The sequence below is a fragment of the Aeromonas sp. FDAARGOS 1417 genome (genome assembly GCF_019046985.1).
GTDB classification, from domain to species: Bacteria; Pseudomonadota; Gammaproteobacteria; order Enterobacterales; family Aeromonadaceae; genus Aeromonas; species Aeromonas veronii.
On the sequence record NZ_CP077221.1, the window covers coordinates 3,073,957 to 3,122,500 of the forward strand.

Here is a 48,544-nt window from a genome sequence, read left to right on the forward strand (position 1 = left end):
TGGGCTCCGTGGTGACCCAGACCATGCTGCGCGACAGCTATCAGGGCAGCGATCTGGCACGGGTCTTCTCGGTGATGGGTATAGCGCTTTCCTTGAGCCCGGTGCTGGGGCTGCTAAGTGGCGGCCAGCTGGCGAGAGGGTTCGGTTATCTCGGGGTGTTCAGCGGTCTGCTGGTACTGGCAGTAGGTTTGCTGCTGGTGACCTGCTGGCAGTTGCCGGAAACCCGCCCGGCCACCAGCCAGCGAGTCGCACTCTGGCCGCTGGCATGTCGGATGATGAAGGATGGCGGGCTTTGGCGCAGTGCCATGCTGGTCGCCCTGTTCAACACCATGCTGTTTGGTTACTACAGTCTGGCGCCGTTCCTGTTTGCCGGATTGGGATTGAGCACTGGCGAGTTTGGTTACTCTGGGATCTTGCTGGCACTGGCGACTCTGCTCGGCAGCCTGCTCAACAAGCATCTGCTGGGGAGGGGGTGGCTGCCGTCCTCTCTGGTCAGGTTGGCTTGCGCTCTGGCGCTGGTCGCCGGGCTGCTGGTTTGGGCGACTCAGGCCAGCCTCTGGTTCCTGTTGCCCATGATGGGTGTGGTGGTGGCCTTCGGGGTGGCGATCCCCAACGTGCTGAGTCAGGCGCTGCTGGCCTATCGCGAAGTAGCGGGCAGTGCTGGCGCCCTGTTCGGACTTGGCTACTACCTGCTGCTCAGTCTGGGGTTGGCGGTGGCGGCTGGATTGCAGGATCTCGGCCTGTTGCTGAGTGGCTGCGGTTTGCTGGCGCTGATTTGCTGCGGGCGCCGTTCCACGTGAAACGTCAGTTGCCGATAAAGCGGTAGCCGATACCTGATTCAGTCTCGATAAGCGTCGGTTGCTGGGGGTTATCCCCCAGCTTTTTGCGTAGACTGGCGATGACGATGCGCAGGTAGTGGGTATCCTCCTTGTGGCTCGGCCCCCAGATGTCGTTGAGCAGCTGGGTCTGCATCACCAGCTTGCCGGGGTGGCACACCAGCGCCTGCAGCAGGGCGAACTCCTTGCGGGAGAGAGGGATCTCCTCGTCTTTCATGGTCACCTTGTGGCTGCTGACATCCAGCGTCAGGCCGCATTGGGGGAAGTGGCGCCGCTCGCCACTGCTTACGCCAGCCCGCTGGCGCAAGAGCACACGGATGCGGGCCATCATCTCGCCGATGCCGAACGGCTTGCTCATGTAGTCGTTGGCGCCGGCATCCAGCAGCCGTACCTTCTCCTGCTCCGAATCGCGGGCCGACAGCACCAGCACCGGATTGGGGTGATGTTCGCGAATGGCCTGCAGTACCTGAATACCATCGCCATCCGGCAGGCCGAGATCGAGGATCACCAGATCGGGGTTGAGGTGACGGTACTGCTCCAGCCCCTCATTGACCCCCACCGCCTCACTCACCTGATGCCCCTCGGCAATCAGGCTGATCCGCAGAAAGCGACGGATCGCCGCTTCATCATCTATGACCAGAATATGCGCCATCGAACCTCCAGAGGCGAATGGTGGGAGGGGCTGAGTGACCCGAGCTGGCGGTCAGCCATCAGACCTCCGGTGAATTGAGGGCTAGCGGCAGGGAGATGCGCATGCAGGTGCCGTTGCCATTCGGGCCGGAGAAGGCCCAAATCTTGCCGCCGTGGGCCTCTATCATAGCGCGGGAAATGGCGAGGCCAAGCCCGGTGCCACGGCTGCCGCAATCACCCACCGGCTGGGTGTAAAAGAGGTTGAAGATCTTCTCCCGATCCGACTCGGCGATACCGACCCCGATATCGATGATGTCGATGATAAGGTCGGGTTCGGCCACCATCACCTTGAACTCGATGGGGGTGCCAGCCGGCGAGTAGCGAGAGGCGTTGTCGAGGATGTTGACCAGCACCTGTTCGATCAGGGCGCCATGGACATAGAGCTGGGGCACATGCTGATCGAAATGGACCAGCAGCTTGTGCTGGCGCCAGGAGGAGTCGAGCCGCTTGCGGGCGCTCTCCACCAGATCGGCCAGATCGACCCAGTCCCGTTTCAGCTGGAAGTCGGGGGAGCCGATGCGGGTCATATCCAGCAGATTCTGCACATAGCTGTGCAGGCGGCGCGCCTCCTCCTGCACCGAGTGGAGCAGTTCGTCGCGGTCTTCGGCGGGGATCCGGTCACCATATTCCAGCAGGGTGCTGCCAGCCCCCATGATGGTGGCCAGCGGCGTTTTCAAATCGTGGGAGACCGAGGAGAGCAGGGCCGCGCGCATCCGGTCTGTCTCTGCCTGCAACTGGCTGTCGGCCAGCCGCTCGTTGAGGTCGATCCGCGCCAGCGCGGCGCGAATGTCGGTGAGCAGCGCCTGCAGCTGATGCTCGGCGGAGGAGGAGAGCGGATTGGCCAGCGTTATGCCGATCACCAGATCATCGCTGAGGTGGTGATACTGGGCCTCGGCGGCATTGAGGGTGGCGGTGTGGGCCCCGGCGCTCTGCTTCTGGGCCAGACACCAGTCGATAGCCGCCTTGTCGGTCTGGCCGGGCCTGTGCTTCTCGTTGCCGAGCCTGTCGTTGAACTCCTTGTCGATCACCACGGTTGGCTGGCCTAGCGCCAGTGAAATGGCCTGGGCACCTTGTCTCAGCACCTCCTCCGGGCTGCTGGCGGTGGCTAACCCCTGACTGAGGGAGAGCAGGGCATTGCCCAGCTGCTGGGTCTCGCGCAGACCGATCAGCTGTTGCCGCTGGCGGGAGGCGAGGCGCCCCGCCGTCATGCCGATGATAAGCAGCACAAACAGGGTGAGCAGGTCGCTGTGGTTGGCGACGCTCAGGGAGAAGTAGGGGGCGGTGAACAGCAGATTGTGGGCGATAAAGCCCAGCACAGCCGCCAGTGTGGCGGGCACCAGACTGGTGGTGAGGGCAGTCGCCAGCACCCCCAGCACGAAGATGAGCGGCAACGCTGCGGGGGGCAGCCAGTAAGAGAGCCCCCAGGCGGCGGCCGAGGTGATCCCCATGATCACCACTGCCAGCAGGCTGTGGTGAATATCCTTCGGGGTCGGGACGCGCATTCCCACTTCGGGCTTCTGCTTCTCGGTATCGACCAGCGTGATTTCGAGCCCCTGCGCCTGTTTGAGCAGGTGTTGCACCAGCGAGCGGCGCCACGGCGCCTTGTGAGGTTTGCCGAGCAGCAGCTGGGAGACCTGCTGCTGTTCGGCGGTCTCCAGCAGGGTGTTGGCGACCGCCGGACTGGAGAGGGTCAGCACCTTGGCACCGAGGTGGGAGGCGAGCGCCAGCGCCTGCTCCACATCGGCCGAGCGGCGGCCATTGCTGTCGACATGCACCACCAGCCACGGGAGCTGACGGCGCTGGGCAAAGCGGTGGCCGTAGCGCACCAGCGCCGAGCCGTGCAGGTCACCGAGGCAGACCATCAGCTTGCCCCGCAGCGGCAAGGTGCTCTTGCCTGCTGCCTGCCACTGCAGTTGCAGATCGCCCTCCACATGGCTGGCGGCGGTCTGCATCGCCAGCTCCCGCAATGCGGTGAGGTTATTTAGGGAGAAGAAGGATTGCAGTGCCGCCTTGGCCTGATGGGGTACATAGACCTTGCCCTCCTTGAGGCGGCCGAGCAGCTCCTTGGGGGGCAGGTCGATCAGCACCAGACTGTCGGCTTCCAGCAGCACCTGATCGGGCAGGGTCTCTTTCACCCTGACCCCGGTCAGCTGCCACACCAGATCGTTGAGACTCTCCAGATGCTGCACGTTGAGGGTGGTGTAGACGTCGATCCCGGCGTTGAGCAGCTCCTCCACATCCTGCCAGCGCTTCTCGTGGCGGCTGCCGGGGGCGTTGCTGTGGGCCAGCTCGTCCACCACGGCGATGGCCGGTTTGCGGGCGAGCAGGCCGTCGAGATCCATCTCCTCCAGTCGCTGCTGGCGGTGCATGTGGATCTTGCGCGGCATGATGGCGAGCTTGTCGAGCAGGGCCAGAGTCTCCTGACGGCCGTGGGTCTCCACCACGCCGATCAGGATGTCGACCCCCTCCTTGGCCTGTTCCCGTACCGCCTGCAGCATGGCGTAGGTCTTGCCCACGCCGGGGGCGGCCCCGAGAAAGACTTTCAGCTTGCCCTTGTGCTCCTGTTCCAGGCTCGCCAGCAGGGCGTCGGCCCTTACCTCATCACGCATCCCCATGCTCCTGCATCAGACTCGTCAGCAGGGCATCAGCGCTTGCTACATCAGCCATTGTTATCCCTATCGAGCCAACCGCCCGTTGCGAAAATCGAGGTCATCACCAAACCGGAATGGGCACCATCAGGCGCCCTTTTGATGATCCAGTTGCAGATTCAGCTGGAGAATGTTGACCACCTGCGGGCCAAGGATACCAGCTTGTGTGGCCGACTTGACCTGCTCCGTCAGTTGGGCGGGATCCAGTCCACGTTCTTTGGCGACGCGGTCCACCTGAGCCAGCACCGCATCCAGCGGCAGGTGGGGATCGAGGCCGGAGGCGGAGCGGGTCAGCATGGCGGGGGAGCGGGTTCCAGGCTGTGCCTTGGCCACCTGTTCGGCAAACTCTGCCCGCAGCGGTGAGCTCATCCCCAGATTGCTGGCGCTGCCGCCAATGGTGTTGAAATCGCTGGCGGAGGGACGGGGATGGAAGTAGTCAGCCCGCTCGAATTTCTGCCCTAGCAGGGCGCTACCGATCAGTTGCTGTTTGCTGTCGGTCAGCTGGCTGCCGTTGGCCTGCCAGGGGAAGAGCAGCTGGGCCAGTCCGGTGACCGCCAGCGGGTAGGCGACCCCCAGCAGCAGGGTGAGGGTCAACAGGGTTCTGATTGCTATCATGATTCTCTTGCTCCAAAAGGATGGTTGGGGATGCGGGTCTGACCCGCATCCCGGTTATGTCGTTACACCAGACCCAGGCCGGTAATGACCAGATCGATCAGCTTGATGCCGATAAACGGCACCAGCAGGCCGCCGACCCCGTAGATCAGCAGGTTGCGGCGCAGCAGGCTGGCGGCCGACCCTTTCAGGTTGACACCGCGTAGTGCCAGCGGCACCAGCGCCACAATGATCAGAGCGTTGAAGATGATGGCCGACAGGATGGCGCTCTGCGGGCTGCCCAGCTGCATCAGGTTCAGTGCCCCCAGTTGCGGGTAGGCGGCGATGAACAGGGCTGGCAGGATGGCGAAGTACTTGGCCACGTCGTTGGCGATGGAGAAGGTGGTTAGGGCGCCACGGGTCACCAGCAACTGTTTGCCGACCAGCACCACGTCCAGCAGCTTGGTGGGGTTGGAGTCGAGATCCACCAGGTTGCCCGCCTCCTTGGCGGCCTGGGTACCCTCGTTCATGGCCAGCCCCACGTCAGCCTGTGCCAGCGCGGGCGCGTCGTTGGCGCCGTCACCGCACATGGCGACCAGACGACCATCGGCCTGCTCCTGACGGATATAGGCGAGCTTCTTCTCCGGCGTCGCTTCGGCGATGAAGTCATCCACCCCGGCTTCGGCGGCGATGGCAGCGGCGGTTTTCGGGTTGTCACCGGTGATCATCACGGTACGGATCCCCATATGGCGCAGGATCTGGAAGCGAGCCTTGATACCGGGCTTGATGATGTCCTTGAGGTAGACCACCCCCAGCAGTTTCTCCTGAGTGCATACCAGCAGCGGGGTGCCACCCTGACGGGCGATGCTGTCGACTGACTTGAGCACCAGCTCAGGCACCGCCTTGCGGTCGAGGCTCAGGTAGTTCAACACGGCATCCACCGCACCCTTGCGATATTGATGACCGTTGCGATCCAGTCCGCTCAGCCGGGTCTCGGCGCTGAAGGGGATCACCTTGTCGCTCTCCAGCTGGCTCGGCTTGGCCATGCTCTTGCTGGCCAGAGTCAGGATGGATTTGCCCTCCGGGGTATTGTCACCCAGCGAGGCCAGCATGGCGGCTTGTGCCAGCAGGGCGGGGTCGACGCCCGGTGCCGGGATCAGTTCGTCGGCCATCCGGTTGCCGAAGGTGATGGTGCCTGTCTTGTCCAGCAGCAGGGTGCGCACGTCACCAGCCGCTTCCACGGCACGGCCAGACTTGGCGATGACGTTCAGCTTCACCAGTCGATCCATACCGGCAATGCCGATGGCGGAGAGCAGGCCACCGATGGTGGTCGGGATCAGGGTGATAAAGAGAGCGATCAGGTAGAGACGCGGGACCTGGGTGCCGTTGTAGTCGAGGAACCAGGGCAGGGTGGCGACCACCAGCAGGAAGATCAGGGTCAGACCCACCAGCAGGGCGTCGAGTGCCATCTCGTTGGGTGTTTTCTGGCGCTTGGCCCCTTCCACCAGTGCGATCATCCGATCCAGCGTGCTCTCGCCCGGATTGTTGCTGACGCGCACCCAGATCTCGTCGGAGACGACCGTAGTGTTGCCGGTTACGCCGCTGCGGTCGGTACCCGACTCGCGGATGACGGGGGCGGATTCGCCGGTGATGGCCGCCTCGTTGACCGAGGCGATACCGGCGATCACTTCGCCGTCGGCCGGGATCATCTCGCCGCTGCGTACCAGCACCAGGTCCCCCTTCATCAGGCTGGTGGCGGGTACCCACTCGCCCTGACCATCTTTGGCATTCGCCACCCGGCGGGCCTTGAGCTGGCTCATGCCCGCTTTCAGGCTATCGGCGCGGGCCTTGCCGCGCCCCTCGGCCAGGGTTTCCGCGAAGTTGGCAAACCAGAGGGTCAGCCAGAGCCAGGCGGTCAGCTGCCAGGCCAGCGAGGGGGCAACCCCCGAGAAGGGCTGCCCCAGCAGGGACTCCACGGTCGCCATGACTGCGGCCAGCCAGAGGGTAAACAGGATGGGGCTGCCAAACAGCGCCTTGGGATTGAAGCGATAGAGGGCCTCAATCATTGCCTGGATGATCTGTGATTTCTGTTTTTTGCCCTTCACCAACATGGTGTCGGTGCTCATTGTAGTGGACTTGCTCATTGGAAAGCTCCCAGCATCAGATAGTTGGCCATTGGCATCCGGATGGTGATCGACAGGGTCAGGTTCATCAGAGTGCCCCTCCGATCAGACTCAGATGTTCGGCCACCGGGCCCAGTGCCAGCACCGGCAGGAAGGATAGGCCACCTATCAGCAGGACGGTGATGATCAGCAGGGTAACGAACAGCGGGCCGCTGATGGGGAAGTCCCCTTCGCTCGTCTCCTGACGGGGCGCACGGGCCAGCTGACCGGCGATGGCCAGTACCGGAATGATGTAGCCGAAGCGACCGAGCAGCATGGCCAGACCGATGGCGATGCACTGCCAGTTGTCACCGGCGGCAAAACCGGCGAAGGCGGAGCCGTTGTTGCCGGCAGCCGAGGCATAGGCATAGATGAGGCGTGACAGACCGTGCGGGCCATCATGGCCGATGATGCTGCTGGCATCCGGCATCAGCAGGGTGACACCACCGATCACCAAAACCCCCACCGGCATGACCAGCATGCTGGCGACGACCCACTTCATTTCGGTGATGCCGAGGCGTTTGCCCAGATAGGTCGGGGTGCGCCCTACCATCAGGCCGCACAGGAACACGGTCAGAAGCACGAACAGCATCATGCCGTAGATACCGGAGCCGACCCCGCCGAAGATGACCTCACCCAGCAGCATGTTGATCATGCCCACCATGCCGCCGAGCGGAGTAAAGCTGTCGTGCATGGCGTTGACGGCACCGTTGGAGGCGGCAGTAGTCGCCACTTCCCAGATGCTGGAGAGCACAGGGCCGAAGCGGCTCTCCTTGCCTTCCCAGTTGCCAGTCATGTTGCTGGCGTCAGTGGTGAGCTGGGCGAGGGCGTGATCCGGTTTGAGCTCCTGGGAGAGGGAGACGAAGAGCCCCAGCACCAGCATGAGGGTCATGGCGCCGAGAATGGCGCGGCTGTGGGCCATGTCCTTCACATAGCGGCCCAGAGTAAAGACCATGGCGGCGGCGATGGTGAGCAGGGCGACCATCTCCAGCCAGTTGGAGAGGGCTGTCGGGTTCTCGAACGGGTGGGCGGAGTTGATGCCGAAGAAGCCACCGCCGTTGGAGCCGAGCTGCTTGATGGCAATTTGCGAAGCAGCCGGGCCGAGAGGCAGCAGCTGCTCCTGACCTTCCACACCGTGGAACGGCAGGTAGGCTGACAGGCTTTGCGGCACCCCTTGCCATACCAGCACCAGTGCCATGATCAGTGCGATGGGCAGCAGCACATAGAGGCAGAAACGCACCAGATCCTGCCAGAAGTTGCCAAGGTTGATGGTCTGCTGGCGGGCGATACCGCGGAACAGGGCAATGGCGACGGCGGCACCCGTCCCTGCGGAGACGAAGTTCTGGGTGGTCAGGCCCACCATCTGGCTGAAGTAGGAGAGGCTGGCCTCACCGGAATAGGCTTGCCAGTTGGTGTTGGTCATAAAGCTGACCGCGGTGTTGAATGCCAGTTGCCAGCTCAGACCCGGCAGTTGTTGCGGGTTGAGGGGCAGCAACCCCTGCGCCATCAGGATCAGGAACAGCAGACCGAAACCGGCGCCGTTGAAGGCCAGCAGGCTGAGGGCGTAGGACTTCCAGTCCTGCTCCCGCCCATCGGTGCCACAGCAAGCCAGCGTGGCGCGCTCGACCGGTGCCAGCCAGTGGATTTTGCCTTCAAATACCCGGTAGATGTAGTTGCCCAGCAGCGGTGCCGGCAGCAGAACCAGCAGCACGAAGGCCACCGGATAGATTATTTCTTGCCACATGTTCTAGTTCCTCACTCGTGGTCACGGTGCGTCAGGGCACGCATTGGATTGCTCACGAGGCTCGGCAGTTTGCTGGCCACCGGGTAGATAATTTCTTGCTGCATATAGGTAGTCCCTCACTAGTGACTGCGCGTGAGTGCGCGCATCAGATAGGCCATCAAGGCGAGGACGAGCAGCAGATATAGCCAATTCATATCGACTCCATTGAGATAATTAGCTGCGAGAGCCGATGTAAGATCATATCGACTCTGTTGGTGTCATTGACGCTGGAAAGGGTATGTAAAACAGGCGTAAAGGCGCCATAAAGCGCCATGTGGCAGGCGTAAAATCGGCGTAAAGAACGACGGATTTGCGAGATAAATGGCGAGGAGGGATCAAAAAACCCGGCCTGAGCCGGGTTTGGGGGAAGGGGTTAGATGGCTGTAGAAGCCGGCTGCTCGTGACAGGCCAACTTCAAACGTACCTATCGCATTGTCACGAACTCTTCAGCACTGGTCGGATGGATAGCCACGCAGTTGTCGAAGTCCGCCTTGGTGGCACCCATCTTCATGGCGACGCCGAAACCTTGCAGGATCTCGTCCATCGCAAAGCCGATACCATGCAGACCGACCACCTTCTCTTCCGGGCCGACACAGACCAGCTTCATCCGGGTGGGCTGGCGATGCTGGGTCAGTGCCGAGTACATGGCGGTGAACTGGCTGCGGTAGACCTTCACCTGGTCCTCGCCGTATTCGGCGATGGCTTCAGGTTCGGTCATGCCTATGGTGCCGATGGGCGGGTGGCTGAACACCACGGTCGGCACCAGATCGTAGTTGAGGTGTTCGTTCGGCTTGTTGTTGAACAGCCGCTCGGAGAGGCGGCGGCCCGCCGCGACGGCTACCGGCGTGAGCTGGATGCGACCCGTGTTGTCACCCACCGCATAGATGTTGGCGACAGAGGTGTTCTGGAACTTGTCGGTCGGGATAAAGCCCTTCTCGTCCAGCGTGATGCCTGCGGCGGCCAGATTGAGGTTGTCGGTAGCCGGTACCCGGCCGATGGCCCAGATCAGGCAGTCAACGGTGAGGTGGCGACCATCTTCCAGTTGCAGGGTCAGGCTGTTGTCAGCATTCTTGAGCACGGCTTTGGGAATGGCGTGGGTGTGCAGCTTGGGCCCTTCCTGCGCCATGATTTCGACCAATGTTTCGTGGATCATGGGGTCGAAGTTGCGCAGCGGCGCGTGCTTGCGCACCACCAGATGGGTCTCTGAGCCGAGCGCCTGCATCACCCCTGCGATCTCGACCGCGATATAGCCAGCACCCACCACGGCAACCCGCTTGGGTTGGCTTTGCAGGTCAAAGAAACCGTCGGAGTCGATACCCAGCTCGGCACCCGGGATCGCCGGAATTTCCGGGCGGCCACCGGTGGCGATCAGGATGTGATCGGCCGTGTAGTGCTCGCCATTGACCTCGATGGTGTTGCTGCTGACGAAGCGGGCGAAGCCCTTGATGACGGTGATCTGGTTCTTGCCCAGCACGTTCTGATAGGACTGGTGAATGCGGCCGATGTAGGCCTGGCGGGACTCGACCAGCTTGGCCCAGTTGAAGTGGTTGAGGGTGGTGTCAAAGCCGTAGTCGGCGCCATATTTCAGGGCATCGGCGATCTGGCCGGCATACCACATGGCCTTCTTCGGTACGCAGCCTACGTTGACGCAGGTTCCACCCAACTCTTTGGCTTCAATCAGGGCAACTTTCTTACCGTACATGGCAGCCCGGTTGGCAGACGCAATACCGCCGCTGCCGCCGCCGATGGCGATATAGTCAAAATGCTGTGCCATTGCGAGGTTCTCCGCTCATTAAGAATGCAATCACAGCATGATGGGGATAAAGCGGCTGGCTCACAAGAGCCAGCGCTCAGTTATGTTGGGTCGGCAGGCGAATATGGAACTGGGCGCCCTGGCCCGGTTCGCTGGCACAGCTGATACGGCCTTTCAGCAGTTGCACCACCAGGTTGTAGATGATGTGTGTGCCCAGACCGCTGCCGCCCTGACCCCGCTTGGAGGTGACGAAGGGATCGAAGATGCGCGGCAAGATTTCTGGCGGGATGCCGCGGCCGTTGTCCGAGTAGTCGATAAACAGCTCCTCTCCCTGCTGTTCCACCTTGATGGTGATCTTCTTCGGTTTGTCCCAGTTGTCGAACCCGTGGTTGATAGAGTTGAGGATCAGGTTCGAGTAGATCTGGGTAAAGCTGCCCGGGAAGGAGAAGATCGACAGCTTGGGATCGCACTGAATATCCACTTCGCACTGGCTCTTCTTCAGTTTGTGGCCAAGCGAGACCACCACCTGATGGAGGTTGTCGGCGAGGCTGAAGTTGTAGCGTGCTTCCGATGACTGGTCGACAGCCACCTGCTTGAAGCTGGCGATCAGCTCGGAGGCGCGCCGCAGGTTGCTCTGCAGCAGCTGCATCGACTCGTCGAGGTTGACGGTGAACTCGTTGAGATAGGAGCGCGACAGCTGCTTGGAGTCGATATGGGACTTGAAGTCGGCGACCCGCTCCTGCAGGTAGGAGGAGGCGGTTACGCTGATGCCGATCGGAGTGTTGATCTCGTGTGCCACCCCGGCCACCAGCGAGCCGAGGGAGGCCATCTTCTCCGACTCCACAAGGGTCTGCTGGGCCTGTTTCAGGTCGTCGTACGCCTTGCCGAGCTGGTTGTTGGCTTCGCTCAGGCTGCGGGTACGTTCTACCACCTTGCCTTCCAGCTGTTCGTTGAGCTGGATAATCTCCCGCTCGACCTTTTTCAGCTGGGTGATGTCGTAGCCGAAGCCGATCTGGTACTTGAGGTTGGGACCATCGTAGAAGGGTACGAAGGTCCATTGCAGTACCAGCTCATGGGCCTGCTGGTCATGCATGATGACCTCTTTGTCGGCCAGTGAACCTTCCGCCGCCAGAATATCGTTCAGCTCTTCCCGTTGCGCCGGGCTGACAAAGAGATCCAGCCAGTTGTGCTGCAACAGCTCCTGCTGGTGGTAGCCGGTCAGCAGGATGGCTGCCGGGTTGATGCTGGCGATGGTCAAATCCGGTTCCATGCAGCAGATGACCATGTTGGCGGAGTTGATCAGGGTGGCGGAGAAGTCCCGTTCCTTTTGCAGTTGTTCGACCGCCTGATGGCGGGCAACCAGCTCGTCACGCAGTCGGGTACGCATCTGGTTGAGGGTGGAGACCAGGGTATCCAGCTCATCGGGTTTCTTGCGTGGCTGCGGGCGGCCTTCCAGCTCCAGCGCCATGTCGAGCCGATCGAGGTTGAACTTCTGGGCGTAGTTGGCGATGCGGTTGATGTGCCTGACCACCAGATAGTAAATGATGACCAGGATGCAAAATGAGACCACCAGGGTCTTGATGGTCTGGCTGACCATGATCAGCACCGATTTTTCGATGAGGCGCTGGTAGATCTGCTCGAGAGAGGCGGCAACGAACAGCTTGCCAACGATTTCACCCTGATAGGTGAGGTTGAATTCGCGGGAGATATCATAGCTTTCCCGCTCGACCCCCTGGGTCAGCAGCGGGACTTCGGAGTTGCCGAGCATCTCCTTGACCATCACGAACTGCATGTTTGGCAGGTTCATGATCCCTTCAATTTGCACTTTGACCTGCTCTTCATCCAGGTTCCACAAGCTGGCAGCGATGGGTTGCAGAAACGAGGCCTCGATCTGGCCGATGCTGTCTTCGATGACGGCGACATCCTTGCGGTAATCCCACGCGAGTTGCAGCGCCGTAATGATCATCGCCAATACGGTACTGCAAACCAGAATGTAGGAGAGCAGGCGATATGAGAGTCCGTTGCGGCCTACGGCCCTGGCGGTCTTGGAGAAGAGTCCTGACATGGCGTCCTTGCGGTCTGGATGTGGTGTTTTTTAGTTTAACTGCTTCATGCACTTATGTCGTCTTTCCTGCGAAGCATAAAAAAGGCCCCGATACGGGGCCTTTGCATGTCATTGATGATTAATGTCCGCCGTTTGCTTTGGGCGGAATGGTTTCATCGAATACCGGCAAGGGTTTGTGCTCGGAGGCCAGATAGGTGTAGATCACCGGCAGCACGAACAGGGTAAACAGGGTACCGATGGCAAGACCGGCCACGATGACGATACCGATACTGAAACGCTGTGCCGCACCGGCGCCAGCGGCGTAGAGCAGCGGGATCAGACCGGCAATCATTGCGGCAGTGGTCATCAGGATCGGACGCAGACGCACCTTGGCGGCCTGCATCACGGCTTCCATCCGGTTCATTCCGCGCAGCAGTTGCTCCTCCTTGGCTACCTCGCAGATCAGAATACCGTGCTTGGTAATCAGACCCACCAGGGTGATGAGGCCCACCTGGGAGTAGATGTTCATGGTCGCCAGTCCCCATGCCAGGGCAATCAAGGCCCCGCTGATGGCGAGCGGTACAGAGACCATGATGACCAGCGGGTCACGCACCGACTCGAACTGGATCGCCAGCACCAGGAAGATGATGGCCAGTGCCAGCGCGAAGGTGGCATAGAGTGCATTGCCTTCGGTGACGAACTGACGGGCTTCACCCATGAAGTCGTAACGATAGCCTTGCGGCAGCTTCTCGTCGGCGGTGGTCTGGAACCAGTTGATCGCATCACCCATGGCCACGCCCGGAGCCGGAACGGCGCCTATGGTGGCGGAGTTCAGCTGGTTGAAGTGGGGCAGGGCACGGGGCTCGCCAACCACTTCAATGCTGATCAGACTGCCGAGCGGTATCGACTTGCCGTCGGCGGCCCGCACGTAATAGCCCTTGATGGACTCCGGATTGAGACGGTACTTGCGCTCGACCTGCGGGATCACCTCGTAGGAGCGGCCATCCAGGTCGATACGGTTGACGTAACCGTCCGCCATCATGGTGCCCATGGTGATACCGATATCCTGCATGGTGATACCGTAGGCACCCGCCTTGTCCTTGTCGATGCGGATCTTCATGGTGGCGGAGTCGTAGTTCAGATCGAGATCCGAATAGACGAACTGACCGTTACTCTGCGCCGCTGCCAGAATTTCACCGGCCACCAGGAACAGGCTTTCGAAGCTGTTCGGGGTGGTGATGACGAACTGGATAGGCAGACCACTCGATGCACCCGGCAGTTCCGGGAACTGGAAGGTGGTGATTGCCATACCCGGGATGTCTTTCACCAGATTGGCAACCCGATCCAGCACCTCTTTCTGGCTAGCTTCACGCTGGCTCCAGGGCACCATGGAGGCGATACCGAACGCCTGGTTGGCGTTGAACACCCCTGAGAAGACCTGGGAGAAGGCGATCTCGGGCTGGTCGTCCAGGATCTTGTTCACATCCGCCATGGTGTTTTCGATGTAGTCCAGGTTGGCGTTGGACGGTGCGGTACCCAGCACGGCCATTACCCCCTTGTCCTCTGACGGTGCCAGTTCGCTCGGGATAAACTTGAACAGCAGCGGCAGGCTGGCGAAGACGATGACGGCGAACACCACGATGACGGGGCGCTTTTTCATCACGGCGTGCAGCATGCTGTCGTAGCGATCGGTCATCCGTTCCAGCAGGTGGTGGACTGTGCTCTCGAACTTGCCCGGCTGCTCGTTGGCCTTGAGCATCTTGGAACACATCATCGGGGACAGAGTCAGGGCGATGATGCCCGAGACGAACACGGCGCCAGCCAGCGTCAGGGCAAACTCCTTGAACAGGGAGCCGGTGATACCACCCATCAGGGCGATAGGCGCGTATACCGCCGCCAGGGTGACCGTCATGGCGATAACCGGCACCGCAATTTCACGGGTACCGATAATGGCGGCCCGGAACGGTTCTTCCCCCTCCTTGATATGGCGGTCGACGTTCTCCAGCACCACGATGGCGTCATCCACCACCAGACCGATCGCCAGCACCATCGCCAGCAGGGTCATCAGGTTTATCGAGAAGCCGAACATATCCATCATCATCACTACGCCGATAAGACTGAGCGGAATGGTGATGATCGGGATGATGACCGCGCGGAACGAACCGAGGAACAGGGTGATGACCACCAGAACGATGGCGGCTGCCTCCAGGATGGTCTTGATAACCTCGTGGATGGACTCGTTGATCGCCACTGTTGAGTCATACATCACGTTGAGACGCATGGTGCTCGGCATATTGCGCTCAAGGCTCGGCAGCAACGCCAGCACATCGTGGGCGATGTTGATGGGGTTGGCTGTCGGCGCAGCGTTGACCGCCATGACCACTGCTTCGCGGCCGTTGGCGCTGGCACGATAGATGTCGTGGCTCTTCTCGAGGGTCACCTTGGCAATGTCGGAAAGGCGGATCACCTTGCCGTCACGGGTAGCAACGACCAGACGCTTCAGTTCGTCGACATCCTTGACCTGGGTCTCGGCGTTGCCGTTGAACAGGGTAAAGTAACCGGTCGCCTGACCTGTCGCGGACTGATAGTTGTTGCTGTTGAGCACCGTCATCACGTCACTGGCAGTCAGGTTGAAGGCCGCCATCTTGGCCGGATCCAGCCATACCCGCAGGGCAAACTCGACACCGCCGTAGAGGTCAACCTTGGAGACCCCGCCCACGGTAAAGAGCTGCGGCTTGATAACCCGCTCCAGATAGTCGGTGATCTGGCTGGAGTTGAGCTCCGGGCTGGTAAAGCCGAGGTAGAGCACCGCTGTGGTTGAACCGGTGGAGGAGGTGACCGACGGGTCTTCCGCCTCTTTCGGCAACTGGGAGCGCACCGAGTTCACCTTCGCCAGGATGTCGGACAGCGCGGCGTTGGGGTCGGTGTTGAGCTTCATGTACGCAGTGATGGTGGAGCTGCCCAGCTGGCTGGAGGAGGTCATGAAGTCGATGTTGTCGGCTTGCGCGACCGCCTGTTCCAGCGGCTGGGTGATGAACCCCTGGATCAGATCAGAACTGGCGCCATAGTAGCCAGTGCTGACGGTGATCACCGTGTTGGTCACCTCGGGGTATTCCCGTACCTGCATCTTGAAGATGGCCTGAAAGCCCAGCAAGGCGATCAGGAAGCTGAGCGAGATCGCCAGCACAGGCCGTTTTATAAATATGTCAGTAAATCGCATCGCAGATCTCCGCGCTTACAGCATCGGGGTTTGTGCCGGAACGGCCAGGGCGTCGTTCTCGACCACATGCACCTTGGTGTCGTTGCTCAGGCGAACCTGACCCGACAGTACGATCTGGTCACCGGCCTGGATGCCGGAGAGCACATGCACATCGTTGCCACGGCGCTCACCAGCCTTGACCACAACCTGCTTGGCTCGCAGCACTTTCACCTTGTTACCCTCTTTGTCGGTCTCTTCGCCCTCTTTGAGCACGTAGACGTTCTGACCGTAAAGGGTGAAGGAGATAGCGGTCTGCGGGATCACGATCTGATCTTTCACCGTCGGCAGAATGATGCTGGCGCGGGCGAACATACCGGAACGGAGCTGACCGTCGTTGTTCGGAATGTCTGCTTGTACCTGGATCAGGCCGCTCTGGAAGTTGACCGCAGGCTCGATGGCGGTGATGTGACCGTCAAACTGGGTTTGCGGATAGGCATCCACATTGATCTTGATGGTCTGGCCCAGCTTGATTTTGGAGATATCGGTCTGGGGTACGGTGAAGCGCAGGCGCATCACGCTGGTATCCTCCAGGCGCACGATATCTGTGCCCGGCTGCAAATACTGACCGAGGAACACATTGCGCAGGCCGACCACGCCGCTAAAGGGCGCGCGCACTTCACGACGGGCAATGGTCGCCTTCAGACTCTCGATATCCGCTTCCAGCGAGCGATAGGCCGCTTCCGCCTCATCCAGCTGCTCTTTGGAGATGGAGCTGGTCTTGTAGAGGTTCTGGAAACGATCGAACTTGGCTTTTGCCGCCGGCAGCTTGGCCTGGGAGGCGCGCAGATTGGCCCGCTCCACGGTGGAGTCCAGGCTCAGCAGCAGCTGGTCTGCCTTGACCGGTTTGCCCGACTCGAAGGTGATGGCATCAATGGTGCCGGCCAGTTCGGTGGAGAGGGTCACCCCCTGATTCGGCTCGATGAAGCCGATCGCTTCGATGGTCGGTACCCAATCCTGCGCCTTGGTCACCATGGCGGTGACGGGGAACTCGGGTTCCGGCCGGTTGGCCATATATTGGGCAATCATCTTCTGTTTGAACAAATTGAAGCCGATGACGCTGCCAAACAAGGCGATCGCTATCAGCAACATAATGGCCATCCACTTTTTCATGAACAGGCTCCTGAGGTGGAAAGATTGGGGGATAAAATGGCATTCCAGCTGGCCCGGATCGCGGTTTCCAACTGCGATTCGGTCAGCGTGATGTTGTGCACCCTGCACTGCAGGGCCAGATGCATGACACTGTCCAGACTCAACACCTGGAGTGCCCGTATCGGTAAATCAATAAACAATCCTTGTTCAACGCCCTGTTCAAAAAATCGGTCCAGAGGCTCCCAAGCGGCCAGAATGACAGGATTGGTCTCCAATTCTGCCCCTAGCGGAGAGCTCTCGTACTGCAATTTGCACCGGATAGCGTTGGGTTCGTTAACAAAAATGGCATGAATATTGAGCCATAATTGGCGAAATTGTTGAAATGAAACTTTATCGATTGCTACATCGGCCATGACCATGGGCACACACTGCAAGATAGTGTGCTGGTGCAGTTGCCGGATCAGATCATCCTTGTCGCCGAAGTAGCGATAGATGGTGCCGGTGGCAACATTGGCCTTCTTGGCGACTTCCGCAATCGACAGACCATGAAAACCCCGTTCACCCAGCACCTCATGGGCCGCGTTGAAGATGCTCTCTTTTTTATCCAGAATCATCAGTGTGACTTTCGATTGAATGAACGTTCATTCATTCTAGATGGGCATCAAATCAAGTCAAGGCAGCAAGGCGATTTGCGACTGCGATCTGCCTCTTTTCGGCTGGCAGCAGGGGAATAGTGGAAGAAAAGTGCGCAATGTGCTTGAAAAAACAACGAACAGTGTTTCGGTGACAGAAAAGTGTAGACAAACCAGCAACCATCATTAATAATGCGCCCCGTTCGACAGCGTAGCGCCCGTAGCTCAGCTGGATAGAGCGCTGCCCTCCGGAGGCAGAGGTCACAGGTTCGAATCCTGTCGGGCGCACCATCAAAAGTGCGTCGGTTAAACGGGCGTTGTTGTGGAACGAAAACAGCTGTGGTGGCTGTAGCTCAGTTGGTAGAGTCCCGGATTGTGATTCCGGTTGTCGTGGGTTCGAGCCCCATCAGCCACCCCATTTTACAGCTTGTCAGGTACGCGAAGGTGGCGGAATTGGTAGACGCGCTAGCTTCAGGTGTTAGTGCCCCTCGGGTGTGAGGGTTCGAGTCCCTCTCTTCGCACCATACTTGCTGTATGACGAGGATGACCATCAGGTCGTCTTTGTTTTTTTGAAGTAAACTATTTTGAAAGAAATAGCCTCGGTGATTAGCGCAGTCCGGTAGCGCATCTGGTTTGGGACCAGAGGGTCAAAGGTTCGAATCCTTTATCACCGACCACATTTAGAAAAACCTCGCTTCGGCGGGGTTTTTTGCTTTCCGGCCTCCGCTGGGCCAGCACTCTCTCCCTGTTACGTCTGTTTACACTCTATTTGGGCAGCGCGCCCCGCCTTTCGGTTATGCTTCAGCCTCGAGTCACTGACAACCGGATGTCATCGGCCCATTTCAGGCATTTTTCCATGAATAACAAAATTTCCTTTGCTTGCTCTCCCGCCCTGCTGGCTGCCTTGCTGCTGGGTGGCTGTACCATCAAGCCGCCATCCACCGATGTGATGATGGGCTCCATTGCTTCACAACCGCAGGAGGAGCGCTCTCTTTCCCCCTTGCTGACCAGCGGTGATTTTTGCGTTGCGGTGTCCCAACAGAAGGTGTTGGCACAACCTTGCAGCGGAAAAGACGATCAACTGTTCGAGTGGGATCTGGGTGAGTTGCGCCTGCAGGAGCTCTGCCTGCAAGCCAAAAACGACAGCGAAGTGATGCTGGCACCCTGTGACGGTCAGGCGCAGTGGGAGTGGCAGAAAGACAGGCTGTTCAACAGCAAGGTCTCCCGTTGCCTCGATGTGGCCGGGCGACGCCATACCCCCGGCACGCCGCTGCGGCTGGCCGAATGCTACGGTGGAGCGAACCAGAGCTTCAGCTGGCAGCGGCCCAATCCCTGGCTGGAAACACTGAAAAAACAAAGCCTCACATGGTGAGGCTTTGTTGAATCGAATGTCGGGATGAAGAGGATCAGGCTGCGCTGACGCTCTCCAGCTTGAACAGCTTCTCCAGATAGACGGCGACGCCATCTTCGTCGGAGGTGAGGGTCTGCTCGTACTCCGGCAGCGCCATTTTCAGGCGGTCATGGGCGTTGCCCATCACGATGCCGCGCCCCACCATGGTCAACATCTCGAAGTCGTTCATACCATCGCCGAAGGCGATCGCCTCCGACATATCGAACCCGTTCTGCTCCAGCACGGCCCGCACAGCATTGCCCTTGTGCACCCCGGCATGCATTACTTCGAGGCAGTCCGGCAGGGAGAAGGTGACATTGAGCTGATCGCCATAGCGCTGGTTGAGGTGTGCCTCGATCTTCAGCAGTTTCTCGTGGTCGCCGATGTAGAACACCTTGTTGATCTGCTCTTTCGGTTCCTGTTTCAGGTCATCGACCAGGCGGTAGGTGAACCCTGACTCGTCGTGGAACTGCAGCAGCCAGGGCAGCTCCTCTTCCACCACCCAGTCATCACCCTGATAGACATTGAGGTGGATAGAGGGGTCGCGCTCCAGGGCAATCAGTTCGGCGGCGATCTCGGTCGGCAGCGGCTGGTTGAAAATCAGCTGATCCTGTTTGTCATGGACCACGGCGCCATTGGAGGTAATGAGGTAGATGTCCATCCCCAGCGCATCGCGGAAGCTGCGAACGTCAACATGATGACGGCCGGTGGCGACCACGAATTTCACACCTTGTTCTACCAGGCGGTGCAGGGTATCCCGGGTACGGGGAGAGATCTGGTGCTGCTTGTTGAGCAGAGTGCCATCGAGATCGGATACAACTACCTTGAACATCATTACCTCGGCATCGATTGAAAACAGGGGCAGTTTACCTTAGCCCGCACTGTCACCCCATTTATTTAGGGTTACAAAAAATAGCCAGCTCAGAAGCGGGCGAAAAAGTCGACCATCGCGGTCAGGGCGGGCTGGCGCTTGTCATCGGATTCGATAAACAGCTCGTGCCAGGCCCCCTCGATGCGCAGTGGCTTGCCCCCTTCGCACTTGGCCATGGTGCAGAAGCGATCCTGCGCGGCATTGTCCACCACGCTGTCGTCGCCAGCCTGCAGCACCAGTAGCGGGGTTTTGATGGCGCCCGCATCGGCGATGGCGGCATCGGCACCTGTGATCCCCTGATAAATCCAGTGGGCGGTCGCGCCACCCAGCTTGATCTGCGGGTGCTGTTCGTAGAGCTGGCGGAACGCCTGATAGCGGGGCTGGCTGTGAGTCAGCTCGTTATCGGCAAAGCCGTGATCCTGATAGGCGCCCTGACCTGGGCCGTAGGGAGGCTCACCAATCCAGCCGCCGACCGTGCCTATGGTGCTCGCCAATCCCTTGGCCAGCCACTTGGGCAGACCGCCGAGATTGATGCCCAGCATGGGGGAGGAGAGCACGGCCGCCTTGATATCATCCGGCCAGCGCTCGAGATAGCGGGCCGAGATGGCACCGCCCATGGAGTGGGCCAGCAGGAACAGCTTGGCAGGGTGGTCCGCCATGATGATCTGGTCGTGAAACTGCTTCAGATCGACCACATAATCGTCGAACTGGTCGACATATCCCTTCTGCGGGTCATTCAGCATCCGGCCAGACATCCCCTGACCGCGATGGTCGATAAGGTAGAGGCTGTAGCCCTGACGCCAGAGATCCCACGCCAGCTCCTGATACTTGAGGTAGCTCTCGACCCGGCCATTGACGATCAGGATGGCGCGATCGACCTTGGCTTGCCGTAGCGCAGCATAGCGGATGGTCACCCCATCCTTGCCCTTGAACTCTCCTTCCACCGCATGCTGGCGCCAGAAGTCGGGCAGGGTTTGCTGGTAGAGGCTGGGTACATCGGCTTCGCTGGTGAGCTGATAGGTATTGGTCACGGCAAGGGCTCCGGCAGAAAACAGGGTCAGGGCCAACAGGGAAAGAGAGAGGGGTTTCATCAGGCACACTCCTGTTGCCAATGGTGATAAAGGGCGGCGATATCCCCCGAGCAGAGCAGCGCCATGCTGGCTTGCAAGCGAGGCAGGGGCCAGTCCCACCACTGCATCTCTTGCAGCATGAGGATCTGCTCATCGCTGAAACGGCGGCGGATCGGTTGGGCCGGGTTGCCGCCGACTATGGTGTAAGGGGCCACATCTTTGGTCACCACGGCGCGGGTGGCGATGACGGCGCCATCACCTATGGTGATGCCGGGCATGATCATCGCTTCCGAGCCGATCCAGACATCGTTGCCAACCCGGGTGTCCCCCTTGCGCTGAAAGCCGCTGCGGGCCCCTTCGCCAAAGGTGTCGGGATTGAACGGGAAGGTGGAGACCCAATCCAGCCGGTGGCCCTGATTGCCCGCCAGCATGAAGGTGGCGCCCGAGCCGATGGAGCAGAACTTGCCGATGATCAGCCGGTCCACCTCGCCCCAGAGGCCGCTCTCCCAGGTGTCGCGGGTCGAGCCATCGCCGAGCAGGTAGCGGACGCAGTGATCCTCGAATGGCTTGCCGTGGTAGTAGCCGGAGTAGTAGCTGTAGTCGCCGGCCTCTATGTTCGGGTTGGTCAGGTGATCCCGGATGATTTGCGATTCCAGCCAGCTGCCAAAAGGGTTCTCCATCACTCCTCCTGCGGATCGTCCTGTTCGCTCTGCTGCGCCCACCCTTTGCGGGTCAGCTGCATCCGTTGCCACCACTCTTCGTCCGCCAGAATTTCACCGGCCGGACCGAGCTGGGGATAGGGCATCTCTTTCTCTTTGCAGAGTTGGGCATAGATAGGATAACCCCCCTCGAACAGGATGCTGTTCTGCTCCTCCAGCGTGAGCGGGCAGCCGCGTTGATAGCAACCGGCCAGCTCGCGCTGGCGCTGCGCCTCGTAGAGGATGGCGGCAGCAGCCACCGAGACGTTGAGGGATTGCACCATGCCCACCATGGGAATGACGATATGGTGATCGGCCAGGGCCAGCGCCTCTTCACCGATGCCGTGCTTCTCCTGTCCCACCAGAATGGCGGTCGGTTTGGTGTAGTCGATGGCGCGAAAATCGACCGAGCTGTCGGAGAGGTGGGTCGCCAGGATCTGCATGCCGGAGGCTTTCAGCTCGGCTACCGCACTGCCGATATCCGGGTGCAGTTTTACATCCACCCAGTTCTGGCTGCCGCGGGCGGTGCCCTTGCGCTTGTGGATCCAGGTCTTGGGCCAGACGGCGTGTACCCGGTGGATGCCGATGGCATCGGCGGTACGCACGATGGCAGCCAGGTTGTGAGGTTTGTGTACCTCTTCCATACAGACGGTCAAATCGAGCTGACGCTGGGCCAGCATATCGGTGATGCGCTTGAAGCGTTCGGGGGTCATGGTTGTCTCTTAAAAAGCAGCAGGCGGCTTGCGCCGCCTGTGTGATCAGTTCTTTTGCCGGCTCACTTTGAGCACGTTGGGCATGACGCGGATCTTGCGCATGATGTTGGCCAGATGGATACGGCTCTTGGTGGTGATGAGCAGGCTCACCTGATAGACCCGGCCATCCTTCTCCTCGGTACTGATGGCGTGAATATTGGCGCCGGTGGCGGCAATCACGTTGGCCAGCTCGGCCAGCGCACCCTGATGATTGATGATCTCGATGCTGATGCCGGTGCGGAACTCCTGTTCCTGCTCCTTGTCCACTTCCCACTGCACCGGCAAGTACTTGTCCGGCTCTTTGCTGTAGCCCTTGATGTTGCGACAGGCTTCCTGGTGGATCACCAGACCCTTGCCTGGGCTGATATGGGCGATGATGGCATCTCCCGGGATCGGGCGGCAGCAGTTGGCGAAGGTGACCAGCATGCCGTCGGCACCCTTGATCGGCATCTTCTTGCTGCTGGTTTTGGGCTGTTCTTCCGGCGGCAGTTCATCCCCCAGCATGCGACGCGCCACCATCACGCTCATGGCGTTGCCAAGACCCACATCGGCCAGCAGCCCCTGCAGGTTCTCGTGCTTGGTGTCGGCCAGCACCTGTTTGATGCGCGGCTCGGGAATGTCTTCGATATTCTTGGCGCCCAGCGCATGGTTGAGCAGGCGGCGACCCAACACCACCGACTCTTCGGTGCGCAGGTTCTTGAGGAACTGGCGGATCTTGGAGCGTGCCTTGGTGGTCACCACGAAGTTGAGCCAGGCCGCGTTGGGGCGAGCCCCCGGTGCCGTGATGATCTCCACCGTCTGGCCCGAGTGCAGTGGGCTGCTGAGCGGGTAGGGGTGGCGGTCGACCCGCGAACCGACGCAGGCGTGGCCAATGTCGGTGTGCACCGTGTAGGCGAAGTCCACCGGCGTGGCGCCAGCGGGCAACTCCATGATGCGTCCTTCCGGGGTAAAGACGTAGATTTCGTCGGGGAAGAGGTCGGTTTTGACCCCCTCGATAAATTCAAAGGAGCTGCCAGCGCTCTGCTGCAATTCCAGCAGGCTCTGCATCCAGCGCTGGGCGCGGATCTGGGCAGTGGTGCCCGAGCTGTCGCCATCCTGCTTGTAGGCCCAGTGGGCGGCAACCCCTTTGTCGGCCATCTGATCCATGAACTCGGTGCGAATTTGCACCTCCACCGGCACCCCGTGCGGCCCCACCAGCGAGGTGTGCAGCGACTGGTAGCCGTTGGTCTTGGGGATGGCGATGTAATCTTTGAAGCGGCCCGGTCGCGGCTTGTAGAGGCTGTGCATCTGCCCCAGCACCCGGTAACAGGTATCTATGTCCTTCACCTTGACCCGAAAGGCGTAGATATCCATTACCTCATGAAATTGCAGCTCTTTTTTCTCCATCTTGTTGTAGATGGAGAAGAGGTTCTTCTCGCGGCCACTGACCTGATGCTCGATCCCTGCCTCTTTCAGGCGACCGCTAATTTCGCTCTGGATGGAGTCGATGATCTCGCGGCGATTGCCACGGGCGCGGCGCACCGATTCGCGCAACACGCGGGATCGCATCGGATAGAGCGCCTCGAAGCCCAGCTCTTCCAGCTCGTTCTTCATGGTGTGAATACCGAGGCGGTTGGCGATGGGGGCGAAGATTTCGAGGGTTTCCCGGGCGATGCGGCGGCGTTTGTCAGGGCGCAGGGAGCCCAGGGTGCGCATGTTGTGGGTGCGGTCGGCCAGCTTGATCAGAATGACCCGGATATCCTGGGTCATCGCCATCACCATCTTGCGGAAGTTCTCGGCCTGCGCCTCTTTGCGATCACGAAATTTCAGCTTGTCGAGCTTGGAGACCCCGGCCACGAGTTCTGCAACCGCATTGCCGAATTGTTCGGCCAGATCGGCCTTGGTGACAGAGGTGTCTTCGATGACGTCGTGCAGTACGGCGGCCATCAGGGTTTCATGATCGAGGCGCATGTCACCCAGGATTCGGGCAACGGCAACGGGGTGGGTGATATAGGGTTCGCCACTGGAACGCATCTGGCCCTGGTGGGCATCACGGGCCACCACATAGGCTTGCTTGAGCTTCTCAACCTGCTCGGGTGGCAGGTAGGAACTGGCTATTTCTTTAAGGTTTTCAAATAAATACAAGACAGTCCCCGCAGCGGTAAAACGGCAATTCGTGGAATTGAGGGTATAGCCCTGAGTTTGCGAGGTTTTCGAGCGGTTGTAAATGGGGATGAACAGTCGGCACCCGGGCGGGTGCCAACCGGAGGAATAACTTAACCGCGGCCTTCGGCGATGGCAGCAACGGCAGCCAGCTCGGCGGCTTCCTGCTCTTGCTGTTCGTAGCGGTCCTGGGTGTCCATCACTTGATTGTTCACCAGACCCAGCTCGATCTCACGCAGGGCGATCACAGTCGGCTTGTCGTTCTCTTCGTCGACCAGGGGATCTTTGCCTTGTACCGCGATTTGACGAGCGCGGCGCGCGGCGACCAGCACCAGGTCAAAACGGTTACCTACCTGTTTTACAGCATCTTCTACAGTAACGCGTGCCATGCAGGACTCCAGTGTTTGGGCTTTCTGTATTTAGAAAAGCAGTGTTTAAAAATGACGCAAAAGTTTACTTGTTTTTGGCTTACTCTGCCAGTAGCTGTTGCAGCAAGTTTTTTTGAGCCTGTTGCTGGTGACGCATCTCCAGCCGTTGGCACTCAATAATGGACCTGAGCTGGAACAGCGCCTGCTCGAAGTCTTCATTGATAATGACATAGTCATACTCGTCGTAGTGCACCATTTCGGCAATGGCTTTCGCCATCCGGCTGGTAATCACTTCGGCGCTGTCCTGACCGCGCCCAATCAGGCGGCGTTCCAGCTCTTCGCGGCTGGGGGGCAGGATGAAAATGGATTTGGTCGGCATCTGCTCGCGGATCTGGCGGGCACCTTGCCAGTCGATGTCGAGGAATACGTCGATCCCCTTGGCCAGACAGGCTTCGATGGCGGCGCGTGAGGTGCCGTAGTAGTTGCCGAACACTTCGGCCCACTCCAGAAAATCACCGCGTTCGATCAGTGCCTTGAACTCTTCCACCTGAACGAAGTGGTAGTGTACGCCGTGCTCTTCGCCTGGGCGGGTGGCGCGAGTGGTGTGGGAAACCGACAGCTGCATCTTGCCCGCAGCGTTATGTTGGGTCAGCAAGGCATTGAGCAGACTGGATTTACCCGCGCCGCTCGGAGAGGAGATGATATAGAGAGTGCCTTGTTGCGCCATATTATTACCTTTAATCGAAACCGCTGTTTTGGTTGTAGCAGAGACCGCCGTCTTGTGCCCGAAAGGGAGACAGCCAAACGCAAAACGCGGAAAATTCTTGAGTCAGGAGGATGTAAAGGCGGCGAATTTTACCAGAATGCGGCGAATAAAAAAACGGCCGGAATCATATTCCAGCCGATCAAAGTATTCGTAGCTTGCTGCGGGAGCGTAACCCACATCAGCCTGCATTGTGCCTTTGGCTGAGGGCAGAGGCTATCAGGTTATCCCTGCCTGATGGCTCGGAATTCCCGAGGTGCCCTGTCACTACGGCAGCTGACGATCTGCACAGAGGCGGTCGAAGGCGGCGATCACCTGCTCGCTGGTGATTTTTCGCATGGCCTCCGGATCCTTGAGGCGGGTGCGCCAGCTCAATTCGGCCAGCGGCTTGCCGGTCTCCTGCTCGACCAGCTCCTGATAGACGCTGACCACGTAGTCGCGGCACAGATATGGGCCGGTGCGGGCCGGATTGTGGTGGGCATAGAGACCGATCACCGGCGTGCCCACTATGGTGGCCATATGGGTGGGGCCGGTATCGGGGGCCAGTACCAGACTCGCCTCGCCAATCAGCGCCAACAGCTGCTTGAGGTTGGTCTGCCCCACCAGATCGACCGGCTTGCTCTGGCTGAGTTGCCGGATCTCGGCGGCCAGATCCCGCTCCAGCTTGGCCGGCCCGCCACAGAGATAAACCTGAAAGCCCTTGTTGGCGGCGTGATCCGCCAGCGCGGCATAGCCTGCGGCCGTCCAGTTCTTGAAGGCCTTGCTGGCGGCGGCGCAGATCAGCAGGGTCGGTTTGCCGCCAATCTTCTCCTTTGCCCACGCCTGATGATCGGCGCTGATGGGCAGTTGCCAGTCCGGGGTCAGATCCTTGATGCCAAGCTCTTTGGCGAAAGAGAGGAAACCGTCCAGCACATGGGGGGAGGCAGGCGAAGGCACCTTGTGGTTGGTGAACAGCCACTGGCCGTCGTTGGCTCGTTCCCGATCAAACCCGAGTTTGACCTTGGCGCTGATGCCGAGGGTGGCGATGCTGGCTCGCATCGCTGCCTGCAGGTGGAGCAGGGCATCGAATTTGCGCCCCTTGAGGGTCTGCCAGAGATCGCGATAGCCGCGCCATCCCTTGCTCTTGTCGAAGGGGATTACCTCGACCCCGGGCAGATCGGCAAACAGGGTTGCCTCGATTTTGCCGGTGATCCAGGTGATACGGGTCTGTGGCCACTCCCGCTGGATGACGCGCACCAGCGCCAGTGCGTGGCAGCAATCCCCGATGGCGGAGAGCCGCAGGATGCAGATGGAGGAGGGGGGCGTTTGAAATAGCGGCATGTTGTGGCGCACGGCTGGCAAAAAGGGTGGATGGCATTATGCAAACTCCCCTCTGGATTGTAAAATTGCGCGCAATCGTCAGCCGGGATAGGCCGGGCCCAGCGCCATGACCTGTCTTTGCACGTCGTTGATTAAAGGCCACTATTGCGGGCATGCCAGAGCGGCAGCCTCATCGCCAATTGAAAAATTGCGATCCATGACCCACCGAGCGGGATCTCCACGATGCGAGTACAGACCGAACACAACCAGATCTGCTGGTATGCCGAAGGGGCCTTTCGCGACCCCTCTCCCCAGTTATTCGATCCTGCCTGGTGGCAGAACAACCGTCAGGTGGTGGGAACCTCCATCGGGCGGGGGGTGACCTGGTTCGTCAAGGATGAGTCCCGCCATCTGGTGCTGCGCCACTACTATCGTGGCGGCATGGTGGGCAAGGTGGTGCGGGATCGCTTCTGGTTCGAAGGGGTCGAGTCGAGCCGTGCCATGGCCGAATACACCCTGCTGGCCAAGCTGTGTGAGCTGGGGTTGCCGGTGCCGTGTCCGTTTGGTGCCCGCATGGTCAAACAGGGCCCATTCTATCGTGCCGATATCCTGATTGAGCGAATTCGCGGTGCCAAGGATATGGTGGCACTGCTCAAGCAGGGGCCGGTGGCGACCGAGGTATGGCACAAGATAGGTCAGACGGTGCGTCAGCTGCACGATGCCGGGGTCTATCACGCCGATCTCAACAGCCACAACCTGCTGCTCGATAAAGAGGGCAAGGTGTGGGTGATCGATTTTGACAAGGGGGCGATCCGCTCCCCCGGCGAATGGCAGAAGGCCAATCTGGAACGCTTGCTCCGTTCATTCAATAAAGAGTCTCAACTGCATACCAGTTTCCACTTCGTACCGGAGAACTGGCAGACCTTGATGAACGGGTATCAGGGAAAAGCGATCTGACCCTGTTGCTCGGCGTGAACGCCAATGTTACTTATTGAGCAGGTATTCAGATCCTGTTTCGAGGCGCCCCATGGAAATGCTCAAGACACCTTTGGTCGATGTGACTGCCCGGCTTGATCCGGGTCTGCTGTCTGATGCCATGGCGCTGCTGGAGGCGGGGATCTGGAGCTGGTCAGCCCAACATGGACTGCAGCGTGATCCCTCCTGCCTGCGCCTGTTGGGATTGGGAGAGTGCTGGCCGGATGATCTCGGCTGGCTGGATCGGGTGCATCCCGACGATGTTGCCCGGCTGGAAGATGCCCTGCTCGCCTGCCAGAGCGGCCGCAGCAGCGGTCTGCGCCTCGAATACCGCATTCTGCATCATCACGGTCACTACATCCGGCTGGAAGAGCGGATACGTCGTGATGAGCGGGGTTATCTGCTGGGGGTCGTCCGTCACCTCGATCCCGCTGCCGTGCTGGTGGAGGAGCGACATGGCACCGATCCGCTGACCGGTCTGGAGAGCCGTGGCCGTTTCGAGCAACTGCTTGAAGAGCGGCTTGCGACCGAGAGTGGCACTTTCAGTCTGCTGCAGTTTTCGGTCGATCACATGGCCAAAATCCAGCAGTTGTTTGGCGAAGCGGCTTGCGACGCCATGCTGGCCAAGCTGGCGCGTATCGTGCGCCACGAGCTGCGGCGGGAAGATCCCTTCGCCCGCTGGGATGAGGACGGTTTTATCCTGATGCTCTCCCAGACCGAGCGGATGAGTGCGCTGGAGATCGCCGAGCGGCTGCGCCTCGAGATTGCCGATGCCAGCCTGTTGTCACAGCGGCCGGTCACCGTCAGCATCGGGCTGGTGCAGAGTCAGGCTGGCGAGCAGCTCGATCATCTGCTGGCCCGGCTGGCCAGCTGTCACAGTCAGGCCAGACGGGAGCACAACACCGTCGTCGGCTGAGTGCGGTCAGGGTAGGCTGCGCTTGTCACGCTGGCAGACCCAGAGCGAGGCCAGCATCAGCAGGCCGCCGATGGTCAGTCGGGTCAGGTCGGTATCCTTGCCCCAGAGCAGCAGATTGACCAGCAAGCCGGCCGGAATGAGCGCATTGTTCATGATGGCCAGCACTCCGCTGGTGACCAGCGTCGCCCCCTTGTTCCAGAGGAAGTAGCCGAGGCCGGAGGCACCCACCCCCAGCCAGAGCAGAATACCCCACTGCAACCCTGACGTCGGATATTGCGGCTTGCCCAGTAGCCACCAGGCGGGCAGTGCGATCACCAGCGCCCCCAGATAGAAGCAGCCGAACACCGCCAGTTGCGGCGGTTGCTCCGCCTCCCGTGCCAGCAGTACCTTGTAGCCCACCTGACCCAGGGCGAAACAGAGGTTGGCCCCCTGTACCACCATAAATCCCAGCACATAGCTTTCGGTCAGCCCGTCGAAACGGATGACGGCAGCCCCGATCACCGCCAGCAGGGCGCCCCACAGATAGGTGGGCTTGAAGCGCCCTTCCAGCAGGTCGTGGAGCAGGGTGACGTAGATGGGGGTGAAGATGGTAAAGACCAGCACTTCCGGCACCGTCAGCAGCAGGAAGGAGTGGTAGTAGAAGAGATACATGATGCCGAGCTGGATGGCGCCGAGGGCCATCAGCTTGGCCGCCAGATCGGGGCGTAGCCAGCGGCGGCGCAGGAAGGGGAGAAACACCAGACTGGCGAGGGCGATGCGGGTCAGCACCGAGAAGTAGGCATCCACCTGGCCAGCGAGGTAGACCCCGATCAGGCTGAAGGAGAATGACCAGAGCAGGGTGACCCCTATCAAGTAGTTCATGTGTTTGATTTATCGTCAGTTGTCAATTTTAAGGGGGCTATGATGGCCGAGATGGAAGCGGCAATCCAGCGTTTATGGGCGCGATTGCCACAGGTCGGAGCATTTTCCTTTACCGCCAGCAATAGCGAGGGGTCGGCGACCGACTGGAATGGTCGGGGCGAGGGGCGTGTGCAGGTGACCGATCATCAGGGTGGCTTACTCTTTAACGAGCAGGGTCGCTACACCACGCCTCATGGCAGGGAACTCGCCATGCATAACAGCTTCTGGTGGCAGCGTAGCGAGCGGGGGATCCGTCTCTCCCATTTGCGTTATGAGGCGCCGGTCGAACTGTTCGAGCTGCTGCCGCAGGGGGATGGCCGCTGGCTGACCGCCGAACCCCATCTGTGCGGGGCGGATCACTACAGCGCCGAGTTGACCGAGATCGACGGCGGTTTCTTGCTGAGCTGGCAGATCACCGGGCCGCGCAAGAACGAGCGACTCAGCTATCGCTATCTGATCTGACGCCGGCTGGCAGGTATAAAAAAACCGGCGCAGAGCGCCGGTAGCGGGGGACAAATCGGAGGTTTTTAAAACAGTCCCAAAAACAGGAGAGATAGACTCTCGTCACACATTCAGAGATGGACTTCAGGCATTCAGGGCATAGCTCAGCATGGCTTGCAGCTTGCTATCGAAGAACCAGGGCAGCAGTACCATCAGCAGGCCCAGGATCCCGGCCAGCCGCTGGCGATACTGCCAGCCGGCAATCAGTACCAGACCACCGCACAGTGTGGTCAGGATGCCTGACATAGGGAGACCTCGCGCTGCATGCGACGCTGCTGCGCCCACTGGTTCATGGCGACCGAGCCGAGGATCAGGGCCAGAGCAACACCTGTGGTGGGATGGATCTGCTCGCCGAGGAACAGGGCACCCAGCATCACGCCGAACAGCGGTACCAGATAGTTGCTGAAGGAGGCGAACGTCGGGCCGGCCTTCTGGATCAGCGCCATGTAGAGGAAGTAGACCAGACCGGTACAGAGGGTACCCAGCACGGTGATCGCGCTCAGGGCCTGGGTGCTCGGCAGGGTCAGGCTGCCGAGATCAACCATGAATGGGGCGACCAGCAGCAACTGGATTGCCGAGGAGATCAGGATATTGCGGGCGACCACGACCGGATGGTCCTTGGCGAAGCGCTTGATCATCAGCAGGCCGATGGCGAAGCAGCTGGCTCCCAGCAGGATGGCCATGGCACCGAGCAGACCGGCGTTCATGCCCTGGGAGAGTTTCGGCCAGAACAGGGTGAGCACACCGGCAAAGCCGATGATCACGGAAAGCAGGCCGGTTTTGGTGATTCTTTCACCAGAAATAAACAGCGGTGCAGCCAGAATGGTCACAAACGGGATACAACCCATGACCACGGCGGCGATGGCGCTATCCACATACTGTTGGCCCCAGGCGACCATGATGAAGGGGATGGTGGCATCCAGCAGGGCGATCAGCATATAGGTGCGCCACGGGGTGTGCTCACTCTTGAGTCGCATGAACAGGCAGAGCAGACCCAGGGTCAGGCTGCCGCACAGGGCACGACCGGCAGCCACCAGAATGGGGGGCAACTCGGCAACGGCTTGGTGCATGAAAATGAACTGGGAACCCCACAGCAGGCCAATGGCCAGCAATAACAGATAGCTACGCATTTGAATCTCCGATGTATTAAGCCAGCGCATTCTAGGCAATCTGTTACTATGGTAAAAATGAATTGTTGGCATTTAACTATGGCTAATATCGATGGATAGCTCGCTCGCCCGTCTCGACCTCAACCTGCTCGCCGTATTCGACATGCTGATGCAGGAGCGCAACGTCACCCGTGCCGCCGAACGGCTGCATCTCTCCCAATCCACCGTCAGTCACGCCTTGGGGCGGCTGCGGGTGGCGCTGGATGACCCGCTGTTCGTGATGAGTCGGCGCGAGATGATGCCGACCGAGCGGGCCAAGGCGCTGGCAGGGCCGGTACGGCAGGCGCTGGCGATGCTGGAGCAGGGATTGCGGCAGGCCAAAGGGTTTGATCCCGCCACTGCGCGGCGGATTTTCCGTATCGCCACCCCGGGCTCGGTAGAGCACGGGCTGGTGCCGGTGCTGGTGGAGCGGCTCCATCGGCAGGCCCCTCACTGTCGGCTTGAGGTGTGCGAGCTTGCCGACAGCAACTACGAGCGGGAGCTGGAGAAGGGGGAGCTGGATCTGGTGATCGGTTTCGCCGGTGCGAATCACCTCTCACCGCGCTTGTGGCGGGAGGAGTGGTTCAACAACCCGCTGGTCTGCCTGTCGCCCCTTGGCAGCGAATTGCCCGATGTGCTGACTCCGGTCGAGCTGGTGAGCCGTCCCCACATCCACACCTCCAGCTGGGGTCACAGTCAGGCGATGGTGGAGCTCTGGCTGGCCCGCTTCGGGGTGGAGCGGGAGTTGGGCGTACGGTTGCCGAGCTTTATGGCGGTGCCGCCGCTGATGGCGACCGGTCGCTATCTGGTGGTGGTGCCCGAGATGATCGGGCGCCACTTCTGCCGCTACTACCCGCTGCGGATGCACCAGCTCGACCCTGCCATCCCCATCGTCTACCTGATGGCGGGGCACCCGCTCACCGCCCATGACGAGGCGATCGGCTGGTTCAAGAGCCTGCTGCACCAGCTGGTGTTCGACCTCTACGGCGACGATGCGCTCGGTACTCCCGCTCAGCGGATGCTGGCGAAGTAGTCGAGCCCCATGGCGCTTTTCACCTCCGCCAATACCTCATCGGTGATGATGCGAGCCTGCTCGGTGCCCTGATAGAGCAGCTCCAGCAGCATCTTCTTGTCGGCAATGGCCGCGGCACGGCGCTCCCGCATCGGGGCGAGCAGGGTTTGCAGGCAGTCATTGAGCACCTGTTTGCAACGCATATCGCCCAACCCGCCGCGCCGGTAGTGCGCCTTCATTTCGGCGACCAGCGCCTTGTCGGGGTGGAAAGCATCCAGATAGGCGAACACCGTATTTCCCTCCACCTGACCCGGATCGCTCACTTTGAGGTGGTTGGGGTCGGTATACATGGCGAACACCGCCTGTTTGACCTCTTCCGCCGACATGCCGAGCTCTATGGTGTTGCCGAGAGACTTGGACATCTTGGCCTTGCCGTCGATGCCGGGCAGGCGGCCAGTGTCGCTCAGGATCGGCTGGCATTCGGTCAGCACCTCTTTGCCTACTAGAGAGTTGAAGCGGCGGACGATCTCGTTGGTCTGCTCCAGCATCGGCAGCTGATCTTCCCCGACCGGCACGTGGCTGGCGCGAAAGGCGGTGATGTCGGCGGCCTGACTGACCGGATAAACCAGAAATCCGGCCGGCAGCGTGCGTTCGAACCCTTTCTGCTGGATCTCCGCCTTGACGGTGGGATTGCGCTCCAGCCGGGCGACGCTGACCAGATTGAGGTAGTAGCAGGTGAGCTCGGCGAGGGCGGGCAGGGCGCTCTGCAGGCAGAAGGTGGTCTTGGCCGGGTCGAGGCCGACCGCCAGATAGTCGGCCATCACCTCCAGTACGTTGTCGGTCACCTTGGCCGGGTTGTGGCCGTTGTCGGTCAGCGCCTGCAAGTCGGCGATCATCACGAACTGGCGGTAGTGGTGCTGGGCTTCGACGCGCTGGCGCAGGGAACCGACATAGTGGCCGATGTGCAGTTTGCCAGTGGGACGATCGCCAGTCAGGATTACAGGGTTGTGCATGTCACTCTCTCCAGTTGGGTGAGCCGGGAGGCGACAAAGGGATAAAAACAGTTGACCGCCTCTCGGCGGTCACGGTGTTTTCTTTGGGAAATCTTGAATAGAAACGCTGTGCCGCCTGTTTAGGAGCAGCACCACCAGTAGTTGTGATTGAATGCGGTCATGTTCATAGCAAATCAAACTACGCCGGTTTCATTACTTCTGCAAGGGGACGACCAGCAGATCGCAGGGCACCGTATTCATCAGCTGACGGGCGCTGGAGGTGAGCAGACTCCAGAAACTCTGGCGATGGCCGCACACCAGTAGGTCGATCTCGTACTCCTTGACCGCCTGATTGACCCGCTCGCTCAGATCGCCGCAGATCACCAGCTTCTTCTCGATGGGGTAGTCCACCGAAGCGAGGAAGGCCTCCAGCTTCTCTTTCGCTTCGGCGATCACCTGATCCTGCACGTTGTCGATGTCGATATCGATCATCTCGGTGTAGAGATCCTTGAGGTCCACATCGACATGGATAACCGACAGCTTGGCGCCGTTGGAGCGGGCTCTGTCCACCGCCTTGTCGATCACCTTGCGGTTGTCTTCAGAGAGGTCGATCGCGGCCAGAATATGCTTGTAATAGGTTGTTCCACTCATGGGGGTTCTCCTTACCGATCCTTCAGCCCACTATACCAATCTCTGCTGAAACTAAAATGGTGCCTCAGGCACAGTTTTGGGATTTAAATGAGTTTAATGACGTGTGACACAGGGTCAGCCACTCAGTTATTAACCACTATTTGCCTATAAATTAAACAAGAGTTTGACGCCGGTCACACCCCTCGGCTTGCCGATCAGGGGGGAGAGGCATAGGATGGGCCCGTGCTTCGCAATGAACACAAAACAACAAAAAGCATCTGAATACCGCTTTGGGGAGCCACGTGCTCCCTTTTGTTTTTCTGCCTCAATTCCCGCGGCTTTTCTGACTGATAGCGATCCGGCATCAAGTTAATCTCTTTCGATTTGGTTATGCTGTAGCCAGTTTCTTTGGAGGCCTTCCCATGATCATTCATCCCCAGATTCAAGGTTGTGTTGCCCGCAACTGTCACCCCATCGGCTGTCGCGCCGCCGTGCAGCAGCAGATCGAACGTATCAAGGCCGCTGGCCCGTTCAACGGCCCCAAGCGGGTGCTGGTGCTGGGGGCTTCCTCCGGGTTTGGACTGGCGTCGCGCATTGCGCTCGCCTTTGGTGCCGGTGCCGACACCATCGGCATCTCGTTTGAGCGGGGCCCTTCCGACAAAGGATTGGGCAGCGCCGGTTGGTACAACAACATCTGGTTTCGCAAGGAGGCGGAGCAGGAGGGGCGTATCGCCATCAACCTGATCGGTGATGCCTTCTCTGATGGCATGCGCCAGCAGGCCATCGACACCATCCGCCAGCAGCTGGGGCAGGTGGATCTGGTGATCTACTCGCTGGCGAGCGGCATCCGGGTGCTGCCCGATGGCACGCAGGTGCGCTCTGTGCTCAAGACCACCGGCCAGCCATTCAGCGGCTGGGGGCTGGATCTGGAGCGCGATACTCTGGTGCAGCAGTCACTGGCGCCAGCCACCCCGGAGGAGATCCGCGATACCGTCACCGTGATGGGGGGCGAGGATTGGCAGCTCTGGATGCAGGCATTGCAGCAGGCCGGTTGTCTCGCTCCCGGCGCGCAAACCGTGGCCTACTCCTATATCGGCCCCGAATCCACCTATCCCCTCTATCGGGATGGCACCATCGGTTATGCCAAGGAGCATCTGCATGCCACCGCCGAGACCATCAACCTGCAACTGGCCGAGATTGGTGGCCATGCCTGGGTGTCGGTCTGCAAGGCGCTGGTGACCAAGGCGAGCGCCTATATTCCGGTGTTGCCGGTTTATCTCGGCTTGTTGATGGAGGTGATGAAGGAGCGCGGTGTGCACGAAGGCTGCATCGAGCAGATGCAGCGACTGTTCGCCGCCAAGATGTACGGGCCCAATGGGGTGGTGGCCGATGGTAACCGGCTGATCCGGATGGATGACCACGAGCTCGACCCGGCCATTCAGGCCGCCGTTTCGGCGCTCTGGCCCAAGGTGACACCGGACAATTTCCACGGGCTGGGGGATTTTGCCGGGCTGCGCCAGGATTTCATGCAGCTCAACGGCTTCGAGCTGCCGGGCGTCGATTATGCTGCGCCGGTGGATGTCGCCTCCCTTGGCGAGCTGACCCCCTGAGCTGAAAGAAACGGGATCTCCCTCTCGTTGGCGGGTTGATTCGCGGCGGGAGTGTGGCGACAATCGATACCAAATCACTGAGGAGAAACAAGATGCTGGCCCAAGCCATGATCGAGAAGTTGAACGAGCAGATTAACCTGGAGTTCTACTCCTCCAATCTCTATCTGCAGATGAGCGCCTGGTGCGAAGACAAGGGCTTTGAAGGGGCGGCGACCTTCCTGCGCCAGCACGCGGTCGAGGAGCGCCAGCATATGGAGCGTCTGTTCACCTACGTGAGCGAGACCGGCGCCATGCCCAAGCTGGGTGCCATCGATGCCCCTCCCCACGAGTTCAAGTCGCTGGGTGACGTGTTCCGTACCACCCTGGAGCACGAGTATCACATCACCAAGTGCATCAATGGTCTGGCCCACGTAGCCTTCACCACCCAGGACTATTCCACCTTCAATTTCCTGCAGTGGTATGTGGCCGAGCAGCATGAAGAGGAGAAGCTGTTCAAGAGCATCGTCGACCGTCTGGGTCTGGTGGGTGAAGATGGCAAAGGCCTCTACTTCATCGACAAGGAGCTGGCCGAGCTGGCCAAGGGCGCCCCTGCCAGCATCATGGACAGCAACGCCTGATAGTCGTGGACACTTAGTGTTCAGCCAGTACAATAACGGCCCTTTTAAGGGCCGTTATTTATTCTGGTGGGCAGCCACTATGGTTGTGTTCCGTCAGAGGCAATCTCGGTTCTGGCCAGGTGCCGTTTCTATTTTGATAAGTGAGTGATGATGAAGCAGGTCGATGTGGTGGTGATCGGGGCCGGTGCGGCCGGATTGATGTGTGCGGCGCAGGCGGGCTACCGTGGTCGCTCCGTGCTGGTGCTCGATAACGCCAAGAAGCCGGGCCGCAAGATCCTCATCAGTGGCGGTGGCCGCTGCAACTTCACCAACCATCAGGCGGGCGCTCACGCCTACCTGTCGGAGAATCCCCACTTCAGCAAGTCGGCGCTGGCTCGCTACACCCAGCAGGACTTTATCGATCTGGTGGACCGCCACGGGGTCAACTATCACGAGCGCACCCTGGGGCAGCTGTTCTGTCTCGAGAGTGCCAAGGATATCGTCGATGTGCTGCTTACCGAGTGTGACTGGGCCGGGGTGACCCTGCAGTTCCAGACCGAGATCCTCACCGTCAGCAAGCAGGACGAAGGCTTTGTGTTGACGACCAGCAAAGGTGAGATCGGCTGTCACTCGCTGGTGATGGCGACTGGCGGTCTCTCCATGCCCAAGCTGGGTGCTACCCCTTACGGCTTCAAGCTGGCGGAGCAGTTCGGCCTCAAGGTGCTGCCGACCCGCGCCGGTCTGGTGCCCTTTACCCTCCATCAGGCAGAGAAAGAGGCGTTCGCCGATCTGGCGGGCATCAGCCTGCCGGTCGCGGTGACCGCCGAGGATGGCACCCGCTTCAAGGAGGCGATGCTGTTCACCCATCGCGGCCTCTCCGGCCCCGTCATCCTGCAGATCTCCTCCTACTGGCATGCGGGTGAGAAGATCCACATCAACCTGCTGCCGGAGCTGGATATTCCGGCCGCCCTGCGTGAATGGGCGCAGGCTCACCCGGCGCAGGAGCTGAAAACCGTGCTGGGGCGCGAGCTGCCCAAGCGCTTCGTCGACAAGCTGGTGGAGCTGGGCCAGCTGGTCAGCAAGCCGATGCGCCAGTACAACGAGCGGGAGCTGGAAGCGGTGGCCAATTTGCTGGGTGACTGGCAGATCCTGCCCAACGGCACCGAGGGGTATCGCACCGCAGAAGTGACCCTGGGTGGCGTCGATACCAACGAGCTCTCCTCCAAGACCATGGAGGCACGCAAGGTGCCCGGCCTCTACTTCATCGGCGAGGTGGTGGATGTGACCGGCTGGCTCGGTGGCTACAACTTCCAGTGGGCCTGGTCCTCCGGCTGGGTGGCCGGTCAGTACTGTTGATGTCACAGGGGCTGGTTTATCCGGCCCCGATTTATTGGTCAGGATTAGGGTGATCGGTCGGGTTGCCGCAAGGGGGCGCAGATGCTTGAGAATCAGATGATGTTGTTGGCGGTGTTCGAACGGGCGGCGCTGATGCTGATGACCCTCTTCTTCCTGACCCGCACCCGGCCGTTCCAGCGGCTGTTCCAGAAGCGGGATCACACCCCGGCGGAGCTGGTGCTGGTGGCCTCCATCTTCGGCCTGTTTGCGGTGTTCAGTACCTACACCGGCATTCCGGTAGAGGGGGCGCTGATCAACGTGCGGATCATTGCCATCATCTCCGGCGGCATTCTGTTTGGCCCCTGGGTCGGCATTCCGGCCGGGGTCATCTCCGGCCTGCACCGCTACCTCATCGATATGGATGGTCACACTTCCATCCCTTGCCTTATCGCCAGCATCATCGCCGGGCTGCTCGCCACCTGGTTGCACCTGCGCTGTCGAAAGTCGCGGCTCTGGCTCTACGGCATTCTGGCGGGGATGCTCTGCGAAGGGCTCACTATGTTGCTGATCTGGCTGCTGACCGAGCCCCACGAAGTCGGGGTGGAGATCGTCAACCATATCGCCTATCCGATGATCGCCGGGGCGCTCTGCATCGGCCTTATCATCAAGCTGGTGCAGGATCTGGATGACGAGAAGGAGCTGATTGCCGCCAAGCAGGCCAAGCTGGCGCTCGATATCGCCAACAAGACGCTGCCCTTCTTCCAGAACATCGATCGCCACTCCCTCAGTCAGGTGTGCGATGTGATCCGGCGCGACATCAGCGCCGATGCGGTGGCCATCACAGATACCCATGACGTGCTGGCTTATGTCGGTGTGGGCAAGGACTATTACGAGCTGGATGAGCACCACGCCATCAGCGGCATGACCCAGCAGGCGGTGCTGCTCGACCAGATCATCATCAACAACGATCTGCGCCAGTATCACCTCTCCGATTTCCACTCGGTCATCATTATTCCGCTGCGGGAGAACGGCTCGGTGAGCGGCACCCTCAAGATCTACTACCGCCGCACCCACAGCATCACCAGCTCGCTGCGGGAGATGGCGGTGGGCCTCTCCCAGCTTATCTCCACCCAGATGGAGGTGTCGCGCATCGAGCAGCTCAAAGAGATGACCCGCAAGGCGGAGTTCACCGCGCTGCAGAGCAAGATCAACCCGCACTTCCTGTTCAATGCCCTCAACGCCATCTCATCCTTGATCCGCATCCGGCCCCAGCAGGCACGCCAGCTGATCGCCAATCTGGCGGATTACCTGCGCTACAACCTCAACAAGGGGGATGAGCTTATCGACATTCAGGAGGAGCTGCAGCAGGTGCGCGACTACGTGGCCATCGAGCAGGCCCGCTTCGGCGACAAGCTGGAGGTGGTATTCGAGGTGGACGACGTGCACATTCAGGTGCCGAGCCTGCTGTTGCAGCCGCTGGTGGAAAACGCCATCCTGCACGGCATCCAGCCCCGCAGCGCGCCGGGCCGGGTCACCATCGAGGTGAAACAGCTGGCGGGCGGCATCCGGGTATCGGTGCGCGATACCGGTTACGGCATCAGTCAGGCGGTGATCGACGGGGTGGCTGCCGGGCGGGTGGAGAGCCGCAGCATCGGCCTGATGAACGTGCATCAGCGGGTCAAGCTGCTCTATGGCGACGGCCTGCACCTCAAGCGGCTGGAGCCGGGTACCGAAGTGAGTTTCTATCTGCCGGATCAGGAGTCGATGCCATGTTGAGAGCCATCACTGTTGAAGACGAGTCGCTGACTGGAGAGGCGTTGTCATGCTGAAAGCGATCATAGTGGAAGACGAGTATCTGGCTCGCGAAGAGCTGATCTATCTGGTGAATCAGCACAGCCAGATCGAGATAGTGGCGAGCTTCGAGGATGGGCTGGAGGCGTTCAAATACCTGCAGGATCACGAGGTGGATGTGGTGTTTCTGGATATCCAGATCCCCTCCATCGATGGCCTGCTGCTGGCCAAGAACCTGCACAAGTCGAGCCATCCGCCCCACATCGTCTTCGTTACCGCCTACAAGGAGTTTGCGGTGGAAGCGTTCGAGCTGGAGGCGTTCGACTACATCCTCAAGCCCTACAACGAGCCCCGCATCATCAATCTGCTGCAAAAGCTCGAGCATGCGGGCAAGTCGCAGCCAGCCTCCACGGGGGAGGCGAGCGGCGAGGGGAGCAGCCCGCACAATCGCACCGTCAATCTGGTGAAGGGGGAGCGCATCATCGTCACCCCCTGCGAGCAGATCTACTACGCGGAAGCCGACGAGAAGCTCACCTATGTCTACACCCGCGATGATCGCTACGTGATGACCATGACCATCAGCGAGTTTGTCAGCCGGCTGCCGGCCGAGGGCTTTTTCCGTTGCCACCGCTCCTACTGCGTCAACATCAACAAGATCCGCGAAATAGTCCCCTGGTTCAACAGCACCTATCTCATCCGGCTCCATGATCTGCCGTTCGAGGTGCCGGTCAGTCGCAGCAACATCAAGGCGTTCCGTCAGCTGATGCGGCTCTGATTGTCATTCATTCCCGCCGATCTGCATTTCATGCCTTAATCGATCGGCGCGAGCTGCGTCTTGCCTATAGTGGCCTCAATTTCCTTAAGGCCATCGACCGAGACGCATCATGACCAAAGAGATGAACCGCACCCGGTACCTGACACTAATCGGTACCATCATCACCCAGTTTGCACTGGGTTCTGTCTATACCTGGAGCCTGTTCAACGCCCAGCTCTCCGACAAGCTGGACGAGCCGGTGAGTCAGGTTGCTTTCGCCTTCGGCCTGCTCAGCCTGTCGCTGGCGGTCGCCTCCTCCATGGCGGGCAAACTGCAGGAGCGGTTCGGGGTGCGCAACGTGACCCTGGGGGCTGGCGTGCTGCTCGGCATCGGTTTCTTCCTCACCGCTCATGCTAGCAATCTGGCGATGCTCTACCTCTGCGCGGGTATTCTGGTCGGTTTTGCCGACGGTACCGGCTACCTGATGACCCTCTCCAACTGCGTGAAGTGGTTCCCGGAGCGCAAGGGGCTGATCTCCGCCTGCTCCATCGGTGCCTATGGTCTCGGCAGTCTCGGTTTCAAATATATCAACCTGCTGCTGCTCTCCAGCTCCGGCCTTGAGACCACATTCCAGCTGTGGGGCTTGATTGCGATGTCCATGGTGCTGGTGGGTGGCATGCTGATGAAGGATGCGCCCAAGCAGGCTGCTTCCGTACAGCAGAGTGAGAGCCGTGACTTCACTCTGGCCGAGGCGATGCGCAAGCCGCAGTACTGGATGCTGGCGCTGATGTTCCTCACCGCCTGCATGAGCGGCCTCTACGTCATCGGCGTGGCCAAGGATATCGGCGAGAAGATGGTGGGTCTGCCAGCAGTGGTGGCTGCCAATGCCGTCGCCATCATCGCCATGGCCAACCTGGGGGGCCGTCTGGTGCTGGGGATCCTCTCCGACAAGATGTCCCGCATCCGGGTCATCACCATCGCCCAGCTGATTACCCTGGCGGGCATGGCGCTGCTGCTGTTTGTACCGCTCAATGCCAACCTGTTCTTTGTGGCGGTCGCCTGTGTGGCGTTCAGCTTCGGCGGCACCATCACCGTCTACCCCTCGCTGGTGAGCGACTTCTTCGGTCTCAACAACCTGACCAAGAACTACGGTGTCATCTATCTGGGCTTTGGTCTGGGCAGCATCATCGGCTCCATCGTGGCCTCTCTGTTTGGCGGCTTTATGGCGACCTTCCACCTGATCCTGGTGTTGCTGGTGGTGGCGCTGGTGCTCTCCCTCACCATCCGCCTGCCGGCACCGGTAGCGGTGGAGCGGGCCTGATAAGCCTCCCTGCCATAGCAAGCAAAAACAGAGACCCGGGCCATGCCCGGGTCTTTGCATTTCCGATGCTCGATCAGCGTGGCGCTAGCCCCAGCAGCTGGCGGGCCTGACGGCAGCTCTCCTCCACCGTTGACCAGTCGTCATCGGTTACCGTGATGTGGCCCATCTTGCGGCCGGGGCGGGGTTCGCCCTTGCCGTAGAGGTGCAGATGCAGGCCGGGCAGCGCCAGCAGGGCAGCCCAGTCGGGCGTGCCGTTTTGCCAGAGATCCCCCAGCAGATTGATTAACAGGGCGGGGCGCACGGCGATCTGCTCTGGCAGCGGCAGATCGCACAGGGCGCGCACCTGCAACTCGAACTGGCTGCATGCGGCGTTGTCGAGGCTGGGGTGACCCGAGTTGTGGGGGCGGGGCGCCAGCTCGTTGACCAATAGCCTCCCCTCCACCAGAAAGAACTCCACCGTCAGCACCCCCACGTAGTCGAGGGCCGCGATCAGTCGCTCAGCGATTCCTTTGGCTTCGCTCTCCAGCGTTGGCACGTTGGCAGGGGAGCGGGTCTGATCGAGGATGCCGCCGCTGTGCCAGTTCTGCACCAGTGGCAGGGCGCTGATGGCACCATTCGGACTGCGGGCCAGGGTCAGGGCAAACTCCCCCTCCAGCGCCAGCCGTTGTTCCAGCACGCAGGGCACGCCACTGGCTGCCAGCGCCGTCGCCAGCTCATCCAGATCGCTCACCTGCCACTGCCCCTTGCCGTCGTACCCCTCGCGGGCCGTCTTGAGGATGGCAGGGAAGAGTTCGCTGGCCTGTGCGGGGATAGGCTCTTCCGGCAGTAGCGCCAGATAGGGGGCGACCCGGATGTTGGCTCCGCGCAGAAAGGCTTTCTCCTCGCGGCGATCCTGACAGATGCGCACCGCGCTGGCGCCCGGGCGTACCGGCTTTTGTTTTTCGAGCAGGGCGAGGGTGGTGGCGGGCACATTTTCGAATTCGCAGCTGATGGCCTCGCAGCGGCTGGCCAGCTCGTGCAGGGCGGTCGGGTCGTCATAGGGGGCGACAATATGGTGATCGGCGGCGGCACCGGCGATGCTGGCGGGGTCGGGATCAAGCACCACCACCTTATAGCCGAGCCGATGGGCGGCCATCACGAAGTAGCGGCCAAGCTGGCCGCCACCGAGCATGCCGAGGGTGGCGGGGGGCAGGATCATGTCGGCTCCTCCAGCGTGAGGGCAAGCACCCGGTTGCGCTCGTGGGTGCGGAAGTCGTCGAGCTGCTGCCGGTAGCGGGGGGCGTCGCCGTCTTGTGCAACGGAGAGCAGAGAGACAGCAAACAGGGCAGCGTTGGCGGCCCCCGCCTCGCCGATGGCGAAGGTGGCGACCGGCACCCCTTTGGGCATCTGCACGATGGAGAGTAGCGAGTCCATCCCCTTGAGATGACGGGAGGGGATAGGCACCCCCAGCACCGGCAATGTGGTCTTGGCGGCGACCATACCCGGCAGGTGGGCGGCTCCACCGGCCCCGGCGATGATGGCGCGCAGGCCGCGCTCGCGGGCAGTGGCGGCATACTCGAACAGCAGATCCGGGGTGCGATGGGCTGAGACCACCTTAGCCTCGTAGGGCACGCCGTGCTCCTTGAGGATACGGGCGGCGGCCTGCAGCACGGGCCAGTCGGAGTCGGAGCCCATTACCAGGCCGATCAGGGGAGGGGTGTTCATTTTCTCTGAATCCTTACTGTTAAACGTTTGCTTTTGGTAAACAAAAAGAGCCGGCAAGCCGGCTCAGAATTTCTCGGGTCGCACGATTTCGACCGGTTGCAGAAAGGCGATCATGGCGTAGTCGGGGTAGTAGCGACTCTGCAGGTGGGCCAGCAGCCGCTCCGCCTGCTCCCGACTGCAGATGGCCTCCAGCCGGATGTTGCCGCTCTCGCTCCAGCTGGCGTTGCGCTCACCATGATCGCCACGACCGCGGGCATCTGTGATGGTGTAGCCGCGCAGCCCCTCGCGGGTGAGGGTGCGCAGCAGGGTCGGCTCCAGATTGGCTTCCGTAATGACGGTCAGCAGGGTGCGGGTCTCGGTCTGCATGTGGCTACTCCGTGAAGTGGCGGGCCCAGCTGTGGTAGAGCGGGATCCCCAGCATGATGTTGAACGGGAAGGTGACCCCCAGCACGGCGCTGAGGGACAGCCCCGGGTTGGCCTGAGGTACGGCGATGCGCATGGTGGCCGGCACTGCAATATAGGAGGCGCTGGCCGCCAGGGTAGCCAGCAGGGTCAGGCCGCCGCGAGATAGCCCCATCAGCTGGCCAGCCGCCAAACCCAGTCCCGCCGAGGCGAGCGGCATCAGCAGGGCGAAGCCGAGCAGGAACAGGCCGTGGCGGCGCAGATCCTGACACTGGCGGGCGACGATCAGGCCCATCTCCAGCAGGAACAGCGCCAGCGCCCCCTTGAACAGGTCGACAAACAGCGGTTTGAGCGGGGCAATTCCGTCCGGCCCGGCCAGATAGCCGATGGCCATGCCGCCCAGCAGCAGGGTCACCCCTTTGCCGAGGAAGGTCTCGTGGGCCAGCATGCGCCAGCGGGTCTCGCGACTGATGCCGCGGGCCAGCACTATGCCCACCAGAATGGCGGGGATCTCCATCACCGCCAGGAAGATGGAGAGCTGGGATTCAAAGCTGATGCCCCGCTCGGTGAGCCAGTTCACCCCGACCGCAAAGGTGGCCACGCTGACCGAACCATAGTGGGCGGCGGTGGCGGCTGCATCCACCCGGTTCATCTTGAGGCGCAGCACAGCAAAGCCGAGCAGGGTCTGCACCACGCCGAGCAGGATCACCAGCGCCAGTTGCGGCAGCAGAGGCTGCAGGGATTGCTGGGCCAGACCGACGCCGCCCTTGAGGCCGATGGCCAGCAGCAGAAAGAGAGAGAGGGTGTCGTAGAGGGCAGGAGGCAGTTTGAGCTCGGAGCGCACCAGACCGGCCAGCAGACCAAACAGAAAGAAGAGTACAACAACGTCCAGCATGATGGTTCGCAGGGCAGTTCAGATAATGGTTGCATGCTAGAGCCCGCAATGTTTCGATAAAATCAGATTCTCGCTGATGGTTGTTCGGTAAAAACTGATAGGGAACGGCATGCTCAACTACAAACAGCTCTACTACTTCTGGCATGTGGCGCGCAGTGGCAGTGTGACGCAGGCCGCCGAACAGCTGCATCTCACGCCGCAGACCATCAGCGGTCAGGTGGCCGAGCTGGAGCAGTCCCTCGGGGTGGCGCTGTTCAACCGGGTGGGGCGGCGTCTGGTGCTGACCGCTGCGGGTCGGCAGGCGCAGGAGCAGGCGGGGGCCATTTTCTCGCTCGGCGCCGAGCTGGAGCACACCCTGCGCCACGCCAGCCAGGAGCTGACTATGCAGGTGGGGATCGCCGATTCGGTACCCCGCACCCTGGCGTTCGAGCTGCTGGCTCCCGCCATGGCGCTGGCGACCCCATTGCGGCTGGTGTGCCACGAAGAGCGGGCCGAGCAGCTATTCAGCGAACTGGCCCGCCACAAGCTGGATATGGTGCTGATCGATCGCCCGCTCCCTCCCGACAGCGGCGTGCGTGGCTATAACCACGCGCTGGGGCGCAGCCCGCTGGCGCTGTTTGCCAGCCCCGAGCTGGCGGCGCGGGCGCGGGACGGCTTTCCCGCCTCGCTGGAGGGGCTGCCGTTGCTGATCCCCGGAGAGAAGTCTGCCACCCACGATCGGCTGCTGGAGTGGTATCGCCAGCAGGGCATTCATCCCCATCTGGTGGGGCAGTTTGATGACTCCACCCTGATGAAGTCGTTCGGCAAGGCGGGGATGGGGATCTTCCCGGCGCCGCTGGCGATGGCTGACGAGATTGGTCGCCTCTACGGAGTGGAGCGGATTGCGACTCTGAGCGATGTTACCCTCTCTTATTATCTGGTCTCGGCAGGGCGCCATCTCTCTCATCCCGGGGTGCAGGCGGTGATGGAGGGGGCTCAACAGCGGCTGGCGGCGCTGGCGGGCAACAAATAGAAATCTGGATGGCTATACATCCAGCTTGGCTCTGCCTATAATCCTCCCGCTTTGGCGCATCATGCTTAATAGGGAATCCGGTGAGAATCCGGAGCTGGCGCGCAGCGGTAAGGGGGAACGAAGCGACATCAGGGCACTGCCGTCAGGCGGGAAGCCGTCGCCGTAGGCTATCAGCCCCCGAGCCCGAAGACCTGCCAGAGTTCGTATTTCGGGCCGAGAGAAACCGGCCACGAAGTAGATACTTACGCGAACTTAAGGATCTCTCATGTCGAAGAAATTTCTGGCGGCTGCCCTGTTGCCGACGGCGGCGTTTGCCCAGCAGCTGACCATTCCCGTCAATCCCACCATGGTGGTGACCGCTACCCGCGTCGCCCAACCTGCCTCCAGCGTGCTTGCCCCGGTCAATGTGGTGACCCGGGACGAGATCGATCGCCTGCAAGCCCAGACCGTGACCGATGTGGTCAAGACCCTGCCCGGTGTGGAAGTGGTCAGCAATGGTGGCCGAGGCCAGCTCAGCTCGCTGCGGGTGCGTGGTGGCACCTCTTCCCAGACGCTGGTGCTGGTGGATGGGGTGCGCAGTGCCTCCCTGACCGCCGGGATGACCGAACTGAACAATCTGCCACTCAATCAGGTGGAGCGCATTGAATACATTCGTGGCCCACGCGCCACCATTTATGGTTCTGATGCCATCGGCGGGGTGATCAACATCATTACCCGTCCCGACAAGGGGACAAATCAGCACAAGTTCAATATCGGTGTTGGTTCCCATCAACAGCGTCAGGCCGCTTTCAGTAGTGCCAGCCAGGTAGGTGAGGCGGGTCAGCTCAAGGTGGCTGGCGGTTTTGATGATGAAGAGGGTTACAACGTACACCCCTTGCCCGGCATCAACGATGGTGACCGTCACGGGCATCAGGGCTACAACGCCATGCTGGACTACCAGCAGGCGCTCGGTAGCAATTGGGATCTGTTCGGTACAACCCGCTGGTTCCGCAATGTCGCCCAGTACGACCGCTCTTCTGCGGCTTCCGCCTGGGGGCCTGCCACCCGTCAGCGCAACGAGACCTGGACTGAAAACCAGAGCTATCAGCTGGGGTCGCGCTATCACGATGATCGCTATCTGAGTGAGTTGCGTGGCGCCTTCTCCAAACAGGATGCGTACGACTATCAGGACAACAGTGGCCGCGATCAGGCCAATACCCGGACCTACACCCGCCAGTACAGCCTGAACTGGGTCAACAGCTTGAAATTGAGCGAGAGCTGGACGCTGGGAGGCGGGGCCGATTGGCAGAGTGATCGACTGGATGATCGCTCCCGCTCCTCCGGCTCCACGTATCCGGTCGACGCCAAAGAGCGCGACAACACCGGCCTCTATGCCCTGGCCCAGTTTGACAACCAGATATGGCAGGGTGAGCTGAGCGGCCGTAGCGATGACAACGAACAGTATGGCCGCCACAATACCTGGCAGACCGGCGCTGGCTGGCGCTTTGCGGAAGATTACCGCCTGAGTGCCCGTTACGGTACCGGTTTCCGCGCCCCGACCTTTAACGATCTCTACTATCCGGGTTCTGGCAATCCCAACCTGAAGCCGGAAGAGTCGAAGAGCAGCGAGCTGATGCTTGACGGTCAAACTGCGGGTGTCGAGTGGCGTATGACCGGTTATCGTAATGATTTCGAGCAGATGATCCAGTGGGCCCCTAATGGTAATGGTGGGTCATCACCACAAAACGTTGGTAAGGCTCGCATTGAAGGGGTCGAGCTGGAAGGGGAGTTTGATACCGGCTGGTTGAGTCATAGAGTCTCTGCCGAGTACAAGGATCCCAAAGACAAGGTGACCGATAAACAGTTGCAGCTGATCTCCCGCAAAGGGGCCAAGTGGATTACGCAGGCGCAGTGGCAGCAGTTTGACGGCTCGTTGAGCTGGATCTATCAGGGGGAGCGCTATGGCAATGTGGCCAATACCACCGAACTGGGTGGTTACAGCCTCTGGAATCTGGCCGTTGGCTACAAGGTGACGCCGGCACTCAAGGTATCGGGCAAGATCAACAACCTGCTGGACAAGCACTATCAGACGGCGGTGGGTTACCCTGCCGATGAGCGCGCTTACTACGTAACAATGGATTACTCACTCTAAGCCGGACCCGGCCACACGGAAAAATCAGGGGCCCTGCCATTGGCAGGGCCTTTTCTATTGGCGGCAGGCGGGAGTATGATCGCCGCCTTGCACCAAAGGGGAGCTCAAGTGGCCAATATTCTCGTGTTTGATTCCGGTATGGGTGGCCTGACCATCTACCGCGAGATCCGCCGCGTTCTGCCGGCACACAACTATTTCTACTGCTTCGACAACGCCAACTTCCCCTATGGTGAATTGAGCGAGCCCGCTCTCATCGCAGCCTGTTCCCGCTTGGTGACCACCATGGTGGCCCGTCATCAGATCGATTTGGTGGTGATTGCCTGCAACACGGCCAGCACCATAGCGCTGCCGGCTCTGCGTGAGGCACTGGATATTCCCGTGGTGGGGGTGGTGCCTGCCATCAAGCCCGCCGCCGTGCAGACTCGCAACGGTTGTATCGGTCTGCTGGCTACACCGGGCACCGTCAGCCGCGACTATACCCACGAACTGATCGCCCAGTTTGCCCCCGGCAAGCGGGTGTTGCTCAAGGGCACCACCGAGCTGGTTATAGAAGCCGAACACAAGCTGGCGGGCCTGCCGGTCAACATGGCGTTGCTGCGTGAAGTGCTGGCTGACTGGCTGGAGGGGGAAGAGCAGCCGGATACGCTGGTGCTCGGTTGTACCCACTTCCCGCTACTCAATGAAGAGATTGGGCATCTGATGCCGCAATGCCAGCTTATTGACTCGGGCAGTGCCGTTGCCAAACGGGTGGCCTGGTTGCTGAGCAATGGCGGGCATGCCACCGTGCAGCCTGTACATATAGAAGAGGTGATTGCCAGGGCTTACTGTACCCGGCTGGATGGGGAGGCCCAAAAACTGACAGCCCCCTTGCAAGCATGGGGGCTGTCATCACTGGAAGAGGTGAAGTACTGACGAGCGGTTAGGCGTCAGTTTCGCTACCTTCTCTTTCCTCTTTATCACGTTTGTCATTCGCTTCACGCACCTTGAGGGTGCGCTGCTGATACTCTTTGTCATTCAAAGCGGCAATCGCCTTGGCGGCATCGGCGGCGGGCATCTCCACGAAACCGAAACCTCTGCGC

The 48,544-nt window shown here is 60.6% G+C and carries 43 protein-coding genes, 4 tRNA genes and 1 riboswitch (2 of these 48 running past the window's edge); of the genes, 19 read left to right on the top strand and 28 right to left on the bottom strand.

Going from position 1 to position 48,544, the window contains the following annotated elements; all coding sequences use genetic code 11:
- Positions 1 to 800: the 3' portion of a multidrug effflux MFS transporter gene (locus tag I6L47_RS14120; protein ID WP_216947657.1), read on the top strand. The gene continues 328 nt to the left of window position 1, outside the view; only the last 800 of its 1,128 coding nucleotides appear in the window; the start codon falls outside the window, past its left edge; the stop codon is at positions 798 to 800.
- Positions 801 to 804: 4 nt separating this feature from the next.
- Here the strand turns inward: I6L47_RS14120 and I6L47_RS14125 are convergent, their stop codons facing one another.
- The 10 genes from I6L47_RS14125 to I6L47_RS14170 all read right to left on the bottom strand — a co-directional run bounded on the left by I6L47_RS14125 (position 805) and on the right by I6L47_RS14170 (position 17,469).
- Positions 805 to 1,488 (bottom strand): response regulator, encoded by a 684-nt coding sequence (locus I6L47_RS14125; protein WP_005357169.1) that lies wholly within the window; start codon positions 1,486 to 1,488, stop codon positions 805 to 807.
- A 58-nt stretch (positions 1,489 to 1,546) separates the two neighbouring features.
- On the bottom strand, positions 1,547 to 4,135 hold the full coding sequence (locus I6L47_RS14130; protein ID WP_216947658.1) for a sensor histidine kinase KdpD: 2,589 nt from the start codon (positions 4,133 to 4,135) through the stop codon (positions 1,547 to 1,549).
- Between the two features lie 126 nt (positions 4,136 to 4,261).
- Positions 4,262 to 4,789 carry a potassium-transporting ATPase subunit C gene (locus I6L47_RS14135; protein WP_005342295.1) on the bottom strand — a complete coding sequence of 176 codons (528 nt, stop codon included), beginning with the start codon at positions 4,787 to 4,789 and terminating at the stop codon, positions 4,262 to 4,264.
- Between the two features lie 62 nt (positions 4,790 to 4,851).
- Positions 4,852 to 6,909 (bottom strand): potassium-transporting ATPase subunit KdpB, encoded by a 2,058-nt coding sequence (kdpB, locus tag I6L47_RS14140; protein ID WP_216947659.1) that lies wholly within the window; start codon positions 6,907 to 6,909, stop codon positions 4,852 to 4,854.
- A 67-nt stretch (positions 6,910 to 6,976) separates the two neighbouring features.
- The gene (gene kdpA / locus I6L47_RS14145) at positions 6,977 to 8,671 is read right to left on the bottom strand and encodes a potassium-transporting ATPase subunit KdpA (protein WP_216947660.1); all 1,695 of its coding nucleotides are present in this window, start codon (positions 8,669 to 8,671) and stop codon (positions 6,977 to 6,979) included.
- Positions 8,672 to 9,134: 463 nt separating this feature from the next.
- On the bottom strand, positions 9,135 to 10,484 hold the full coding sequence (gorA, locus tag I6L47_RS14150; RefSeq protein ID WP_042054367.1) for a glutathione-disulfide reductase: 1,350 nt from the start codon (positions 10,482 to 10,484) through the stop codon (positions 9,135 to 9,137).
- A gap of 76 nt (positions 10,485 to 10,560) precedes the next feature.
- On the bottom strand, positions 10,561 to 12,528 hold the full coding sequence (locus I6L47_RS14155) for an ATP-binding protein (protein ID WP_216947661.1): 1,968 nt from the start codon (positions 12,526 to 12,528) through the stop codon (positions 10,561 to 10,563).
- Between the two features lie 118 nt (positions 12,529 to 12,646).
- Complete coding sequence (locus I6L47_RS14160; RefSeq protein ID WP_128815628.1) at positions 12,647 to 15,727, bottom strand: multidrug efflux RND transporter permease subunit; 3,081 nt, start codon at positions 15,725 to 15,727, stop codon at positions 12,647 to 12,649.
- Between the two features lie 15 nt (positions 15,728 to 15,742).
- Positions 15,743 to 16,876: an efflux RND transporter periplasmic adaptor subunit gene (locus I6L47_RS14165; RefSeq protein WP_005355753.1), complete on the bottom strand. Its 1,134-nt coding sequence runs from the start codon at positions 16,874 to 16,876 to the stop codon at positions 15,743 to 15,745.
- Positions 16,873 to 17,469, bottom strand: a complete 597-nt coding sequence (locus I6L47_RS14170; protein ID WP_005339267.1) for a TetR/AcrR family transcriptional regulator — start codon at positions 17,467 to 17,469, stop codon at positions 16,873 to 16,875. Before I6L47_RS14170 ends, I6L47_RS14165 begins: the two co-directional genes overlap by 4 nt.
- Before the next feature lie 232 nt (positions 17,470 to 17,701).
- On the opposite strand from I6L47_RS14170, the gene I6L47_RS14175 reads away from it, so the two are divergent.
- The 5 genes from I6L47_RS14175 to I6L47_RS14195 all read left to right on the top strand — a co-directional run bounded on the left by I6L47_RS14175 (position 17,702) and on the right by I6L47_RS14195 (position 18,859).
- Positions 17,702 to 17,778 (top strand) — tRNA-Arg (locus tag I6L47_RS14175).
- 51 nt (positions 17,779 to 17,829) lie between these two features.
- A tRNA-His gene (locus I6L47_RS14180) sits at positions 17,830 to 17,905 on the top strand.
- 20 nt (positions 17,906 to 17,925) lie between these two features.
- Positions 17,926 to 18,011, top strand: a tRNA-Leu gene (locus I6L47_RS14185).
- A gap of 76 nt (positions 18,012 to 18,087) precedes the next feature.
- Positions 18,088 to 18,164 (top strand) — tRNA-Pro (locus tag I6L47_RS14190).
- Positions 18,165 to 18,343: 179 nt separating this feature from the next.
- Positions 18,344 to 18,859 carry a ricin-type beta-trefoil lectin domain protein gene (locus tag I6L47_RS14195; protein WP_199415681.1) on the top strand — a complete coding sequence of 172 codons (516 nt, stop codon included), beginning with the start codon at positions 18,344 to 18,346 and terminating at the stop codon, positions 18,857 to 18,859.
- 34 nt (positions 18,860 to 18,893) lie between these two features.
- Here I6L47_RS14195 and I6L47_RS14200 read toward each other — a convergent pair whose 3' ends face one another.
- The 8 genes from I6L47_RS14200 to I6L47_RS14235 all read right to left on the bottom strand — a co-directional run bounded on the left by I6L47_RS14200 (position 18,894) and on the right by I6L47_RS14235 (position 26,861).
- Positions 18,894 to 19,709: a Cof-type HAD-IIB family hydrolase gene (locus tag I6L47_RS14200; protein ID WP_005357134.1), complete on the bottom strand. Its 816-nt coding sequence runs from the start codon at positions 19,707 to 19,709 to the stop codon at positions 18,894 to 18,896.
- Between the two features lie 89 nt (positions 19,710 to 19,798).
- Positions 19,799 to 20,839 carry an alpha/beta fold hydrolase gene (locus I6L47_RS14205; protein WP_216947662.1) on the bottom strand — a complete coding sequence of 347 codons (1,041 nt, stop codon included), beginning with the start codon at positions 20,837 to 20,839 and terminating at the stop codon, positions 19,799 to 19,801.
- The gene (locus I6L47_RS14210; protein ID WP_216947663.1) at positions 20,839 to 21,498 is read right to left on the bottom strand and encodes a CatB-related O-acetyltransferase; all 660 of its coding nucleotides are present in this window, start codon (positions 21,496 to 21,498) and stop codon (positions 20,839 to 20,841) included. Before I6L47_RS14210 ends, I6L47_RS14205 begins: the two co-directional genes overlap by 1 nt.
- Entirely contained in the window at positions 21,498 to 22,229 is a 732-nt protein-coding gene (trmH, locus tag I6L47_RS14215; protein WP_042063570.1) for a tRNA (guanosine(18)-2'-O)-methyltransferase TrmH, read from the bottom strand. The genes I6L47_RS14210 and trmH overlap by 1 nt, the downstream gene beginning before the upstream one ends.
- A 45-nt stretch (positions 22,230 to 22,274) precedes the next feature.
- On the bottom strand, positions 22,275 to 24,392 hold the full coding sequence (gene spoT / locus I6L47_RS14220) for a bifunctional GTP diphosphokinase/guanosine-3',5'-bis pyrophosphate 3'-pyrophosphohydrolase (RefSeq protein ID WP_110304367.1): 2,118 nt from the start codon (positions 24,390 to 24,392) through the stop codon (positions 22,275 to 22,277).
- 131 nt (positions 24,393 to 24,523) lie between these two features.
- A complete protein-coding gene (gene rpoZ, locus I6L47_RS14225; RefSeq protein WP_005307060.1) occupies positions 24,524 to 24,799 on the bottom strand; it encodes a DNA-directed RNA polymerase subunit omega in 276 nt (91 codons plus the stop codon).
- Positions 24,800 to 24,878: 79 nt separating this feature from the next.
- Entirely contained in the window at positions 24,879 to 25,505 is a 627-nt protein-coding gene (gene gmk, locus I6L47_RS14230) for a guanylate kinase (RefSeq protein WP_216947664.1), read from the bottom strand.
- Between the two features lie 303 nt (positions 25,506 to 25,808).
- On the bottom strand, positions 25,809 to 26,861 hold the full coding sequence (locus I6L47_RS14235) for a glycosyltransferase family 9 protein (RefSeq protein WP_216947665.1): 1,053 nt from the start codon (positions 26,859 to 26,861) through the stop codon (positions 25,809 to 25,811).
- 222 nt (positions 26,862 to 27,083) lie between these two features.
- Here I6L47_RS14235 and I6L47_RS14240 point away from each other — a divergent pair, with 222 nt between their 5' ends.
- Complete coding sequence (locus tag I6L47_RS14240; RefSeq protein WP_216947666.1) at positions 27,084 to 27,797, top strand: 3-deoxy-D-manno-octulosonic acid kinase; 714 nt, start codon at positions 27,084 to 27,086, stop codon at positions 27,795 to 27,797.
- Positions 27,798 to 27,867: 70 nt separating this feature from the next.
- The gene (locus tag I6L47_RS14245) at positions 27,868 to 28,731 is read left to right on the top strand and encodes a sensor domain-containing diguanylate cyclase (protein WP_047439840.1); all 864 of its coding nucleotides are present in this window, start codon (positions 27,868 to 27,870) and stop codon (positions 28,729 to 28,731) included.
- 6 nt (positions 28,732 to 28,737) lie between these two features.
- Here the strand turns inward: I6L47_RS14245 and I6L47_RS14250 are convergent, their stop codons facing one another.
- Positions 28,738 to 29,592, bottom strand: coding sequence for a carboxylate/amino acid/amine transporter (locus I6L47_RS14250; RefSeq protein WP_216947667.1), 855 nt, complete (start codon positions 29,590 to 29,592; stop codon positions 28,738 to 28,740).
- Between the two features lie 39 nt (positions 29,593 to 29,631).
- On the opposite strand from I6L47_RS14250, the gene I6L47_RS14255 reads away from it, so the two are divergent.
- Positions 29,632 to 30,093 carry a DUF6314 family protein gene (locus tag I6L47_RS14255; RefSeq protein ID WP_216947668.1) on the top strand — a complete coding sequence of 154 codons (462 nt, stop codon included), beginning with the start codon at positions 29,632 to 29,634 and terminating at the stop codon, positions 30,091 to 30,093.
- Between the two features lie 123 nt (positions 30,094 to 30,216).
- Here I6L47_RS14255 and I6L47_RS14260 read toward each other — a convergent pair whose 3' ends face one another.
- Together I6L47_RS14260 and I6L47_RS14265 are read right to left on the bottom strand one after the other, a co-directional pair.
- The gene (locus I6L47_RS14260) at positions 30,217 to 30,378 is read right to left on the bottom strand and encodes a hypothetical protein (RefSeq protein WP_005339236.1); all 162 of its coding nucleotides are present in this window, start codon (positions 30,376 to 30,378) and stop codon (positions 30,217 to 30,219) included.
- A complete protein-coding gene (locus I6L47_RS14265) occupies positions 30,363 to 31,262 on the bottom strand; it encodes a DMT family transporter (RefSeq protein ID WP_005357113.1) in 900 nt (299 codons plus the stop codon). Before I6L47_RS14265 ends, I6L47_RS14260 begins: the two co-directional genes overlap by 16 nt.
- A 91-nt stretch (positions 31,263 to 31,353) precedes the next feature.
- Between I6L47_RS14265 and I6L47_RS14270 the strand changes: the two genes are divergently transcribed.
- Positions 31,354 to 32,313: a LysR family transcriptional regulator gene (locus I6L47_RS14270; RefSeq protein ID WP_005339232.1), complete on the top strand. Its 960-nt coding sequence runs from the start codon at positions 31,354 to 31,356 to the stop codon at positions 32,311 to 32,313.
- On the opposite strand, the gene trpS is transcribed toward I6L47_RS14270, so the two are convergent.
- Complete coding sequence (gene trpS, locus I6L47_RS14275; protein ID WP_042054381.1) at positions 32,292 to 33,305, bottom strand: tryptophan--tRNA ligase; 1,014 nt, start codon at positions 33,303 to 33,305, stop codon at positions 32,292 to 32,294. The genes I6L47_RS14270 and trpS overlap by 22 nt on opposite strands.
- Before the next feature lie 192 nt (positions 33,306 to 33,497).
- The gene (locus I6L47_RS14280) at positions 33,498 to 33,935 is read right to left on the bottom strand and encodes a universal stress protein (RefSeq protein ID WP_005339229.1); all 438 of its coding nucleotides are present in this window, start codon (positions 33,933 to 33,935) and stop codon (positions 33,498 to 33,500) included.
- Positions 33,936 to 34,336: 401 nt separating this feature from the next.
- On the opposite strand from I6L47_RS14280, the gene fabV reads away from it, so the two are divergent.
- From fabV to I6L47_RS14310, 6 genes are all read left to right on the top strand, one after another.
- Complete coding sequence (fabV, locus tag I6L47_RS14285) at positions 34,337 to 35,524, top strand: enoyl-ACP reductase FabV (protein ID WP_005357104.1); 1,188 nt, start codon at positions 34,337 to 34,339, stop codon at positions 35,522 to 35,524.
- Positions 35,525 to 35,616: 92 nt separating this feature from the next.
- Positions 35,617 to 36,141 (top strand): non-heme ferritin, encoded by a 525-nt coding sequence (gene ftnA, locus I6L47_RS14290; RefSeq protein ID WP_005339225.1) that lies wholly within the window; start codon positions 35,617 to 35,619, stop codon positions 36,139 to 36,141.
- Between the two features lie 150 nt (positions 36,142 to 36,291).
- Positions 36,292 to 37,476: an NAD(P)/FAD-dependent oxidoreductase gene (locus I6L47_RS14295; RefSeq protein ID WP_216949362.1), complete on the top strand. Its 1,185-nt coding sequence runs from the start codon at positions 36,292 to 36,294 to the stop codon at positions 37,474 to 37,476.
- 81 nt (positions 37,477 to 37,557) lie between these two features.
- Positions 37,558 to 39,231, top strand: coding sequence for a sensor histidine kinase (locus tag I6L47_RS14300; RefSeq protein WP_005339222.1), 1,674 nt, complete (start codon positions 37,558 to 37,560; stop codon positions 39,229 to 39,231).
- A 46-nt stretch (positions 39,232 to 39,277) separates the two neighbouring features.
- Complete coding sequence (locus tag I6L47_RS14305) at positions 39,278 to 40,021, top strand: LytTR family DNA-binding domain-containing protein (protein WP_019446256.1); 744 nt, start codon at positions 39,278 to 39,280, stop codon at positions 40,019 to 40,021.
- A 109-nt stretch (positions 40,022 to 40,130) separates the two neighbouring features.
- Positions 40,131 to 41,321 carry an MFS transporter gene (locus I6L47_RS14310; RefSeq protein ID WP_040069602.1) on the top strand — a complete coding sequence of 397 codons (1,191 nt, stop codon included), beginning with the start codon at positions 40,131 to 40,133 and terminating at the stop codon, positions 41,319 to 41,321.
- A gap of 73 nt (positions 41,322 to 41,394) precedes the next feature.
- Here the strand turns inward: I6L47_RS14310 and I6L47_RS14315 are convergent, their stop codons facing one another.
- The 4 genes from I6L47_RS14315 to I6L47_RS14330 form a co-directional block, all read right to left on the bottom strand.
- Positions 41,395 to 42,519: a 5-(carboxyamino)imidazole ribonucleotide synthase gene (locus tag I6L47_RS14315; protein WP_216947669.1), complete on the bottom strand. Its 1,125-nt coding sequence runs from the start codon at positions 42,517 to 42,519 to the stop codon at positions 41,395 to 41,397.
- Entirely contained in the window at positions 42,516 to 43,025 is a 510-nt protein-coding gene (gene purE / locus I6L47_RS14320; RefSeq protein ID WP_201954405.1) for a 5-(carboxyamino)imidazole ribonucleotide mutase, read from the bottom strand. Before purE ends, I6L47_RS14315 begins: the two co-directional genes overlap by 4 nt.
- Positions 43,026 to 43,088: 63 nt before the next feature.
- Complete coding sequence (locus I6L47_RS14325) at positions 43,089 to 43,391, bottom strand: hypothetical protein (protein WP_005321666.1); 303 nt, start codon at positions 43,389 to 43,391, stop codon at positions 43,089 to 43,091.
- Positions 43,392 to 43,395: 4 nt separating this feature from the next.
- Positions 43,396 to 44,322, bottom strand: a complete 927-nt coding sequence (locus tag I6L47_RS14330; protein WP_005339208.1) for a sodium-dependent bicarbonate transport family permease — start codon at positions 44,320 to 44,322, stop codon at positions 43,396 to 43,398.
- Between the two features lie 109 nt (positions 44,323 to 44,431).
- Between I6L47_RS14330 and I6L47_RS14335 the strand changes: the two genes are divergently transcribed.
- The 3 genes from I6L47_RS14335 (at position 44,432) to murI (ending at position 48,377) form a co-directional block, all read left to right on the top strand.
- Complete coding sequence (locus I6L47_RS14335; protein ID WP_216947670.1) at positions 44,432 to 45,334, top strand: LysR family transcriptional regulator; 903 nt, start codon at positions 44,432 to 44,434, stop codon at positions 45,332 to 45,334.
- A 35-nt stretch (positions 45,335 to 45,369) separates the two neighbouring features.
- Positions 45,370 to 45,548: riboswitch (cobalamin riboswitch) on the top strand.
- A gap of 51 nt (positions 45,549 to 45,599) precedes the next feature.
- Positions 45,600 to 47,465: a TonB-dependent receptor gene (locus I6L47_RS14340; protein ID WP_216947671.1), complete on the top strand. Its 1,866-nt coding sequence runs from the start codon at positions 45,600 to 45,602 to the stop codon at positions 47,463 to 47,465.
- A gap of 108 nt (positions 47,466 to 47,573) precedes the next feature.
- A complete protein-coding gene (gene murI, locus I6L47_RS14345) occupies positions 47,574 to 48,377 on the top strand; it encodes a glutamate racemase (protein WP_216947672.1) in 804 nt (267 codons plus the stop codon).
- A gap of 7 nt (positions 48,378 to 48,384) precedes the next feature.
- Here murI and I6L47_RS14350 read toward each other — a convergent pair whose 3' ends face one another.
- A protein-coding gene (locus I6L47_RS14350) for an RNA-binding protein (RefSeq protein WP_005339200.1) crosses the window boundary here: on the bottom strand, positions 48,385 to 48,544 show its final stretch. 332 nt of this gene lie beyond the right edge of the window; 160 of the gene's 492 nt are visible here — the last part of the coding sequence; the start codon falls outside the window, past its right edge; its stop codon occupies positions 48,385 to 48,387.

What these genes read in the sequence shown, in the direction of transcription:
- I6L47_RS14125 (WP_005357169.1), bottom strand. Translation starts at nt 1,488, where the DNA reads ATGGCGCATATTCTGGTCATAGATGATGAAGCGGCGATCCGTCGCTTT.
- I6L47_RS14130 (WP_216947658.1), bottom strand. Translation starts at nt 4,135, where the DNA reads ATGCGTGATGAGGTAAGGGCCGACGCCCTGCTGGCGAGCCTGGAACAG.
- I6L47_RS14135 (WP_005342295.1), bottom strand. Translation starts at nt 4,789, where the DNA reads ATGATAGCAATCAGAACCCTGTTGACCCTCACCCTGCTGCTGGGGGTC.
- kdpB (WP_216947659.1), bottom strand. Translation starts at nt 6,909, where the DNA reads ATGAGCAAGTCCACTACAATGAGCACCGACACCATGTTGGTGAAGGGC.
- kdpA (WP_216947660.1), bottom strand. Translation starts at nt 8,671, where the DNA reads ATGTGGCAAGAAATAATCTATCCGGTGGCCTTCGTGCTGCTGGTTCTG.
- gorA (WP_042054367.1), bottom strand. Translation starts at nt 10,484, where the DNA reads ATGGCACAGCATTTTGACTATATCGCCATCGGCGGCGGCAGCGGCGGT.
- I6L47_RS14155 (WP_216947661.1), bottom strand. Translation starts at nt 12,528, where the DNA reads ATGTCAGGACTCTTCTCCAAGACCGCCAGGGCCGTAGGCCGCAACGGA.
- I6L47_RS14160 (WP_128815628.1), bottom strand. Translation starts at nt 15,727, where the DNA reads ATGCGATTTACTGACATATTTATAAAACGGCCTGTGCTGGCGATCTCG.
- I6L47_RS14165 (WP_005355753.1), bottom strand. Translation starts at nt 16,876, where the DNA reads ATGAAAAAGTGGATGGCCATTATGTTGCTGATAGCGATCGCCTTGTTT.
- I6L47_RS14170 (WP_005339267.1), bottom strand. Translation starts at nt 17,469, where the DNA reads ATGATTCTGGATAAAAAAGAGAGCATCTTCAACGCGGCCCATGAGGTG.
- I6L47_RS14195 (WP_199415681.1), top strand. Translation starts at nt 18,344, where the DNA reads ATGAATAACAAAATTTCCTTTGCTTGCTCTCCCGCCCTGCTGGCTGCC.
- I6L47_RS14200 (WP_005357134.1), bottom strand. Translation starts at nt 19,709, where the DNA reads ATGTTCAAGGTAGTTGTATCCGATCTCGATGGCACTCTGCTCAACAAG.
- I6L47_RS14205 (WP_216947662.1), bottom strand. Translation starts at nt 20,839, where the DNA reads ATGAAACCCCTCTCTCTTTCCCTGTTGGCCCTGACCCTGTTTTCTGCC.
- I6L47_RS14210 (WP_216947663.1), bottom strand. Translation starts at nt 21,498, where the DNA reads ATGGAGAACCCTTTTGGCAGCTGGCTGGAATCGCAAATCATCCGGGAT.
- trmH (WP_042063570.1), bottom strand. Translation starts at nt 22,229, where the DNA reads ATGACCCCCGAACGCTTCAAGCGCATCACCGATATGCTGGCCCAGCGT.
- rpoZ (WP_005307060.1), bottom strand. Translation starts at nt 24,799, where the DNA reads ATGGCACGCGTTACTGTAGAAGATGCTGTAAAACAGGTAGGTAACCGT.
- gmk (WP_216947664.1), bottom strand. Translation starts at nt 25,505, where the DNA reads ATGGCGCAACAAGGCACTCTCTATATCATCTCCTCTCCGAGCGGCGCG.
- I6L47_RS14235 (WP_216947665.1), bottom strand. Translation starts at nt 26,861, where the DNA reads ATGCCGCTATTTCAAACGCCCCCCTCCTCCATCTGCATCCTGCGGCTC.
- I6L47_RS14240 (WP_216947666.1), top strand. Translation starts at nt 27,084, where the DNA reads ATGCGAGTACAGACCGAACACAACCAGATCTGCTGGTATGCCGAAGGG.
- I6L47_RS14245 (WP_047439840.1), top strand. Translation starts at nt 27,868, where the DNA reads ATGGAAATGCTCAAGACACCTTTGGTCGATGTGACTGCCCGGCTTGAT.
- I6L47_RS14250 (WP_216947667.1), bottom strand. Translation starts at nt 29,592, where the DNA reads ATGAACTACTTGATAGGGGTCACCCTGCTCTGGTCATTCTCCTTCAGC.
- I6L47_RS14255 (WP_216947668.1), top strand. Translation starts at nt 29,632, where the DNA reads ATGATGGCCGAGATGGAAGCGGCAATCCAGCGTTTATGGGCGCGATTG.
- I6L47_RS14260 (WP_005339236.1), bottom strand. Translation starts at nt 30,378, where the DNA reads ATGTCAGGCATCCTGACCACACTGTGCGGTGGTCTGGTACTGATTGCC.
- I6L47_RS14265 (WP_005357113.1), bottom strand. Translation starts at nt 31,262, where the DNA reads ATGCGTAGCTATCTGTTATTGCTGGCCATTGGCCTGCTGTGGGGTTCC.
- I6L47_RS14270 (WP_005339232.1), top strand. Translation starts at nt 31,354, where the DNA reads ATGGATAGCTCGCTCGCCCGTCTCGACCTCAACCTGCTCGCCGTATTC.
- trpS (WP_042054381.1), bottom strand. Translation starts at nt 33,305, where the DNA reads ATGCACAACCCTGTAATCCTGACTGGCGATCGTCCCACTGGCAAACTG.
- I6L47_RS14280 (WP_005339229.1), bottom strand. Translation starts at nt 33,935, where the DNA reads ATGAGTGGAACAACCTATTACAAGCATATTCTGGCCGCGATCGACCTC.
- fabV (WP_005357104.1), top strand. Translation starts at nt 34,337, where the DNA reads ATGATCATTCATCCCCAGATTCAAGGTTGTGTTGCCCGCAACTGTCAC.
- ftnA (WP_005339225.1), top strand. Translation starts at nt 35,617, where the DNA reads ATGCTGGCCCAAGCCATGATCGAGAAGTTGAACGAGCAGATTAACCTG.
- I6L47_RS14295 (WP_216949362.1), top strand. Translation starts at nt 36,292, where the DNA reads ATGAAGCAGGTCGATGTGGTGGTGATCGGGGCCGGTGCGGCCGGATTG.
- I6L47_RS14300 (WP_005339222.1), top strand. Translation starts at nt 37,558, where the DNA reads ATGCTTGAGAATCAGATGATGTTGTTGGCGGTGTTCGAACGGGCGGCG.
- I6L47_RS14305 (WP_019446256.1), top strand. Translation starts at nt 39,278, where the DNA reads ATGCTGAAAGCGATCATAGTGGAAGACGAGTATCTGGCTCGCGAAGAG.
- I6L47_RS14310 (WP_040069602.1), top strand. Translation starts at nt 40,131, where the DNA reads ATGACCAAAGAGATGAACCGCACCCGGTACCTGACACTAATCGGTACC.
- I6L47_RS14315 (WP_216947669.1), bottom strand. Translation starts at nt 42,519, where the DNA reads ATGATCCTGCCCCCCGCCACCCTCGGCATGCTCGGTGGCGGCCAGCTT.
- purE (WP_201954405.1), bottom strand. Translation starts at nt 43,025, where the DNA reads ATGAACACCCCTCCCCTGATCGGCCTGGTAATGGGCTCCGACTCCGAC.
- I6L47_RS14325 (WP_005321666.1), bottom strand. Translation starts at nt 43,391, where the DNA reads ATGCAGACCGAGACCCGCACCCTGCTGACCGTCATTACGGAAGCCAAT.
- I6L47_RS14330 (WP_005339208.1), bottom strand. Translation starts at nt 44,322, where the DNA reads ATGCTGGACGTTGTTGTACTCTTCTTTCTGTTTGGTCTGCTGGCCGGT.
- I6L47_RS14335 (WP_216947670.1), top strand. Translation starts at nt 44,432, where the DNA reads ATGCTCAACTACAAACAGCTCTACTACTTCTGGCATGTGGCGCGCAGT.
- I6L47_RS14340 (WP_216947671.1), top strand. Translation starts at nt 45,600, where the DNA reads ATGTCGAAGAAATTTCTGGCGGCTGCCCTGTTGCCGACGGCGGCGTTT.